Below are 57,671 nucleotides of genomic sequence, written 5' to 3' on the forward strand. Positions count from 1 at the left end.
ATATCGTACCAATGAGTGTGAAGGACTCTAAAACAGGTCAATCACAATGGCGTGATGTGATTATGCCGTCTATCACTGAGCATCGAATTACCGCAACACGTACCAACCAGTATGCAGGTCAAGATGCTCCAGTATTTGGCCCGATGGTTGATATTAAGTTTGGCAATGTTGTGCACACGGTTCCAGAGTCATGCACCGTGACTGTGTACCGAATCATCCATGGCGACAAGGTTCCGTTTTGCCACACCGAGTATTTTGAAGAAGCATGCGCCACTGTTAAAGATGGTGGCCTGAACTCAATGTGGACGAAGCGCAAGCGCGGTCAATTAGCTAAATGTGCTGAAGCTGGTGCTTTGCGCAAAGCCTTTCCAGAGGAAATTGGAAACGAATACACAGTCGAAGAAATGCAGGGCAAGGAAATTACGGTCGGTGGATCTGAGTTGTTTACTGACACCCAAAAAGCAATTGGGAGTTCCGTGCCTGCTGACTATCAAGAATTTGAGGATGAGTTTTTATCTCATCTTCAAAATGAGGCTCAATACGGATCAAATCGACTTCAGGAGGCTTATATCGCCCTACCCAAAGGCGATTGTAAAAAACACTTTTGGACCACTCATTCAGTAAATCTTAAACAAATAGCTGAACTAGCTGATCAAGCTTTAGCACGCCAAGGAGAAACTTATGACCATTCTCCAGCGTAGTGAAGGTTGGTTTGCGGATCGCTGCGGCAAAGTGACTGCAAGCCGCATTAAAGATATTGGCGCAAAACCAGTTAAAGGTAAGAAATACAACGCCCTAACATTAACAATTCTTTCTGAGCGCATTACTGGTGTTCAGGAGGAAACTCCAACCTCAAAAGCAATGCAATGGGGTATAGATCAGGAAGAAAATGCGATTGCCGCTTATGAAAATGAGACAGGTAATTTTGTTAAAGGCACAGGTTTAATTGATCACCCGGTTATTAAATTAAGTGGTGCTTCACCTGATGGATTAATCAATTTAGATGGTCAAATTGAGGTTAAGTGCCCTGCTACAACAACTCATTTGAACACACTACTCACCAAAGAAGTGCCTGCTGAATACATTCCGCAGATCACTTGGCAATTGGCTTGTACTCGTCGCAAATGGTGTGACTTTATTAGCTTTGACCCTCGCCTTCCTGAGCATTTGCAACTTGTGATTATTCGGGTATTTGCAAAAGATTTGGACATTGCAGGTGTTGAGCAAGCAGTCATTAATTTCAACATTGTTGTTGATAAGGCAATGGCTGAGCTCAACGCAGAATATGAGGTGGCAGCATGATCTTCCGCATCAAAAATAAACATGCCGACGGCTTCAAAATTTGGTTAGAAAAGCTCGGTTATGTGAAGAAAGTCCTTGCAGATGGTAGTTGCACTTTTAGTGGTAAAGGCACCCGTAAGGCTTTGAGCTATGTGTTTGTAAAGAATGATTTAACAGGCAATGCAGCGTGCCAAGCGTTATTTGATGAATATGAAACGCACTTGCGCAGCCCTGCTATATCAGATGAGACGAATGAAAATTTAGCGCGTGTCGTGGCTAATCAAATAATGAAGGTGGCGTGATGGATATTCAGAAAGAAAGAGAAGCGTTTGAAAAACATGCCAGTAAATTTTTTACTGATTCTAAAGAAGCTTTCAAAACTAATGGTGATCAGTATTTGTATGATGAAGTTATCTGGATGTGGGATTGTTGGATAGAAAGAGCCAAAACCCAAGCGGTGCCGGAAGGGTTTGTTTTGGTGCCGAAAGAGCCGACACAGCAAATTTATCGCACATTCTATGATGCGTTTAATTCTGCTAATGCGGGAAATACCGCTCAATGTTTCAAAGTTGCATACAAAGCTATGATTGAAGCACAGGAGCCAGCCAATGACTGAATACAAAATTACAAGTCTAAAGGATCTACTAAACATCCCTGTGGATCGAATTGATGATTGCTTGGATGAGTTAAAAGATGGCCTAAAGTTGATGCATGCTCAAATGGTAGCTTTTGAAATCCCTGTGGCTGACGCTGTATTCGATAGCTTCACCTGGAAAGATGATGGCGCGAAAGATATGACCAGCAATGCACATTTTTCTTGTGGTGGTGTTGTTCAGGTTAAGGTGGATCAAAATGACTAAAATTCAATTAACAAAACCCCAATTCGCCCAGCTCCAAATTGACAACTTAACTTCTAAAGACATGCCCTACTTTGAAAATTGGGATGCGCAGGAAGTGGCGCTGTTTAATGCAATTTTGAATGCAGTCGAATACAACAATGAGTTTACCTTCAATATGCGCAGCTGGTCACGTCAGCGTGTTGTAAATGGCACAGGTGGCATGATCGAAGTAAATGAAATGAATGCGGATGAGCTATACCACTTGTTTAGCTGTTATTTGAGTGGGTTGCCTAGAAATGTGATGGAAAGTTTGAAGGAGGTGTCATGAATCTAATTGAGCAGTTGGGTGGGTATGAGGCGGCTAAGGCATTTCTTAATGCCACTTCTTACACAATGGATGAGTTAATCATGATGCAGAGATCTGGAGTTCGACCTCAGCATGTAGAAAAAGCCCTCCTCGAATACCGCCGCCAGCACAATATTTTTGAGGTTGGAGATAAGGTGGTTGTTAAGGCTCACCCGTTTTGGCCTGAAGATTATGTGATTCACACCGTGGAGCAAGAGCATATTGGCAAGTGGTATATGTCAGCATGGCGACACGCTGAACCGGAAGAATTGGAAGCAGGTAAAAGATTGGAGGTGAATGATGGAAATTGATCGTCGAGTCAGAGCAAAGGAATTTATGGATCTTATGTCGATTGGTCGAGAAAAGTTTTACTCGCTTATAAATTCAGGAGACATTCAACAACCAATCCGAGTTACTGATAGAGATGTTTTCTGGTATGCATCATATGTAAAAAATAAGGTCGAAGAATATAAACCGCAAACCTGATACAATAGCCCACATATTCGTGGGCTTTGTTTTTTTATTATTGGGCCTAACTCTCTTAAAGCGGGTACTTAAACGGGTAACTCTCAAATCCTATTTTATTTACTCTTTATATTTTAGATATTTAGTATGAAAATTGTCATCTTAAACAAGCCATATGACGTGCTCTCCCAATTCCGTAAAGACGAAGCGCATATGACCATATCTGACTTCGTGGACGATCCTAGTCTACGTATTGCAGGTCGTTTAGATATGGACTCCGAAGGTTTGGTATTTTTAACCGATCATGGTGGTTTAAATCAGTACATCACCAATCCTGAAAATAAAAAGTTCAAAACCTACTTAGTGCAAGTCGATGGCGACATCACAGAAGAAGCGCTTGAACAATTACGTAAAGGCGTTGAGCTAAAAGATGGTATGACTTTGCCAGCCAAAGCCATTAAAGTGCAACAGCCAGAATGGTTATGGGATCGTGATCCTCCTGTACGTTTCCGTGCAAACATTCCAACCTCTTGGGTTGAAATCCAAATTTGCGAAGGCCGTAACCGTCAAGTTCGTCGTATGACTTCAGCAGTAGGTTTCCCGACTTTACGTTTAATTCGTACACGTATTGGTGCCATCGATTTAGTTCAATTGGGTTTAGAACCAGGTGAAACCAAAGAAATTGAGCCTTTACTGTACCCTGACTTTCAAAATGTACCTGCAGAAGAACCTTACCGTTCGCGCTCTTATGTGAAAAAACCAGGCGGTACAGGTGGTAAGCCAATGGTTCGTAAGAATAAAGATGGCTCAGTGAAAAAGTCAGGTACAAAACGTATCTGGCAAATGGATGAGAGCGAAAAACCCAAACGCCGTACCAATGGCACAACTCGTCCGAATACTAAAGCCCCTCGTGGCCGCGGTCGTAACGGACGTTGATAAAAAGCTTCAAAAATGGCCTACAATCTACGTAGGCCTTTACATTTTTTTATAAACCTAACAATTATTTAAGATTATTTTCATATTTCGACACTATAATAAGTTATAACAATATAAACGTTGATTATTTGAACTTCAAAAATGAGCAGCACATCTACACACAATAGAAGCAAAGTATTAATTATTCATGACAACCGAATTGGACATTTAAATCCTGCTCTCGCTGTGAGTGAAATGATTGAGAAGCGCTTTTATCTACAATCTGAGCAGTTTGCAATTCCTACTTTACCTAAGCGTACAGTGAGCGTTTTTAAGAAACTGTCTAATTTCCCGAATTTGTTTCGCACGCTCGGGCGTTTATACTTTAAATTCTTACCAAGAAATTTAGAGCATACCGACGTTATCGTCTGTTCAGGTATGCCTAATTTAATTTATGCCGCTTATTTATCTCAACGTTTCAATATCCCACTTATTTATGCAGGCGGTACACGTAAATTTAATTGGCGACTTATTGATTGGACTATTACGACGATTCCAGAAGATCATTCTGGTAGACAAATCATTATTCCTACAGGTGCTGTACCTTCTAAAATTACTCGCTTAGCGCATATTCCGTCGAATCATGAAGCATGCCTGTTAATTGGTGGACCGACAAAAGAGTACCCTTTTACCCATCAAGACTTTGAAGAGATGATTCAGCAATTTGTTCAATTCGCAGATCACCATCAAATTCAGGCGTCAGTCGTATGTTCTCGTAGAACACCTGCGTTATCGGAACATGTGATTCAAATGTTAAAAGATAAAAATATTGAGCTTGTGAATACTTGTTCTAAAACTTCTATTTGCGATGTGTTAAAGCGAAGTGAATATATTTTTGTTACTGAAGATAGTGCAACGATGTTATCCGAATCAATCCAAACCGGTCGCATTGTTATTTCAGTTTGTCGTGAATATTCTGAAAAAGATGAAATTATTCAAAATTATTTAGATCTCGAATTAATACAACGTAAAACTATTGGGCAGATTACTGAAGCTGCATATATCAAGCCAAAATTAAATGCTCAACATATTGAACAAATCGTGACTCAACAACTTGCAGAAGATTTGAGGGCAAAATCTCAAGAACTGAGTTTTTATAAATGTCATGCAAAAAAAGCAGTTATCTATTAATTAAAAATTTTATTCGATAGAAATTAAAAGCTCACAGATGTGGGCTTTTTTACTATTTACTTTAACTAATCATCTAAATACATGTTTACATGAAAAAAAGGGGAATTTACATTTCTTGGATACAATTGCATGAATAAATCTCTTTGAATTTTCACCCCATTTTTACACTCATAAGAAAGATTGAAGAATTCATCTAATATTTTGTTTAAATTCAATTGATCAACCAATTTTGTTGATAGATATAATTTAATTTTATAGGTTTCTGATCTTTTCAAAACATCTATTTGCTCCAAACACTCTAGACTATTTTTTTCAATAATTTTAAAGTGATAGGCTTCTTCACCTAAGTTTTCTAAATTAAAATATATGGTAATAAATACAACATTATTGTAAATATACTCACCCGAGCTATTATCAGCAGATAGATCATTGCCAAAAACAGCTCTTGCGTGAAAATCTGAAATAAAAATTTTTGGAGATAACTGTTTTCGCTGTTCCAACTGTTGTTCTTTTTGTGTTTGAACCAACTGTTTTTGCTGCTCAAGTCCATTTTTCATTTCTTCAATTTGCAACTGTAGCGCTTTTTCTTGCTGTTCCAATACTTTAGTATTTTGATCTAATTGTTTACCTTGCTGGAGATACCCGAGTATTAACCAAAGAAAAGCAACTGGAGCAAATATACCTGCAAGGAAATCCCCTAGTGAATTCAGCTCTCTATTGGTAAATACAAAATTGTTTTGAACGCAAAACAGTCCTATAACTAAAAACCAAACTACAGTTATCGAAATTCCAATTATTAAATTTTTACTATTCATTTTCTAATAAAAAACCCATACCTAAGTATGGGTTTTACATGAAAATTAAATACTTATCAAATTAAGCCTTCAACCACTTCTCCGCTTTAGCCTGATCTTCCACTTTAAGTTCAACTTCAGTTAATTCTGAACCTGCCGCTTTCACTTCAAAGCTCATCAGTTCATCGCGGCGAAATGCTAGTACGGTATAAGTACCGTCTTGCTTGGCATATTTTTCTGCCAATTTAACCGTCGCTTTTAAACCATCAATTGCAATAATCACATCATTTGCAGACAAGCCAGCTTTTGCCGCTGTACCATCACGACGAGCAGACTGAACCAACACACCTTCAGGCTTATCGACCAGCTTTAAACCAAATGGCAATGATTTGTCATTTTTAAGCGTGTAGCTTAGGCCAAACTCAGGGAATAATTGGTCTAACGGCAATTCATCCGTAGTATTAATCAAATGATTGATTTGTTCTAACCAATCATCACCCGTCAATTCATTGCATAAATTGAAAATAGTCCGTTCATTCACTTGAATGCCGTTTTGTGCGTTTTCATATAGCTTACGCATTAAGGCATCAAGACTTGAACCACGTAGGCGTAAGCCAAGGTCTAAACACAGCGCCACGAGGCAGCCTTTATTATAGTAACTGGTACCTGCATTATTTGAGTTTTCATCCTGACGGTAGAATTTCACCCACGCATCAAAGCTTGACTCAGCAACAGTTTGAATTTCACGACCTGGATTTTGTAAATAGCGATCAATTTGTGCTTTCAATAGCTTGATATATGAATCCTGATTAATCACGCCGCTGCGCAATAAAATCAAATCATCATAATACGATGTAAAACCTTCAAATATCCAAAGCAAAGAAGTGTAGCCTTCTTTGTTCAAATCATAATTCACAAAGTTTTCTGGACGGATAAATTTTACTAACCATGAATGGAAATATTCATGGCTGCATAAACCTAAGAAGCGTTGATAATCTGCCGAAGGCTCTACAGGTTCATTGGCTTTTGGTAAATCATCACGCGGGCTAATTAAACTCGTACTGTTTGGATGTTCCAAACCACCATAGCTATTCGCCGTTGCCATGGTCATAAAGGTATAGTCTTTAAATGGTGCTGAACCAAACATGGAAATTTCTGTCGAACAAATTTTTTCGATGTCTTGCTGCATACGCTGCGCGTTCATAGCATGTTTGCCCGACACCACAAATTCGTGTGGAATGCCGTTGGCTTCAAAACTAAAACGGGTTTGTTCCGCCAGTTCAAACGGTGCATCAATCAACTGAGCATAGTTATCTGCATATAAGGTATAACGACCTTTCACTAAACTTTTTGACTTTAATCCTGTCGCAAGTTGGAAATGCTTTAACTCGGGTGGCAAGAAAACTTCAACCTCAATGGCTGTATGTTCTTGGTCAACTAAACCTAAACATGCGCAAGCTGGATTGACGTATAAACGGCTTTGATCAACATAAGCACCACGGACCGACAAATCGAAGGCATATACATCATATTCAACCGTGATCAACTCATGATCTGTATTGAATAAGCGCCATTTATTTTTTTCAAATTTCTCAATTTGTAACAAACGCCCATCTTCATCATAAGCTCGAACAGCTTCGATATGCTTCGAAAATTCTCGGATTAAGTAACTTCCGGGAATCCAAGTTGGCAAAGAAAGCACCTGTGTTGGATTTGCCAAGAAACGTGCAGTGACATGGACTAGATGCTGACGATAATCGTCAAATTCGATTTGATAATGCAACATAATGGGCGATATAAAATTAGTAAAAGATAACTTATCAATTAGATTAACATTTTTTACAACTGAATGCGGAACTGTCGCAATTGTCTACAATTATGACTAGTCAGCAGAAAAAAAAAGGCATAGCATGCCTAAAAATTTTTTCGTTTTACCACCAACGGAATGGTTGGTTAAGGAACCTCATTGAAACACGTGATCTACCTCATCGCGCTGCTTAGTTTTCTATGCTCCACGATAGCAAATGCTGCCCTTTTAAATATTGTCCCTGAAACCGTGGAAGCTGAAGCTTGGACCATTTTAGACCCTCAATCGGGTCAGGTGATTGCAGAACATAATAGCCATGTTCAGCGTGCTCCTGCTTCACTTACCAAAATGATGGTGGCTTATATTGCTTTAAAGGAAATTAAAGCAGGTCATTTAAAGAAAAATGAAATCCTAACCGCAACCCCAGTTGTACAAGTGGTTCAATGGGATGAATCACAAATGTATCTCAAAGCAGGCGAACAAATTTCAGTTGATCAGCTTTTGGCAGGTCTTGTGGTCATGTCTGCCAATGATGCCGCTGTGACTTTAGCTGAACGCATTTCTGGTGATATTCCAAAATTTATTGAACGCATGAACAAAGAAGCTAAAGCTTTGGGCATGAATGATACCAATTTTCAAAATCCAGCCGGTATTACCATGCCAGAACATTATTCATCGGCAGCTGACCTTGCACGTTTAGGGCAAGCACTGGTGACTGAAACACCTGACTATTTGTATTATTCAAAACAACAAAGTTTTAGTTATAATCACCGTTTCCACCATGCAACTAATATTTTACTCAAACAAGATCCTACCGTTGATGGCTTAAAAACAGGTTTTACTAAAGCTGCAGGTTATAATTTAGCTTTAACAGCCAACCGTTTGATCGCGAATCCTGACGCGCCAGAACGTCGTTTGATTGTTGTGGTATTAGGGGCAAAAAGTGGATTAAAACGTGCAGAAATAGCACACAACCTCATGAACTTGGCTTATACCTATACACGTAATGAAGTTGCAATCAAAGATAAGCAATTAATTGCAGAATTACCTGTGGTTAAATCAACCTTGAAAATGTTTAAGGTGGAAACTCAACAACCTAAACTAATTACAACTTCACTTTATGATCAAGCTTATGCCATCGATTTAAAAGCTTTTGACCCTACACAGCAACGTATTCTTTTAAATACTGGCAATGGTCAAATTCAAGCCATTGAACCACTTCATGAAACACAGACTAAACTGAGTGTTGAAGTAAATGAAAAAGAACTCACTGCGCCATTGGCTGAAGTGATGAAATTAGCCACCGTTACGGTTTATCAAAATAATCAGCTGATCAATACCTTTGATATCGAAGATGACGTGCAAATTGAAGAAGCCAATATTTTTGAGCGTTTCATGATGTGGATTAAAGGTCTTTTTAGCATCTTTAATACGGATGCAGCAGAAGTTAAAACCTACCCTTTAGGTCAATGATGTGATTATGTAACTTGTAAGACAATTCGTTATTCGTGCAAAAAAGAAGATGGCATACTCGTGCCATCTTCTTTTTTTCAACAATAATAAAATAGGTAATTCAATGAATAACGCTGATGACTCCAAGTTACACCATATTGTCATTGTCGGTGGTGGTGCCGGTGGTTTAGAACTGGTCACCCAACTCGGTGATTTACTCGGTAAAAAAAAGAAAGCGCGCATTACCCTTGTAGATATGAAACTCACGCATGTATGGAAACCCCTCTTGCATGAAATTGCCGCAGGGACGATGTCGGTTAGCGAAGAAGAAATTAACTACTATGCGCATGCTGCGAAGCATCATTATGAATTTGTCTTGGCTAAGTTTGAAGATGTCAATCCTGCTGAAAAAACTATTCAGCTTAGCAAAGTCCAACAAGGTAAATATGAATCTACTCAAGAACAACTGCAACTGAGTTATGACACCCTTGTTCTTGCTTTAGGCTCAGTTTCCAACGATTTCAACACGCCAGGCGTGTATGAACATTGCCACTATTTAGACAGTCTGCAACAAGCTGAAATCTTCCAACAAGATCTCTTACAGTTGTATTTGGATGCACAAAATAGTAATACAGCACGTGAGTTGAAAATTGCCATTATTGGTGCAGGTGCAACGGGGGTTGAACTTTCAGCAGAATTGGTTGAAGCCAAAAATAATTTTTATAAATATGGTTTAAATAAAATTCATCCTCAAAGCGTACAGATCAATTTGATTGAAGGTGCTGATCGGATTCTGCCTGCACTCCCTGAAAAAATGGCCGAGCATGCTCAGCAGCAATTACAACGCATGAAAATTGAGGTCTTAACCTCTAAACGTGTGGAAAAAGTCGATGCTGAACATGTTTATTTTAATGATGGCAGTAAAATTAAAGCTGAACTGAAGGTTTGGGCAGCAGGCATTAAAACACCAGAAGTAATTTCGAAGCTTGAAGGCTTTGAAAAAGACCGTATGGGGCGTTTGAGTGTATATGCAACACTACAAACTAAGGCACACCCAGATATTTTCGCGTTTGGTGATTGTGCACATTGCCAACCGCGTGCAGATGAGCCTGTCCTCGGCCCACGCGCTCAAGTTGCTAGCCAACAAGCGTCATTTCTCGTGGATTGCTTAAAGGCGCGTATCCGTGGTCAGCAACTCCCGATGTTCGTATTTTCAGACAAAGGTTCCTTAGTCTCATTAAGTAAACATAAAGCAGTAGGTGAACTTTTAGGTCAGGTCAATGTTCAAGGCTTTGTTGCCAAATCAATGTACGTTTCACTTTATCGTATGCATCAAGCCACACTTTACGGCTACGCACATGCAGGACTATTAACGGCTAAAGATTTTGTTACACGAAAAATTGCGCCTAAAATTAAATTGCATTGAAATTTACAGATTTGCCCCGATTAATGAAAAAATCATCATAAACATTTAAAAATTACATTTTTTTGATAAATTTAGTCTACAAAAGTGCAATTTCACTTTATGATGTAACCCTTAAAAAATTGAATGGATCAATAACATGACTGCTATTGCAAATAACTCTGTGGTTTCTTTCCACTACACATTGACTAATGCAGAGGGTGAAACTCTCGACCAATCTCAAGGTGAGCCACTAGCATATTTGCACGGCGCTGGTAACATCATTCCAGGTCTTGAAAAAGCTCTTTTAGGCAAAACAGTTGGTGAAAAATTCACTGTAACTGTACCTGCTGCCGAAGGTTATGGCGAATACAACCCTGATCTCGTTCAAGAAGTTCCTGCTCAAATGTTCCAAGGCGTGGACAACATCCAACCAGGTATGCAATTCCAAGCTCAAACTGATGATGGCGTTCAAATCGTGACAGTTAAAGCTGTTGAAGGCGACAACGTTGTTGTTGATGCAAACTTTCCACTTGCTGGTCAAGATTTAACTTTCGAAGTTGAAATCGTTGAAATCCGTGAGGCTTCTGCTGAAGAACTTGAACACGGTCACGTACACGGTGCAGGCGGTCACCACCACTAAGATCTTCTGATCTCTAATGCAAAAAGGCAAAGTTTTTACTTTGCCTTTTTTATTGCGCCTGATATAGGTATGCCATATAAGAACTTTTCAAACTATTAAATACAAAAAAGCAGGCCACGGCCTGCTTTTTTAAAACGGATAATTAATTCTTATGAATTAACGACGTTGATTATAAATCTGCTGCGCTGCGGGTAGATTTTTACGCATCGCTTCAATACGTTGTGAGTTTGATGGATGCGTTGATAAGAATGATGAACCTCCCGCACCTTCAAGCTTATTCATTTTTTCCCAAAGCGTAATCGCCGCTTGTGGGTTATAACCTGCACGTGCCATTAACATTAAGCCACCTTGGTCTGCACGGCTTTCCAAAGAACGTGAATAAGGCAGACCTATACCAATTTGACTACCCAACTGCGCGGCCGCAGTACCCAATTGACCGACATTATTACCTGCCGCACTTAAACCAATATTCAATGCAAGATCAGTTAAGGCTTGCGCTCCCAATTTACTTTTTGCATGCTCTTCAAGAGCATGGACCATTTCATGTCCCATAACTGCTGCAATTTCTGCATCGGTTAAATTCAGTTTATTGACGATACCTGTATAAAATACAACTTTACCGCCTGGAGCGACAAAGGCATTGACTTGATCAGATTTCATGACCGCCAATTGCCATTGGAACGCTTGACCCGTTTGGTTCATTTGGTCTGCATAAGGACGCAGTTTTTGGAATACAGTATTAATGCGCTTATATGTACTCGAAGAGGTATCGAGCTGATTTTTAGAACGCGCATCTGTCACCATTTTGTTATAACTTTGTGTTGCTTGCGCGTTCAATGTAGCAGTATCCGCTCCTGCCATATCTGCCACTGTCGCACAGCCTGAAATCGTCATTACACCGGCCATACACAGGCTCGTTAGAATAATTTTTTTCATTAAGGATACTCCAGACCATTAAAATATAAGTGAATTTATGGATATTATATTCTTATGGTTCGGAGCTTAAAACGAAGTTATAGCGACTTATAATAGTAATTATGTAATTTTTTTAAGCTGAAAATTGAAGAACCAACCAATAGATTAAACAAACCACATTCAAGCCTAAATACACATGCATTAATGGCTTGATTTTTTCTTCTAACTGCACATTTTTTCGCTTAAAAAATAGGACAGCATTTTGTATCAAAACTATAGGTACAAGAATACATGCAATAATCACCGACAAACCAATTAGAGCTTGATAAATCAATTGAGGGTCTTGAGTTTGGGCACGAATAATCATCATGGCAATGGTAGGTGCTCCCCCCATCGCAAATAATAAAGAATAAAAAATGGTGGTCGAAATATTCTTTTGCATCCTGCACTTCTCTTCCTAATTCAAATTGCATTTTAGCAACTCAACACAATGTGTATAGCGTACTAAAATGCAACTTTAGTCTTGAAAACAGCCGATATTAACGACGCACACTCGAAGGTGTCGCATTTTTATAATATTGCTGTGCTTCTGGCATCATTTTTTGCATAGCAGCAATACGGTCATTATTGCTTGGGTGTGTAGACATAAATTTGCTCAGTGCATCATTGCCACTGTTGTCATTTGCATTCATTTTTTTCCACAACGAGATCGCTGCTTCTGGGTTGTATCCAGCTTTTGCCATCATCACTAGGCCACCTTTATCCGCGCGGCTTTCCAAATTACGTGAATACGGTAAGCCCACACCGAACTGACTACCCAAATCAAGCAAGGTTGCACCATAGCCGCCTGCAGCATTGCCTACATATTGTGAACCGATACTCACCGCAAGATTGGTCAGTGCTGAAGCGCCAATTTTATTTTTTGCATGTTCTTCTAAGGCATGCACCATTTCGTGGCCCATGATTGCTGCGACTTCATCATCCGTCAGTTTGAGGGTTTCGACGATTCCTGTATAGAAAACAACTTTCCCGCCGGGTGCAACATAGGCATTGATTTCTTTAGACTTGATCACGGCAACTTTCCAATCAAAAGCCTGACCCGTTTGATTCATCTGATCTGCAAATGGTTTCATTTTCCAGAAAACACGGTTTACTTTTTGATAAGTCGCAGACTTGGTATCGAGCACTTGTTTGGTCTGAGCGTCTTTCAGCATTGCGTTATAAGACTGTGTTGCCTGTAAGTTCAAAGATGCAGAATCAGCACCTGCAAGATCAGCAATCGTGGTACAACCTGATAAAGAAGCTGCTACGGCAAAGCATGCCAAAGATTTTTTATAATTCATCATGATCTCTAGTTATTTATAAAGAGTGTCAAATATATACAAAAAATTGACTGACTCAATATTTTTATGCTTATTTTTTCAAAATCTTTATTTTTCCATCATTTAAATTTAATCAACTTTTTTGAAGTTGTATTCTTCGTTATATAAAAAAGCCCCGCTTTCGCGAGGCTTTTACATCTTAATTCAACAACATTATGCGTCGAATGGATGACGTAATACGATTGTTTCATCTCGGTCTGGACCAGTTGAAATGATGTCGATTGGACATTCAATCAATTGCTCTAAACGTTTCACGTAGTTAATTGCATTTTGTGGCAATTGATCTAGTGATTTCGCACCGAAAGTAGACTCAGACCAACCTGGCATAGTTTCATAGATTGGTTTTAAAGTTTCAAATGCAAGCGCATCAGAAGAACCTACACAACCAGAATCAGCTGCTTCGTAACCTACACAGATTTTCACTTCTTCTAAACCATCTAGAACGTCTAGTTTAGTTAAGCAAATACCAGAAAGTGAGTTTACTTCTACTGAGCGACGTAGAATTTCAGCATCGAACCAACCACAACGACGTTGACGGCCAGTAGACGCACCAAACTCAGAACCGACAGTACCCAAGTGTTTACCGATCGCATCGCCAACATCGTTAGCAGCATCATAAACAAGTTCAGTTGGGAACGGACCAGCACCTACACGAGTTGTGTAAGCTTTAGTGATACCCAATACATAGTCAAGGTGCAATGGCCCAAGACCTGAACCAGAGCTTACGCCACCAGCAGTTGTGTTTGAAGAAGTAACATACGGGTATGTACCGTGATCAACGTCAAGAAGTGAACCTTGCGCGCCTTCAAACATGATTTTCTTACCTGCTTTACGGTAAGCATGAAGTTCGCCAGTCACGTCCATCACCATAGGTTCGATGACTTTACGCCATTCGTCACATAGAGCGATTACATCTTCAACTTTAATGGCTTCAACACCGAAGAATTGAGTCAATTGGAAGTTATGGTATTCAAGAAGCTCTTCTAGTTGAGCTTTAAGATGAGCACCACCACGAACCAAGTCAGCAACACGGATTGCACGACGAGCCACTTTGTCTTCGTATGCAGGACCGATACCACGACCTGTTGTACCAATTTTCGCATTGCCACGTTTTTTCTCACGTGCTTGGTCAAGGGCGATATGGTGTGGAAGGATCAACGGACAGTTTGGAGAAATACGTAGACGTTCACGTACAGGCACGCCTTCTTTTTCTAAAACTTCCATTTCGTGGATTAAAGCTTCAGGTGATAAAACAACACCATTACCAATTAAGCACAATACGTTGTCACGTAAAATACCAGATGGAATGAGGTGTAAAACAGTTTTCTTACCACCAACCACAAGTGTATGACCTGCGTTGTGTCCGCCTTGATAGCGAACTACCGCAGCCGCTTGATCTGTGAGCAGGTCGACGATCTTACCTTTACCTTCGTCGCCCCATTGGGTACCAAGTACCACAACATTCTTGCCCATAATAGCCTCATTGCATCATGCTGTTAAAATTGGAAAAAACGTGTGTGCCCGCAGGCACGTTCGCGATTAAATTTGTTTGATTGTCCACTCGCCATTTGCATTCACCAACTGGTGCGTTGCATAAGGTGCTGAGCTTAAATCATCATTACCTAACAATTGAACAACACTGAATCCTTCGGTACGTGCTACCTCAATTGCCTTTAATAAATCTGCTTCGATGCCTTTTGGTGCAACCAAAACTTGGCTTTTCTGAACTTGACCAGCAGTTAATGCATATAAGTCACAAGAGAAACCTGTTGCTGGACGCGCACGGCCGAAGTGTTCACCAATACCGTCATAACGGCCACCTTGAGCCAATGGTGCAGCGCGGTTTGGTACATATACGGCATACATTAAACCAGTGTGATAGTGATATGAACGAAGTTCAACCACATCAATACCAATGTGTAAGTCTGGCCAACGTGCTTGGATTGCCGCTTGAGTCGATTTCACTGCATCAAAAGCCAGTTTAAATGCTTCATTTGCCAATACATCAGCCGTTAAATTGGCTTGCAATGCATCTAAGTCACTTGCAAAACGACCTAAAGTATAGAAGTCAGCACCATTTGGAATGCTTTGTGTGAATTCAGCAAGTTCAGGTAAAGCTTTACGTTGATACAAGTCAGATAACTGACGTTCAACCGCTTTGCTCAAGCCAGCTTGTTTCACCATGCTGCGGAATAAACCGACATGCCCTAAATCAAGATGGATACCATCTGCATGACCTGCTTTAGCAAGCAAGTTGATCATGACATCAATCAATTCAACGTCAGCATCAATGCTGTCTGAACCAAATAATTCTGCACCTAACTGTAAAGGTGCACGTGTGGTATTAAAACCCTGTGGCTTAGTATGTAGTACTGTACCAGCGTAGCAATAACGAGCTACACCTTCGACAGGATGTACATGCGCATCAATACGAGCCACTTGTGGTGTCATATCGGCACGCACACCAAGCAAACGACCTGAAAGTTGATCGATCACTTTAAAAGTGGCTAAGTCTAAATCTTGATTCGATTCTGAAAGAGAAGATAGAGATTCGATGTATTCAATGAATGGCGTGTACACCAACTGATAACCTCGAGATGCAAGGAAATCTAATGCTTCACGACGCAAAGATTCAATCACTTGCGCCTGTTCTGGCAGTACATCAGCTACACCATCAGGTAATAACCATGTCTCTGAAATGGGCATGTTGTAAACCTAAATTCTTGTCAGCGCGGAACAAATCCGCATAAAAAAATCGGGAGCACACCCGATTTCTCCTAGTTTAGCACGATAGTTTTACGCTTGCACACGACTTTTTCATAAAAGATGCTTCAGCATTCATTACTTCATCTACAGCTTTAACTCTTACAACTAAATCCATGTTTATTCTTATATTTTAAAATTATGGAACGTTATTTTTTTAACCATTTGATAAAAAATAATAAGCGTCCTACTTTCTATAGATGAAGTTTTAAACAAAGTTATAAAATATGATCAGGCTCAATAACTTAATTTAAGACACGAACATCAATCCAATGGAAGCGCTGTAGTTTGTTTAACGGCCTGTAACGGTATCTCTGTTTTTACATTTTGCACACTGGCAATCTGCGTTAAATGATGAATCTGAAACTTTCGATAGGCTTCTAAATCTGCCACGACGATACGTAAGAAAAAGTCACAATCCCCTGCCATGAGTTGACATTCAACCACCTCAGGCATCGTTTGAATCGCTGCGACAAAATCATTCACGGTTTTTGCATCTTGACCTTTTAGCCAAATCCGCGCAAATACCGTTAAACTTAAATTCATTTTTGACTGATTCAGTAAAGCCACATATTTCTCAATATAGCCTTCATCTTCTAATTGCCTAACCCGTCTCAAACACGGCGAAGGTGATAAACCAACTAGTTGGGCCAATTCATTATTTTGTAGTTTTCCATTTTGCTGTAATGCTTGCAAAATGCGTTTATCTATCTGATCCATCAATAAAGGCACTAAATTTCACAATAATCTTTATTTTAGCAATTTTATTGCACAATAAAAGCAATCTTCCATAAAATAGCTGCCAAATGCTGCTCAGATATCCATAAAATATTGCTTTCGATCTCGCTTCATGGAAAACGTCATGTTGATGTTTAGACAAAGTACACTCAATCACACCCACTCACAGCATTCTATTGAGTTTAAACGAGGTCTAAAAACATCTATTCCAATGCTGCTGGGCATTATTCCTTTTGCATTAGTTTTGGGTGCTCAGGCAACACATAAAGGCTTTTCTAGTTTAGAAGTTCCGCTTTTGACTGGCCTTAACTTTGCCGGTGGTTCTGAATTTGCCATTTTGGAAGTTTGGACCAATCCCCCTAATATTCTCATGCTGATGTTTATTACGTTTTTAGTGAATAGTCGGCACCTATTAATGGGGGCGAGCCTTGTCCCGTATTTACGACATCTACCGAATCGTAAGGTTTATACCGCTTTATTTTTTATGTGCGATGAAAGTTGGGCTGTGGGTTTGGCTGATGCGCAAAAAAAATCTAATGTTTTGGGAATTCAGCGCGCCTTTAGTTTGATGTTCTATGCAGGCTTATGCTGTGCTCTATATTTGATGTGGGTTGGCTTTACCACGCTAGGGGCAATGATCGGGCCGATACTTGGCGATATTAGTCGACTTGGTTTTGATATGGCCTTCCCTGCTGTATTTCTTGTTTTACTGCGTGGCATGTGGAAAGGCTTTAAAGCGGCGCGTCCATGGCTGGTCAGTTTGATTGCCGCATCTTTGGCTTACTTGTATCTCCCTGCGGGCTGGTATGTTCCGATTGGCGCAGTTACTGGCATTGCTTCTGCATTTTTCCTAATTGGAGATGATGCATGATCCACACTAGCACCCTGATCGCGATTCTATTTATAGCCTTAACCACTTACCTGACCCGCATCTTGGGTTATATGTTACTGAAAAACCGTAGCCTCACCAACAAACAACGTCAAATTATGGAAGCTGTCCCCGGCTGTGTGTTGATATCAGTGATTGCGCCCTATTTTGTTAAAGATCATCCTGCTGATCTGATTGCGATAGCCATTACCCTATTTGCAGCATCACGTTTTTCGTTATTGCCTACCGTTGTGATTAGCATGCTTTCAGCAGCAGTATTAAGACAAATTTTGATTTAACTAAGTAATACGCGATCATGTTTTGAATAACGAAAGAACTACGATTTAAACCCAATGATGATGAATATTAGGAATCATCTTATTGGATAAAAAATACCCATACCTTGAGATCACATGCTTCATGCAGATATCGAGGTGTGGGCAGTCTTTTGTATTTTTTTGATTAGCTTTGGTCTGTCTTGACCACTTTTGCCAAAAGGTTCACCAACTCTGCATTTTGCAATTCAACTTGCTGTAATTTGTGAGTGGTTTGATCTAATACTTCTTGCTGGATATGCATTTTCTTTGCAAGATCTTGCATAATTTCCAAGGTCTTTTTCAGGTTGGCTTCTAAATGCACCACTTTTTCTTCAAGCGGCAAGGTTTCATGCGCGGTAGATTGCGATACGTCACGATTAAATTGTAGCCAAATTAAAAATATAACCGCCAGCGCCAATAATAAAATAAATCCCCAAAGTAACATCAACATCATACTCAATACTCTTTATATATTTCTTTGACTTTCATCTTAAACAATAAATTGGCTGTGCTTGAATATTTTTTAAAGTTTTTCAATATTTTCAAGCCATATGTAGGTCATTAAGCATGATTTTTCATCTAATTTTAGAAAATAAAAAACACCTACAAGCTAGTAGATGTTTTCTATATTGGATAAGTTTGAATTTTTATAGAGAATGAAAACTTTCACATAAATCGAGTAAGCGGTTCGCATAGCCCCACTCATTGTCATACCATGCGAAAACTTTTGCTTGTTTTCCTACCACCATGGTTTGATTCAAATCAACAATCAATGAATAAGGTGAATGATTAAAATCACTTGATACCAAAGGTTCATCGGTTACTGACATAATTTCATGATAATCAAAACGTGCAGCTTTGCTTAACACTGCATTTAACTCATGCTTGGTGATAACTGATTGAGACACAAAACTTAAATCGATTGCAGCAACATTAATAGTCGGTACACGAATCGAATAGCCATCGATTCGATCTTCCATTTTCGGCATGACCCGTTTCAACGCACCCAGAGCTGAAGACGTCGTTGGAATAATATTTTGACCTGAAGCTCGCGCACGACGTAAGTCACGATGTGCATGATCCAATACAGACTGATCCGCAGTCACAGCATGAATCTCAGTCATCAGTCCTGTGTCTATACCAAAGGCATCATCAATGATTTTGACTAAGGGAACCAAAGCCTGCGTAGTACACGACACACTTGAAATAATTTGATCAGTCGCTTTGACTTCATGATGATTAACACCATACACGATCGCAGCATCAACACTGTCAAACGGTGCCGCACCAATAATCACACGTTTGGCACCTGCACCAATATGCTGTGTGGCTGCCTCTCTCGATCGAAATAAACCTGTGCATTCGAGTACCACATCGACATTTAGTCGTTGCCAAGGTAAAAGACTTGGCTGTGGCTCATTCAACACTTGCACTTTGAGATGTGCTTGAGCACAAGAGATATCTAGAAAAATAGCGCCATCTTGTTCAAGAATTTCGACTTGGCCTGCAAAACGACCATGCGTGGTGTCATATTTAAACAAATGCACCATGGTTTCCACATCAGCGACATCATTTATGGCAACAATTTCATAATGAAATTCTTTTGGATTTTCAAACCAAGCGCGTAATACATTGCGTCCGATTCGACCAAATCCATTAATTGCCACTCGCTGCATGACCAATCCTTCGTTTTGAAACAAAAATAAAGCATCTATATGTTAATGGATTTCAACATGAAAACGTTATCATTTATTCGTTTAATGCTTATTGGGCTTTATTTTTATAAAACTTTAGCACCTGTATAGATCCAAATATTAGCTTCACTAGAAATGTACAGTACTAAGATCAAGTCCAAACACTATGATTAAATTGGGTATAAACATGCAATTATCCAAATGAACTGAAAAATATAAAAGCAACCCACCTTCATGTAGAGCATTCATCAACATGTTGAATTTGAAATTTCAAAGCTTTTCAAGACATATAAACAACTGATGTTATGCACGAAAAAGTAATTAAGCATTTTAAAAATACTTTTTAAGTTTATTCGACGGAGTCTTACATTTTGAATTGACAAAGGGATTAGCCTTCGGCTGGAGGTACTATAACGAAACATTGTTTCTCATTCGGCAAAATGAGAAGCGTGCTTCGCAAGGAAACCAACTTGCCGTGCAATGCACATCACCGACAAAACACTTTCACTAGCGTCGAATTATTGAAAATATCGCAAAAACATTTTTGATTAAAAGTAGCCCTATCTCAAACACTTGCGGATGACGTTACCGCGTATCGTTCTTTTATTTGAATCAAATTGCGCTTCTGATGTTACTGCGCAACATCAGTAAATAAAACGCAGCAACAGTGCGCTCACTAGATTAATCAATGAATACTTTCAGCGTTCCAAAGGTTTAAAAATCTAAAAATATAGGTGCTAAATTTAAAACATATAAAAAGTCATAGAGATAGCCGAAAATCATTGGTCACTACACCTTTTTCCGTTATAATTTAGCGTTTTTAAATTTTATGTCAGCATCTCAAGCCAGCTTTAAATTTTTGTAAGGCTTGCTTGATATGCTATTACCAAATCGAAATTAGGAGAGACTTGGTTGTGAGTACTCGTTTTATGACATCAGCTGAAATTCGCGAAGCTTTTTTAAGCTACTTTGAATCGCAAGGGCATACACGTGTCGCGTCGAGTTCTCTGGTACCTGCCAACGACCCAACACTATTATTCACAAATGCTGGTATGAACCAGTTTAAAGACTGCTTCCTCGGTCTTGAAAAACGTGACTACGTTCGTGCAACTTCTTCACAAAAATGTGTCCGTGCCGGCGGTAAACACAACGACTTAGACAACGTTGGTTATACAGCACGTCACCACACGTTCTTTGAAATGTTGGGTAACTTCTCATTTGGTGACTACTTCAAACGTGATGCCATCACATTTGCTTGGGATTTCTTAACCAACGAAAAATGGTTAGGTCTGCCAAAAGATAAACTATATGCCACTGTTTACCATACAGATGACGAAGCATTTGATATCTGGAACAAAGAAATTGGTCTAGACGCTTCACGCATTATCCGTATTGGTGACAACAAAGGCGAAAAATACGCTTCAGATAACTTCTGGGCAATGGGCGATACAGGTCCTTGCGGTCCATGTTCTGAAATCTTCTTTGACCATGGTGACCACATTTGGGGCGGCTTACCGGGCACTCCTGAAGAAGATGGCGATCGTTTCATCGAAATTTGGAACAACGTATTCATGCAGTTCAACCGTACTGCTGATGGTGTGCTGCATGCCCTTCCTGCACCTTCTGTAGATACAGGTATGGGCCTTGAGCGTATTTCTGCAGTTTTACAGCATGTAAACTCAAACTACGAAATCGATCTATTCCAAAACCTACTTAAAGCTGCTGCTGAAATCATTGGTTTAGATACCACTGAACTTGAAGCAAAAGCTCAAGCAGAAAACAAACCAGTTGAATACCCTGCTTCACTTAAAGTTGTGGCTGACCATGCACGTTCTTGCTGCTTCTTGATTGCAGACGGTGTTAACCCTTCTAATGAAGGCCGCGGCTATGTACTTCGCCGTATTATCCGTCGTGCAGTACGTCATGGTAACAAATTGGGTGCAACTGGCTCATTCTTCCATAAAATGTTACAGCCGCTGATCGACGTGATGGGTGCTGCTTATCCTGAACTTGCTGCACAGCAAGCACGTATCGAAGCTCAGCTTTTAAAAGAAGAAGAACAATTTGCAAAAACTTTAGAGCAAGGTTTGAAATTGCTTGAAGGTGAATTGGCTCAACTTAAAGGTTCTGTAATTCCGGGTGAAACTGTATTTAAACTTTACGATACTTACGGCTTCCCAACTGACCTTACAGCAGACATTGCACGTGAACGTGATTTAACCATTGACGAAGCTGGTTTCGAAGTCGAAATGGCGGCTCAACGTCAACGTGCGCGTGATGCTGGTAAATTTGCTGTCGACTACAACTCAATTGTGAAAGTTGAAGGCGAGACTCAATTTGACGGCTATGACGCAACTCAAGGCCAAGGTCAAATTGTTGCAATCTACAAAGACGGCGAACAAGTTGATGAAGTTTTTGAAGGTGACGAAGCACTAATCGTTCTAAACCAAACTCCTTTCTATGCAGAAAGTGGCGGTCAAGTTGGCGATACAGGTATCTTCAAAAACGAAACTGGTATTTTTGAAGTTCAAGACACCAAAAAATCAGGCGGCGCTTTTGTACACCAAGGCATCGTGACCATGGGTAACTTAAAAGCAGCTCAAGCAGTTGAGGCGATTGTTAAAGCGGATATCCGTGAAGCAACTTCACGCAACCACTCTGCAACTCACCTATTACATGCAGCACTTCGCCAAGTTTTAGGTACGCACGTACAGCAAAAAGGTTCATTGGTTGCAAGCGAACTTTTACGTTTTGACTTTGCTAATGACCAACCTGTTTCATTTGAACAGCTTCAAGAAATTGAACGCATTGTCAATGCCGAAGTGATTGCCAATACTGCTGTTTCAACTGAACTTTTAGACATCGAGGCGGCCAAAGAAAAAGGCGCAATGATGTTGTTCGGTGAGAAATACGGTGACGAAGTACGTGTACTTTCAATGGGTACAACCAAAGATGAGAAAAACTTCTCTATCGAACTTTGTGGCGGTATTCATGTAAAACGCACCGGTGATATTGGTCTATTCAAAATCACTTCTGAAGGCGGTGTTGCTGCAGGCGTACGTCGTATTGAAGCCGTTACGGGTACTAAAGCTGTTGAAGCTGCGCAAAAAGCAGATCGTGACATTCATGCAATCAACGATTTGCTGAAAGCGCAAAAAGATCAAACTTTAGAAAAAGTTGAAGCTTTGTCTCACACAGCATCTAGCTTGCAAAAACAAATTGAACAATTGAACCAAAAATTGGCAAGCTTCCAAGCCGCTGAGTTATTGAGTCAAGTTCAAGAGATTGCTGGCCGCAAAACATTAATCACCACGGTTCAAGGTGTAGATGCGAAATCACTTCGCAACTTGCACGATGGTGTGAAATCTAAGTTAGACAATGCTGTGATCGTGATCGCAGCGGTTGATGCCGACAAAGTGAGCCTCATTGCTTCGGTTGCTAAAGAATACACTGCTGCTGTAAAAGCAGGTGACATCATCAAACACCTTGGTCAAGAACTTGGCGGTAAAGGTGGTGGTAAACCTGATATGGCTCAAGGTGGTGCGCCTTATAGCGACAAACTTGAAGCGGTAATGACTGACCTCGTTGCATGGTTAGCTGCAAAATAAGACCAAAAGTCCTATAGCTCAAAGTGACTCACCTCCTTTGAGCAAATCAACAGGTTTAAGCAGTGTGTTTTTTAATGCTGGATCCTGCTTAAACACTGTTGATGCGTGAAAGCGCAAACTCAATCATCATGTTGAAACCAATATTCAACCTCTGGCTAAATGATGAAAATGGAGTCTAAAAGGCTGGGTTCATGTGAATCCCCTGCAGACACAAAGTATCTATTTGAACTCCTCCTACCTTGGAGTTCATGAGCTACGTGGTATATTAAAATCGCGCTGAAGTGCGGTCTTAAAATATGTGTAAGTGCTTTAAGTCTTTAGACTTATTTACTTGGTAAGGATAGTTATGGCATTAATCGTTCAAAAATATGGCGGTACCTCAATGGGTACTCCAGAGCGCATTTTAAATGTTGCTCGTCGTGTAAAGCGTTGGCATGATCACGGTCACAAAGTTGTGGTTGTTGTATCTGCAATGAGTGGCGAAACCAATCGTCTACTTGCTTTAGCGAAAGCCATTACCGAAACCCCTGATCCACGCGAATTAGACCAAATGGTGTCTACGGGTGAACAGGTAACGATTTCTATGTTAGCAATGGCACTTAACTCTATTGGTGTTGAAGCTAAATCACTTACAGGCCGTCAAGTCGGTATTAAAACCGACAGCGCATTTACCAAGGCGCGTATTGAAGCGATTGATACGGATGTATTGACTTCAAACCTTGACGCTGGACGTGTCATTGTAGTGGCAGGTTTCCAAGGCTTTGATGCCGAAGGTAACACTACGACTCTAGGTCGTGGTGGTTCTGACACTTCGGGTGTTGCATTGGCAGCTGCACTTAAAGCTGATGAATGTCAGATTTACACAGACGTTGATGGTGTTTACACCACTGACCCTCGTGTCGCTCCAAAAGCGAAAAAAGTTGATCGTATTTCTTTTGAAGAAATGCTTGAAATGGCATCACTTGGTTCTAAAGTCCTTCAAATTCGCTCTGTAGAATTTGCCGGTAAATACCAAGTGCCTTTACGCGTATTATCAAGTTTTGATAATGACGATGATGGCGCATTCGACGAAAACTTTAAACAAAACGTCGGGACACTAATCACCACTGAAGCGGAAGACAACATGGAACAACCAATCATCTCAGGTATCGCGTTCAACCGTGATGAAGCTAAATTAACTATTCTTGGTGTACCGGATAAACCAGGTATCGCTTCAAACATCCTTTCACCAATTGGTGATGCCAATGTTGAAGTGGATATGATTATCCAAAACGTTGAAGAAGACGGCACAACTGATTTCACATTTACAGTTAACCGTAGTGAATTATCAAAAGCGAAAGCCATTCTTGAAGCTACTGCACAAGAAATTGGTGCACGTGAAGTTGCAACTCGCGCAGACATCGTAAAAGTATCGATTGTTGGTGTTGGTATGCGCTCACACGCAGGTGTTGCAAGCAAAATGTTTACTGCTCTTGCAAAAGAAGGCATTAATATTTTGATGATTTCGACTTCTGAAATCAAAATTTCAGTGATTATTGATGAGAAATACTTAGAGCTTGCTGTACGTGCTCTACACACTGCATTCGGTCTAGACCGTGAAACAGGTGAATCAAGCGCACGTGCTTAATTAACCTTGCTGTGTGTCAAAATTTGTCATTGTTAGACAGATTTTGAAAAACATCGTAAAAATTCAGAGCCACTATAGTTTTTTTTATAGTGGCTCTGTTATATTAAACCTGAGGATTTTAAAATTTACTCAGTTTGCGACTGTCACAATGATTGTTTCAGATGCACTGCTAAATTTTTTGCTTTTACAAGTTATGAATTTTACATAACAGATCATTTGCAGGTTTTGCATTTTGCAAGGAGAGAAACATGCTGATTCTGACTCGTCGTGTCGGAGAAACATTAATGATTGGAGACCAAGTTAGCGTGACTGTACTTGGTGTTAAAGGTAATCAGGTTCGTATTGGCGTGAATGCTCCAAAAGAAGTATCTGTTCATCGTGAAGAAATTTACCAACGAATTCAACATGAACGCGCAATGCACGAACATCTCCAAAACATTGATCAAGAATATCAGCCATCTTTTGAAGAAACTGATTATTCCCAAAATAACTATAATCGCTAAGATTTAAGTTGTTTAAATCATAAAGCGGCTCATTAGGCCGCTTTAAATTTATCTAGAACATGCTTTTACTATAGACGTTCAACTAAGCTTTATTACTGCCCTTCTAGAACTTTACGTACGGGACCAAAACTGCGGCGATGTTCATCAATCACCCCATACTGCGCAATCGCTTCGAAGTGCGCTTTGGTTGGATAGCCCTTGTGTTTCGCAAAACCATACTGTGGATATTTTGCATCTAGCTCAACCATTGCGTGGTCTCGAGTCACTTTTGCCAAAATACTCGCAGCCGAAATTTCAGGATGAATCGCATCTCCGCCTACCACAGCATCACAGCTCATCGCTAAACCGGTTGGGACTTTATTACCATCTACCAATACGTGTTCTGGCTGCACACTGAGTTTTTCCACTGCACGACGCATTGCAAGTAATGATGCTTGCAAAATATTGATCTCATCAATTTCTTGTGCAGAACTTTCAGCAATCGCCCAAGCCAAGGCTTTTTCTTGAATCTCAATAAATAACTTTTCACGTTTTTTTTCAGTGAGTTTCTTAGAATCATTTAAACCTTCAATCGGGTTATTTGGATCTAAAATGACAGCTGCCGCAACAACCGAACCCACCAATGGACCGCGACCCGCTTCATCTGCACCAGCAATTTTCATATATCTCTCACTCAAAATAAAATACGACCCTTAATTTGGATTTGCTAATACTCAGCAATACCAATGTCTGGGTCGTATAAATTGTTCTAAATCTCAGTTTTTAAATGTTTCGATCACGCAAGCATTTAAAGTATTTGTCACAATTTTAGCCGCAAGATTTGCTTGTGAAGTTTTATCCATTGCTGCTACAACCAAATCCGTTGCAGTCACGCTAGTTGTCGCTTTCTCGCCTACACATGAACACACTTCAGTTTGTAGTTCAGATTTTTGAGTTTCTGTTAATAGTTTTGAACCTGTTTTCCAGTAGCTGTTGTTATTTAGCTCAGTCACGCATTTCGCTTGAACACCCACTTTAACAGCCATCATTGCCAAGCTGTTTGCTGAAGTTGTACCTGTAGATGTACTTGTACCTGTTGTACCAGTCGCAGCACATGCAGAAAGTACAAGCGCTAATGGCGCTAGAACAGCAACTAATTTTTTCACGAATATTTCCTTTGTTCTGTTAATTAACGCGCATATTGTGCCCCAAATCACACACCATCTGATATGACTATTTAAAATAAATTCGGTAGTTGTGTAGTTAATCATCAAAGCCTGTGTTGCATATTCACAACACAGTGTCCCGATTTTAAACGACGCATATTTTTGTGGTCTGTATTAGAATCTGCATAAGATTGGACGCTTAAATAATCAACATGAGCAATAACACACAATACTACACTCGAACAGCTCAGGTCTTACATTGGCTGATGGCGATCATATTCATCGTGGCATGGTTAATTGGCTTTTATAGTGGTAATTTTCTGAGTTATGACGTCGATGGCAGCTTTAAAGGGCAAGTCATTACCCTCCATAAAAATATTGCTACTACGATTATTTTTCTGGTGGTGATACGAATCTTTTGGCGCTATACCCACCCCGCTCCAGATTTACCTGACAACATGTCCTCCGGCATGAAAACCTTGGCACATTTGGGTCATTTAGCACTTTATTTTGTACTACTGGCTTTACCTATTACAGGTTGCTTATTTAGTTGGAGCGCAGGTCACCCGGCCCCTGTCCTGTATTTGTTTGAAATACCACGCTTGGTCCAAGATAATCCTGAATTACTTGCCATCGTGAAACCGCTACATATTTGGATTTCTTGGGCAGCAGGCTTGCTCTTAGTCGGTCATATTTTGGCAGCACTGAAACATCATTTTATTGATAAAGACCATGTGCTCAAAAGCATGACACGACAACCAAAACCCTAATAAAGACAAAATAAAAGCCACATCATGTGGCTTTTATTTTGAGCATCATCTTTTAATTCAGCACTTGCTGAGCACAGCCGCGCATACTATTCAAAACCGCTTTAGATATCAGTTTATTCTTTTCAGTTTCATTCACTGCAGCAGTCATCAGATCTTTTGCACCGATATCATCCATAGCATGCTCACTCACGCACTGACAAATCGCAGCTTGATTGTCTTTTTTCTGTTGAGCACTCATAAACAACGCAGCACCTTTCCAAATTTTAGAACTATTTAACTCTTGCGAGCATTGATATTCAATCACAGGCTTTAGCATACGCTGACTTAAACTTGATTTATCTGCACTAGCAGCGGATGAAATCAATACTGCGGCTAAAAATGTAATCGATGAGGCAAATATAGAGCGATTTGAATGAGAGAAAAGCATGATTTAAACATAAAAAAGGCAGTGAATATTCACTGCCTGAGATTATACGCTGATTATTAATTCAACGCTTCAATCTTTTTAATCCAAGTTTGTTTTTCCGCATCTGAAATAAATGATGCTTCAAAAGAGTTAATTGCCAGTTGCTTTAACTCTGCATTGCTTAAATCAAGTGCTTTGGTGATCGCAATAAAGTTATCATTCATATAGCCACCAAAATAAGATGGATCATCTGAATTGACGGTCACATGCACACCTTGTTGCAATAGTCGGCGAATATTATGATCAGCCATATCATTCACAACACAAAGTTTTAAATTACTCAGCGGGCAAACGGTTAATGGCATTTTCTCTGCAATTAAACGCTGCATTAAGGCTGGATCTTCTTCTGAACGTACACCATGGTCAACACGATTTACTTTCAGTAGATCCAAGGCTTCCCATACGTATTCTGCTGGACCTTCTTCCCCTGCATGCGCAACGATAAGAAAACCTGATTCACGTGCTTTTGCAAAAACACGTTCGAATTTTGATGGTGGATGACCCACTTCACTCGAATCTAAACCGACACCAATAATTTGATCTTTATATGGCAAAGCTTGATCTAGAGTTGCAAATGCTGCGTCTTCAGATAAATGACGTAAGAAGCACATAATCAGATGTGAGCTAATGCCCAGTTTTACTTTGGCATCATTACAAGCGCGTTGTAAGCCATTCAAAACAGTTTCAAAAGCAACGCCACGATCTGTATGAGTTTGTGGGTCGAAGAACATTTCAGTATGAACCACATGATCTTCTGCACATTTTTCTAAATATGCCCATGCTAAATCATAAAAATCTTGCTCATGAATCAGTACATTTGCACCTGCATAATAAATGTCTAAAAAAGACTGTAAATTATGAAAGTTATACGCTTCTTTTAATTCTTCGACTGACTGATAAGGAATTGCAATATTGTTGCGTTGGGCAATTGCAAACATGAGTTCAGGCTCAAATGTCCCTTCAATATGCACATGTAGCTCTGCTTTTGGCAAAGCGCGAATCAGCTCAAGTTGATCCATCTTTTATCCTCATAAAAATAAAAAAGGGTGCAAACGGAGTTTACACCCTTTCGCTATTTGACAGTATTAACCGCCAAATGCAGCAAATTTTAATGCCCAAAGTGCAGCAATAATCCAGACCATATATGGTACAGTTTTCGCCTTACCTGTAAGCAATTTAACCAATGCATAGCTAATGAAGCCCATTGCAATACCGTCTGCAATTGAATAGGTAAACGGCATAAATACAATTGTCAAGAATGCAGGGACTGCTTCAGTAATATCATCCCACTCAATATGAACGATACCTTGAATCATCAACACACCGACAAACAACAATGCTGGCGCAGTTGCAAAACCTGGTACTGACTGAGCAAGTGGTGCTAAGAACAATGCCAAAATAAACAATACAGCAACTACAACTGCAGTTAAACCTGTACGACCACCGGCAGCAACACCTGCTGATGATTCAATATAAGGCGTAGTTGATGACGTACCCAATGCCGCACCCGCAACAATTGCAGATGAGTCAGCAAATAATGCTTTCTTCAAACGTGGTAATTTACCGTCTTTTAATAAACCTGCACGGTGTGATACACCGACCAATGTACCTGTAGAATCAAATAAATCGACCAAGAAGAATACAAAGATCACGCCAATCAAACTTGCGGTGAATAGACCTTCGAAGTTCATTTGCATGAATGTTGGAGCGATTGAAGGAATAGCACCCACAACACCTTTAAATTCGTTGAAGCCCAGCAGGGTTGAAATTGCAGTAATCACCAAAATACTGATGATGATTGCACCACGTACTTTGAAGTGATGCATAACCACAACCATCAAGAAGCCAAGTAAAGCTAACAAGACAGACGGCTGTTTTAAATCACCCAGACTAACCAGTGTTGCAGGGTTATCAACAATAATGCCGGCATTTTTCAAAGAAACCAGCGCAAGGAATAAACCAATACCGCCGCCGATCGCCAGTTTAAGCGACATTGGAATCGCATTGACAATCGCTTCACGGATTTTGAACATGCTGATAGCGATAAAAACAAGGCCAGAGACAAAAACAGCTGCTAAAGCAGTTTGCCATTCCACGCCCATACCCAAACATACAGAATAGGTAAAGTAAGCGTTTAAGCCCATACCGGGTGCTAAGGCAATTGGATAGTTAGCAACAAGACCCATCACCAAACAGCCAATGGCTGCTGCTAAACAGGTTGCGACAAAAACAGCACCATGATCCATACCCGTTTCGGACAAAATCATTGGATTGACAATAATGATGTAACACATTGTCAAAAAAGTAGTTACACCTGCAATGACTTCTGTTTTGAAACTGGTTTTGTTTTCGCTCAGTTTAAACAGACGTTCAAGCATGTTCTCGGAAGATGGATTAGGAGTCGTCATGACCTAGCCCCTATGAAGTAAACTTTATGCATATAAGCATTCCACAAAATTAATCATGTGATGTATTCATCATTAATTTTGTGTATGCCTAAGCAACGAATATGCCAATTCGGCAGATTGTAGGCTTTAAAAAATCCTATTTTCAACAGCATACAACACAGTACAAATGTTGAAATTTGCAAACAAAAAAGCTGCATAAACCTATGCAGCTCCTCTATTTATGTCATTTAATTCGTATTTAATATCAATAAATACTGATCAAATTAATTTCGGCAAATTATAACACATTGATTTTTTAATGTTTCCACATTTTCATCGCTTTTCAATTTAGTAAATTTAAGACATTGTTTTCTTTATAAAGTTTCAAATTATTATATATAAAAATAAAATATCAATATTTAGACGAACTCTTCAAGATCATGCTTGAGCTCAATTCAAAAGCAGCAAGATTAATTGTTTTTAGCGCAGATAAGGTGATGCGCTCAAATCATCATTGAACACCTGATTAATTTCTTGCTGTCGCTTTAACTCTGCATTTTTATAAACACTAAACCCTAAGAACACAATGCTGAGTATAAAAATTGGTATCAGTATTTTTTTCATAACAAAATTTTATTCATGTTTAAATATTTGGCTATAATAACAAAAAACTTAAACAAAAAAGTGAAGTATTTCACAATTTTATATCTTATTAAGTCATTTAATAAGCTATTTGTTCGATCAATGTTAACTTTGTAATATATTTTAGACTGATAGACAAGATAATCGCTGAATGTTTTTTAAATCCTTTTTCCTCAAAAAGCCTCAAATTGTAGATCATTTCATATACGAAATTTAAAGCACGATCAATTTCACAGGCCCACCGTTACATCCCGAGTGAAGAAGATAAAAAAGCCGCTGACTTAAAAACAGCGGCTATTCATATTTTTTACAGATTCAAAATTTTCAATCTTGAACTTAAGCGGCTTGTTGCTCATCTCGCTTAAAGACCAATTCGCCCTTTAAGCTACTCTCAGCATCGAAATAATATCCATCGGTATTAAACGACTTGATATCTTCAATACGTTCAATTTTATTTTCCAACAAATAACGCGCCATTAGGCCACGTGCTTTTTTGGCATAGAAGCTGATGACTTTATATTTGCCGTTCTTTTGATCGAGAAAAACAGGCTTGATGATTTCGGCTTTGATTTTTGATTCTTTGACCGACTTATAGTATTCATCTGAAGCAATGTTGACCAAAAGTTCAGAGCCGGCTTTTTCCAAATCGTCATTGATGAGATTGGTGATGGTATTGTCCCAAAACTCGTATAGGTTATGTCCACGTGGATTTTGCAGCTTGGTCCCCATCTCTAAACGATATGGCATCATTAAATCAAGCGGACGCAATAAACCATAGAGACCTGAGAGCATACGCAAATGGGTTTGTGCATATTCAAGGTCTGAGTTTGTAAGTTTATAAGCATCTAAACCGGTATATACATCACCTTTAAAGGCAAAGATTGCTTGGCGTGCATTGGCAAAATCAAAATCAGGCTGCCAATCTCGGAAGCGCTCAACATTTAAAGTCGCAATTTTCTCACTGACACTCATCAAGCTTGAAATTTCACTTACCGACAATTTACGTGCGACTGAGATTAATTCTTCAGAATGATCTAATAGCCGTGGTTGAGTGAATTTTTCAGTCGGTAAAGGGGTTTCGTAATCTAAAGTTTTTGCTGGAGAAATTAAAGCGAGCATAAACATCCTGATTAATTTTTAATTAAACAAACTATAACAGTAGAGTATTTTCAAATCCAATCTGTGTTTTTGATAAACATAATCTGTAAACTATGCTACTCTCCCGCTTTCACATTTTAGTCATTATGTCAGAACAACTGTTCATTCAAGGGCCTGTTGGTCAGCTTGAAATTTTTGTTGATTATCCACAGGGTGAAGTGAAAGGATTCGCGGTAGTTACACACCCTCACCCATTGCAAGGTGGCACACCACAGCACAAAGTACCTGTGCTTTTAGCGCAAATGTTCTTAGAACGTGGCTATGTTGTCTATCGCCCAAGTTTCCGTGGTTCTGGCCAAAGTGCAGGAATACATGACGAAGGCAATGGTGAAACTAAAGACACTATGCAAGTCATTGAATTTGCTCGCAACCAACATCCGAACCTGCCATTTTATGCAGGCGGTTTTAGTTTCGGTGCAAATGTCATGACTAAATGCTATGCCCTTTTGCCTGTAGAATTACAGCCTGTACAGACTATTTTATGCGGTCTACCAACCACAACAGTTGCAGGTGTACGTCACTATGTGACACCACATATTAAGGGTGATATTTTATTTATTCATGGTGAAGAAGATAATGTCACACTGTTATCTGACTTGATTCAATGGGCCAAACCACAGCGCCATTTAATCACGGTTTTGCCAGGTGCAAACCACTTCTTTACGGGTTATCTCAAACAGCTTCGTATTGCGATTTCACGCTTTTTAGTATAAACAATACCAAAAATGAGTCAGCTTAACTGGCTCATTTTTTTGCCTAGTGACCGCTCTATTCCCCACCAATATTTCAGATAAATTCACCTACAGCACTTCGATTTATCCATCTTTTTAGTGCATTGGCCATCATTATCTATTCAACATGTAATGACCTAATTCGTCGCTAGTTTAATTTTTATTACGCAATATTTTTTTATCGAAAAACCAATTACTTACTTGTTTATATGACCAACTGCAGAAATAATACCCAGAAAAATGAACATAAAATTTAGAGGGAAAAATGAAATTTATTGTTGCTGTGATTTTAAGTCTAGGCATTGCAGCTTTGGTTTATTATTTTAATTCAACCCCATCCACAACGACAAATTTGCCAGCGTCTACGGTTGCTGTGAACGATGGTCCCAAAGCCTATTTGACTGCATCATACAAGATGAATGTCGATGGTCGTGATTTTAGCTTAAAGATGGTCTATGACTTTCCCAACAGCCAAGTGTGTGAAGCCCAACTCAACAGCACTGACACCATGAATATGATTTCAACCTTTAAGCAACGCTGTTCAAGTGACTCGGTGTGTAAAGAAGCTGAAATTTCGTCTTGTTCATCTTTTACCGATCAAAAATATAAAGATATGCTCGATAAAAAATATCATGACACTCATTATATTTACCTTAGCGATAGCAAATTGACTGATCAACGTGGTGTGATCGTGTTTTGGGGACTCAATGAACAAGAGTCAGAAAAAATGTGTGACTATGTGAAAAAGAGCAATCGAACTATTAATCCTATCAATATTGAATGTCTATAACGTTGTTCAATACATTCCGTTAAAAAATAAAAAAAGCAGCGCTATGCTGCTTTTTGATAGATGATTTTTAATTCAATTTTTCAGTTCATTTCCTCATTTGTTTCCATTGAAACTCACTATACGAGTCTTCTTCTTTTAAACTGTTTTCGACCGCTTGAGCCAATTGATTCAATAAACTTTGCTCAGTAATACGATCTAACCAATCTTGGTCTTCATCTGGATAAGAGGTAATTTCACAGACTAGACGACCTGATTCATCCTGCCCCTGACATGTCACTGAAAGTGGCAATTCATGTTGATCGACACTGACTGCAATCTGATCACCACTTTGCGATAACGTTTGAAAGCCATAACGCTCTAATTTATTTGCCAATAATTCAGCAACCTGAGTTTGCGTATCAGCACTGCTTTCAACTCGATTTGACTCGCTATGCGCGGTGAATTGTAGTTTTCTCATGTATCTATCCAAAGACATTCTTGTTGTATGGTTTTAGCATAAGCAATTAAAACCAAACAGCCAAGCATTTGCTTGGCTGTTGTTGAATAAATATACAAATTTAGTGAATTATTTATTCACTTACCGAAATCGTTAAACCGGCTTGAGTCGCTAGCTCTGTAAATGTCGGGAAGCTGGTCGCAACAGTTTCTGTACCCACGATATTAATTTCACCCGAAGTACGTAAACCTGCCATTGAGAAGCTCATTGCAATACGGTGGTCATGATGTGATTCGATTTGACCACCTGTGAAGATTGCCCCCCACTCACCCGCTTTGCCTTGACCTTCAATGATAATGCCGTCCTCGGTTGGCGTACAATCGATACCCATAATTTTTAGGCCATCTGCCATCACTTGAATACGGTCTGATTCTTTCACTCGAAGTTCAGCTGCACCAGTCAAAATGGTTTGACCTTCTGCACAAGCCGCTGCGATAAACAGTGCTGGAAATTCATCAATCGCCAATGGTACTTGATCTTCTGGCATATGAATGCCTTTGAGTGTACGTGAACCACGAATACGAATATCTGCAATCGGCTCACCGCCAGCGATACGTTCATTTTCAACAGTCAGGTCAGCACCCATCTGTTTTAAAATTTCGATCACACCTGTACGTGTTGGATTAATGCCGACCGCTTCAAGTGTGACATCTGAACCTTCAGTAATCGCTGCACCCACCATAAAGAATGCTGCAGATGAAATGTCAGAGGGTACTTGGATATCCGTACCGACTAACTTGCCGCCACCTCGAAGTGAAATGCGGTTGCCTTCTGTTTTCACGTCATAACCAAATGCACGAAGCATACGTTCAGAATGGTCACGTGTCGGTTCTGGCTCAGTGACAACCGTTTCACCTTCCGCCCAAAGACCTGCCAACAAAATACCAGATTTTACTTGTGCAGATGCCATTGGTAAGTCGTAGTGAATACCTTTCAGGTTTTGACTTCCGGAAATAGACACGGGCGGCGTACCACGCTCACCTGTAGTTTGAATTTGCGCACCCATTTCACGTAATGGTTTGGCAATACGTTCCATTGGACGTTTTGATAATGACGCATCCCCCGTCATCACTGAATCAAACTTCTGTGCCGACAACATGCCTGAAAGCAAACGCATTGAAGTACCTGAATTGCCCATATACAAAGCGCCTGCAGGTGCTTTTAAACCATGCATACCTACACCATGAATAGTGACTTCGCCGTTTTTAGGGCCTTCAATACTTACACCCATATCGCGGAATGCTTGAAGGGTTGCCAAGGCATCTTCACCTTCAAGGAAACCAGTGACATGCGTTGTGCCTTCTGCAATAGCACCAAACATGATAGAGCGATGTGACACAGATTTATCACCTGGCACAGTAAATTTACCTTGGAATTGCTTTGGACCCGGTAAAATTTTGAATTGCTGTGTCGTCACTTTATTTTTCTCCATCAGTGGTTTCTTTGCGAGCATGTGATTGAAATGTTGGCGTGCTGCTTGTGCATGCCCCAACAGCCCCATCAACGCTTGTGAGTTTTCATCTTCAATCAGTTTGCGAAGAATAGCCAATTGTTTTTCAAAGCCATCTACCGCATTTAAAATTGCCTTTTTATTGGCAAAAAAGATGTCATGCCACATATGTGGGTCGCTTGCAGCAATGCGTGAGAAATCACGAAAACCGCCAGCGGCATAACGGAAAATATCTAAATTGTCTTCTCGGTTCGCGAGTTGCTCAACCAAGTTAAATGCCATCAAATGCGGAAGGTGACTGGTATGGGCCAACACTTCATCGTGTTTTTCCACATCCATGCAAATTACTTCCGCTTTGGCAGCTTGCCACAATTGAATTAGTTTCTCTACAGCCCAATCTGCACTGCTAGGTAATGGTGTCAAAATCACTTTGTGATTAGCAAATAAATCTACCTTACCTGCATGCACACCTGTCAGTTCAGCCCCAGCAATCGGATGCCCCGGTACAAAACCAGTAGGTAATTGCTCACCATAGACGGCTTTCGCTGCATCAACGACATTGCCTTTGGTACTACCAACATCGGTAATAATCGTCTGTTCGGATAGATAAGGCTTGATCGCTTCAAGGACTTTTTGTGTCGCTCGTACAGGTAAAGCCAAGACAACGAGATCTGCACCTTTGACCGCTTCAGCAGGATCGCTATAACCCTGCTGAATAAGTCCTAAAGCTTTTGCATCTTCTAGAGTTTTTTGTGAACGCGTAGATGCCACAATTTCCTTAGCCAATCCTTCAGCAATCATGACACGAGCTAGGCTTGAGCCAATTAGCCCAAGCCCAATAAAAGCAACTTTTTCAAATAGTGGTACAGACATGACTTAAGCTTTAGCCTCTAAGCCCAAAACTTTAGCCAATGCCGCTAAGAATTTAGCATTTTCAGCTTCAGTCCCAATTGATACACGTAAATGCTCGGGGATACCAACTGGACGAACAATCACACCTTCTTTTAATAAAGCATTGAAAGTCTGTGCAGGATCTGCTTTTACATTTACTAAAATGAAGTTGGCACGTGAAGGCACATACGCTAAACCTAAAGCATCAAAGCCTGACTCAAGTTGAGCCATACCCGCTTTGTTCACTACGCGTGATTTTTCAATAAACGCTTCATCTTTAAGTGCAGCAACTGCAGCCACCATCGCAAGATGGTTCACGTTAAATGGTTGACGAATACGATTGAGGAAATCCGTCACTTCAACTGAAGCCAAAGCAAAACCAACACGTAGCGCAGCCAAGCCATAGCATTTTGACATGGTACGGCTAACGATTAAGTTTGCGTATTGATCTAAGAATTTCAAGCTGTTGAAGTTTTCTGGGAAATATTCCACATAAGCTTCATCTAAAACCACGATCACATTTGCAGGTACTTTTTGCATGAACGCTTCAAATTCAGCTTCTTCAAACCATGTACCTGTTGGATTATTTGGGTTCGCAATAAAAATCAATTTAGTATTGTCTTTAATTGCCGCAGCCATTGCATCTAGGTCATGTGAAAAACCTTTTGCAGGCACTTCAATCGCTTCAGCATTAATCGCTTGAGTCACCAGACCATACACAGCAAATGCGTGTTGGCTATACACCACAGAGTCTTGCTCTGAAACAAAAGCACGAGCGAAAATTTCTAGAAGATCGTTTGAACCATTACCCAACGTAATGCGGTCATGTGCAATACCAAATTGTTTTTCAACTTGGTCTTTCAAAATAAAACCGCCACCATCCGGATATCGACCAATTTCTGCAAGTTCAGCAGCAACCGCTTCTTTCACTTTGTCAGAACAACCCAATGGGTTTTCATTTGATGCGAGTTTTACGATATCTGTAATACCCAACTCACGCTCAAGTTCACTAATTGGTTTACCTGGTTGGTAAGGCTTTAGCTTTGCAATGCCTTCATTGGCTGGGACAAACGTCATTTTACACTTCCAGTTTTTTCAAATGATGAAGGTGATCAACTCGTGATGGAATTGATCACAGTTGTGATCTTAAAGAACAGCAATCGGATATGAACCCAATACACGAATTTCTTTAACCAATGGACGAATTTCTTCAATCGCTGCTTTGACATTGTCTTGTTCTACATGGCCTTCAAGGTCAACAAAGAAAACATAGGCCCATTTTTCAGGCAAGGCAGGACGTGTTTCAATACTGGTCAAACTGATATTGTGTTTTGCAAATGGTGCAAGAATTTCAAGCAACGCCCCTGCACGGTCATGCGCAGAAATCAACAATGAAGTTTTATCATTGCCCGATTGCGGTACTTTCTCACGACCAATCACCAAGAAACGAGTAGTATTTTCAGGATTGTCTTCAATATTGCTATGCAAAATTTCAAGGTTGTAAATGTTCGCAGCGACTTCAGAAGCAATTGCTGCTGAGTGCCATTCATTGCGAATACGGCGTGCAGCTTCTGCATTTGAACTGAGTGCAACACGTTCTACACCTGGATAATGAGCATCTAACCAACCACGGCATTGCGCCAAAGTTTGTTGATGAGCATAAATTTGTTTAATGCTGTCTTTACGTGTGTTTTCAGACACTAAGAATTGGTGATGAATACGCAGCTCCACTTCACCAATAACATTCAGATGTGAAGATTTGAAGCAATCTAGGGTATGGTTCACTACACCTTCAGATGAGTTCTCTACAGGCACAAGACCATAGTGCGCACTGCCTGCTTCTACTTCGCGGAATACTTCATCAATCGTTGGAAGAGGGCGAACAACAGCGTCTTGACCGAAATGTTTTAAAACAGCCGAATGCGTATAAGTTCCGACTGGACCTAAAAACGCAATACTTTGCGGCGCTTCCAGGGCTAAACAAGCCGACATGATCTCACGGAATAAACGTGCCATTGTCACATCAGACAATGGGCCTTCGTTACGATCCATAACTTTACGTAAAACTTGCGCTTCACGTTCAGGACGATAAAACAATGGATTCTCTTCTGCAGCAAATTTTGCTTTTGCCACAGCTTCTGCTAGTTTCGCACGACGATTGATAAGTTGTTGAATCTGCATATCAACAGAGTCGATATCTTCACGAATTTGAGCTAAGTCCAGAGAAGTCGGAGTGTTTTGATCATCGTTGATCATTGTTATGTCGCCCTTCAAAAAAATTTTGCAAACAGTATAACAATAGTTAGCTTTCAAATGTTGCGCAATACGACTTTGATGGTTTCAGCCTTAAAAACATACAGTTGATTAAAGCTTCATCAGCTTAACTTAAGAGCCAAAACAGCCAAACTGATAGGTAAAGCCATAATTAAGGCAAATCTTACCTTTTGACGGCTTTATTGATCATTCATCTTGAGCAGCACAATAAATAGAACTTCTCTTTTCCTCCAAATTTGCATCAGATCCATCCCCTTGTATAAGCCCATCAATCAGTTTATTTCATTGGTCATTGCAGTTTTAAATTTTGCTCTCAATACCTGTAGCAAAATAAAAAATTCTAAACTTGGGTTTCATGGCATAGAAATAATTTGAAACTTAAAGATGATCTATATAAACACTTGGTCATTGATCGTTTTTTCAGTGACTTAATAGGCACTTTCATCTAGTGTTTACAGTCATTGACGCATTTATTACAAAAGACACAGGTAATTTTTTTCATTGCTTTGTAGTCTAAATATCAGAAAAAAAATAACAGACCCATAGGTACAAGTATGCACAAGAAAATTGCAGTGTTAGTGACCTACGATTTTGAAGATATTGAATACCTTGAGCCTGTGGAGGCCTTTCGAGCCGCTCGGCACAGCATTATCAATATCGAAGATCAGGTTGGAAAAATTGTTTACGGTATTAAACGCCGTTCCCAGATCACCATTGACCAGAGTATCGACGACGCCTCTGTACATGATTTTGATGCCTTATTTATTCCCGGCGGTTATTCCCCAGAGAAACTCTCTTTAGATGACCGTTTTATCTATTTTGTACGTAATTTTGCAGATAGCCAAAAGCCGATCTTGAGCAGTTGCCATGGTCCACAGTTGTTATTAGAAGCTGGTGTCATACAAGGTCGTCATTTCGCCCAATCTGAAACGCTGAAATCTGCTTTACTAAACGCAGGTGTGATGGTGTCGGATCAATCGGTCGTGAATGATAATAACCTGTATATATCATCTCGCAGTACTTTAGATACGCCTGAATTTATCGAAGTCTGTCTGCAAGTTTTGGGGCAACCGTCATTATCATAGGTTTCAAAATATTCACTTACACTCAACCGCATAATCTAATTCAAACACGCAAATCTATAGAAAGACATCTTAAAAAAATAGCGAAGTCATCACTTCGCTATTTTAATTTCAGCCTGATAATTTGTTTATCGACCTAAAATACTTCGTGCCACGATTTCTTTCATAATTTCATTGGTGCCACCGTAGATTTGCTGAATACGTGCATCGACAAAGAAACGTGAAATTGGATATTCCGTCATATAACCATAGCCACCAAATAATTGAAGTAGATTATGGGCCACTTTCATTTGCATATCGGTAGAAAAGCTCTTGAGTGCTGCTGCAGTTTCAACATCAAGTTTGCCTTGCATATAAAGTTCAACATTTTGATTATAAAATGCCGCTGTAGCCAATTCGTCAATCTTAGCCTGTGCCAAGACAAAACGAGTATTTTGGAACTGTCCGATCGCCTGTCCGAACGCTTGTCGCTCTTTAACATACTGCGTTGCCACATCAATGGAACCGCGAATCGCACCAATTGCAGTCGAGGCAATTGCGGTACGTTCACGCGGTAACTCTTGCATCAAGTAAGCAAAGCCTTGTCCAGCTTGACCCAAAAGTTGCTCTTTTGGCACTTTGACGTTGTCATAAAACAACTCTGAAGTATCTTGCGCATGCAGACCAATTTTGTCGAGGTTGGTACCTTTCTTAAATCCATCCAAATGTGTATCGACTAAAAGTAATGACACGCCTTTGGCACGTGCTTGTGGATCTGTTTTCGCGGCCAATACCACAAGGTCTGCATGTTGACCATTTGAGATAAAAGTTTTCGAACCATTGAGCAGATAATGATCACCCTGCAAAATTGCACTACTACGCATAGACTGCAAGTCCGAACCTGCTCCCGGCTCTGTCATACCAATAGCACCGACCACTTCACCTGTGACCATTTTCGGTAACCAATATTGTTTTTGTTCTTCTGAACCAATGTGCAAAATATAAGGCGCTGCAATTTCAGAATGGCATGAAATACCTGTCGATAATGCACTAAAACCTGCTCGCGCAGATTCTTCGACTAGCATCAGTGAATAATGCGTTGGAACGCCATAGCCGCCATATTCTTCAGGCACATCCACACATAAAAAGCCATTTTCACCCAAAGCATTCCATACTGAACGCGGCATAATGCCTTCACGTTCCCATTGCTCATAATGTGGTGCAACATGCTCTGCCATAAAGCGGCGAAAGTTATCTCGAAATAATTCTAAGTCTGCATCATAAGCTAGCATGTGTTTCTTCCTTGGTTGAGTTTGTTATTTTGTTGAGCTCCATCCTATTGCAGTTTAGAACAGCCGTCATGCCTAAAAACTAAAGCGTTCAAATTTGGCTTTGACCTTGCATTAAAAAAGGAAGCCGAAGCTTCCTTTTTAATTACATCTTTTACATCACAGCATCAGCGTTATGCATGATGTGCATTGCCTTCTTCTTGCATCTGACGGTCAATTTCTTCAGGGTTTGCCAAAGCAAAATCCAGTTTTTCTTTGTCTAATTGACCCACCCATTTCGCAACCACAATCGTTGCCAAAGAGTTACCTACAAGGTTGGTTAATGCACGTGCTTCTGACATGAAACGGTCAATACCAAGAATTAATGCCAAACCTGCAACAGGAATATGACCCACAGCAGACAATGTTGCAGCCATCACAATAAAGCCTGAACCCGTCACACCCGCAGCACCCTTAGATGAAATGAGTAGAACCAACAACAACGTGATCTGATGCGAAATATCAAGCGGTGTATTGGTCGCTTGTGCAATAAAGATTGCTGCCATGGTCAGGTAAATAGACGTACCATCTAGGTTAAATGAATAACCTGTTGGAATAACAAGACCCACTACAGATTTTTCTGCACCAGCAAGTTCGAGTTTTCTCAACATACGTGGCAGTACAGATTCAGAAGATGACGTACCCAGTACGATCAGTAACTCTTCGCGAATCATGCGAATCATTTTCAAAATACTGAAACCGCAAATACGTGCAATTGAGCCAAGTATAATGAAAATAAACAGCAAACATGTGATATAGAAGCAGATGATCAATTGACCCAATTGTGCCAAACTACCAATACCATATTTACCAATGGTATAAGCCATCGCACCGAAAGCACCAATTGGTGCAAGCTTCATGATCATGTTTACAATGTTAAAGAATACATGTGCAATTTGATCAATAAACTTCAATACAGGCTTACCTGCATCACCAAGTTTATGCAAAGCAAAACCAAATAATAAGGCAAATAATAGAACTTGAAGAATTTCACCCTCAGCAAACGCACCAACAACGGTGTTTGGGATGATATTCATAAAGAATTCTTGTGTAGATTGTGCTGCACCAGATTCAACATATTTAGAAATACCTGCAGTATCTAAAGATGCTGGATCTACGTTCATGCCTACACCTGGTTTTGCAATATTAATCACTGCAAGACCAATAATGAGTGCGATGGTCGAAACGATTTCGAAGTATAGTAAAGCGACCCCACCTGTTTTACCCACAGATTTCATGCTTTCCATGCCTGCAATACCACTCACTACGGTACAGAAGATCACAGGTGCAATAATCATTTTAATTAGCTTAATGAAACCTTGTCCTAGTGGATAGAACAATTCACCCCAGCCTTTTACGTATTGCTCGGTACCATTGATGATTTGCGTACCACTTGGTGAGAAATGACCCACCAATACACCCGCAATAATGGCAACGATCACTTGAAAATATAGTGACTTATAAATTGGTTTTTTAGCCATGACATTACTTCACGATATATTTCTGCTTCAAAGAAATATTCAGTTTTTGTCTATTTTCAAAAAATAAACAGCCCAAAACCCCTTTGTCTTCGACAAAAGAGCACCAAAGGTATTTGACTTAGCCAAATACAGAAAAACGAAATATGTATGGTGATTAAATAATCACATCAGGACCTGATATAGAATCAGTGCATTGATCAGGAGATGAAACACATACTAAAGTAGGTTAAATTTTACCTGTTTTTTAATGGCTTGTTCTGCCACAAATGTTAATTTCGGTTAAATAATAGACCGAGATCATTAGACTATAGTCTAAAGACTGCATTTTTTACGCCCATTATCAGGCTGAAAAATACCAACTATAGAAGTAAACTACCCTTAAGTCCTAATTTTAAGCCCCGTATTTGCATGAACAATAAACGAAATATTTACAAAGATTTTGAACATCCTTTTGCGCAATTTGTCCGTATCGTGGGTAAAGGTAAAAATGGCGCACGTTCGCTCACTTATGATGAAGCCTACCAAGCGTTCAGCATGATCTTAAAAGATGAGGTTTTGGACGTTCAATTGGGCGCTTTCTTGATGTTATTGCGTGTAAAAGAAGAGTCAGTCGATGAACTTACAGGCTTCGTCCAAGCTACACGTGATCAACTCAAGTTTAAAAAGCTAGATGTCGATTTAGATTGGTCATCTTATGCAGGTAAACGCAAACATTATCCATGGTTTTTATTAGCAGCATTAACGCTAGCAAAACACGGCTACAATGTCGTAATGCATGGCGCTTCAGGTCATACCATTAACCGCCTTTATACAGAACAAGTATTAGAGTATTTGGGTTTTCCTATTTGCCAAAATGATACAGATGTGGAACAGCAACTAATACAACGTCATTTTGCTTATATTCCGCTCGACGTCATTTCACCAATACTCAGTGATTTAATTTCACTACGCAATGTGATGGGTTTACGTTCCCCAATTCACACCCTTGCGCGTCTGATAAATCCATTTAATGCCAAAGCCACCATGCAAGCTATTTTCCATCCAGCCTATCGTGGATCACACCAACGTGCGGCATTTCAATTGGGTTATCAAAATAGTGCTGTCATTAAGGGTGAAGGTGGTGAATTCGAACGTAACCCCGATGCAAAAACATTAATTTGTGGTATCAAGGATGGTGAAATGTATGAACATGAGTTGCCTAAACTGACGGACAACCGTAGTCCAGTCGAAGAAGAACTTGATTTGGCCGTTTTTAAAGCCGTTTGGGACGGTCAGCAGACACATGAATATGGTGAAATCGCAGTCACCGAAACCATGGGAATCGCACTATATACCATGGGTGCAGTCGCAAGTTTTGATGAAGCCATGCAAACTGCCAAAACCATGTGGGCAAATCGTCACGCTTAAATAAGCAGATATGAAGAAATAAATCTAGGCATGCATCAAGCCAATAAAAAGCCAGCATTGAGCTGGCTTTTTCAATCAAAAAGAAAAAGGATTAAACGAAACGAATCGGCTTGAACTCAGGTTCTTCCACATGCGAGTCGCAATGCTCATCTTCTTCTTTGGTCCCACGGTCAATATAACCACTACGCTCATCTTCTGGCAAATGTTTAATTTCCCATGCATAAACCGCTTGCATACAAATCTGACGTTGTTCTTGAGTCAGCGCTACACCATTTGGCCATTTACCAATTTCAATTGCCGTTTTTAATCGACCAACAATTTCAGGATCGAGTACGGCAAGCATCTGTTCAATATTCATAATTAATCCTGCTTTAATGAGTCAAAATCTTGGTTCCAGCCTAGCTTGGTACGACATGCCATATAGAAGTCATAACCAGGTGGATGTAATAAGTTGAGCTTAAATGGATGTTTGCGGATATGTAAACTATCGCCTACACCCAATGATACACTGTGTTGACCATCGGCACTGACCATTGGTAGAACACGATTTTCACGAATCAAAATTTTAATTTCGCTTTGTCCGCCCACAACAATCGGACGTGACGACAAAGTATGTGGATGCATTGGCACTAAGGCAATCGCATCCATACTTGGGTGGACAATCGGCCCACCACCAGATAATGCATAAGCTGTAGAGCCGGTTGGCGTGGAAACAATTAAACCGTCACTGTGTTGGCGGTACACATATTGGCCATCGATATTCAGTTCAAAGTCGATCATATGTACCGATTTACCTGAATGCAGCACAATATCATTTAAAGCCACGGCATCATAAATCGACTCACCTTTCGAGCGAATTTCCATTTCCAACAAGAAACGTCGGTCTAGCTGAAACTCACCTTTGAGCACTTGATCTAACTTGAAAATCACTTCTGTCGGTTTGATATCGGTCAGGAAGCCCAAACGACCACGGTTCACCCCAATCACAGGAGTATTGTATTTCACCAAGGCACGTGCAGCATGAAGCAATGAACCATCACCGCCGACTACGATCACCAAATCGACGACCTCACCCAATAAATTACGGCTGACCGTCTGAGTATTATTATAGGGAACCAGCTGCGCTGTTTGCGTATCAAATACAGGATGTAATCCCAAACTCAAAATATGATCGTGGATCAAACATAGGGTTTCGATCACTGATGATTTGTCTGGACGACCAATCAACCCAATGTTTCGAAATGATTTATGTGAAATTTGCACCTGCGCTTTTGCTCCGCTTCGCCTCATTGGTATCATATCACTAACAGAAATGATTTAAAAAAACTTTAAAGTTTCGACTTTAGTGAAGTAGCTTCCAATATTTTGCATACATATAACAGTTTAAATATTGCAAAATACTGAAAAGCTTCGCATGATTAGCAAAATTTCTCAGGGTTTTATCACTATTTATGAAGTCTGAACGTGGCATAGGCATAATTGCACTGATTTTTTCGCTGTTGATTATCGGCGGATTTCTCGTGTTCAGCATTTATCTTATTCGTCTAGATAATATTGTACGGGACAAATTCGAAGGTCAACGTTGGGATATTCCAGCTAAGGTATTTGCTCGTCCTTTAGAAATTTACACCAATGCGCCTGTAAGCCAAGCAGACCTCAACCAAGAACTGAAACTTTTGGGCTATAACGCTCAAGACAGCTATGCGAAAACGGGAAGTTACGTTACTTCTGGCAATGTAACCTATATCCATACGCGTGGTTTTGACTTTGGTGATAGTGTCGACCCTGAACAAGTCCTTAAAGTGACCTTTGGTGAAAATCAAATCACTGAAGTAAGTGCGACCAAGCCTTCAAGCAGTGGTATTGCCCGCTTAGAGCCGATGTTAATTGGCGGTATTTATCCTCAGCACAATGAAGACCGTGTGCTGATCAAACTTGATAAAGTGCCTAAGCCTTTAATCCAAGCTTTAATTGCTACAGAAGACCGTAATTTCTATCAGCATCATGGTATTTCCATTCGTGGTACAGCACGTGCCATCGTAAGTAATGTCACTGGTGGTAAACGTCAAGGTGGTTCGACCCTCACTCAGCAATTGGTGAAAAATTTCTATTTATCGCCTGAAAAAACCATTAAGCGTAAGGTCAATGAAGCCTTAATGGCGATGCTGATTGAACTTCACTATGACAAAGATGAAATTCTTGAAGCTTATTTAAATGAAGTGAACTTAGGTCAAAACGGTAACTATTCAATCAATGGTTATGGTTTAGCCTCACAATTCTATTTTGGTTTACCACTGCGTGAATTAAATATTGCTCAGCAGGCGTATTTAGTCGGTCTGGTTCAAGGCCCGACCCTATTTAATCCGTGGAAAAACCCTGAAGGTGCGATTAAACGCCGTAATATTGTGTTAAACAATATGGTGGTGATGGGCTATTTAACTCAGGAACAATATGAAACTGAGTCAGCACGTCCATTGAATGTCATTACAAAACCAACATTGGGCCCTTCTCGCTTCCCAGACTATATGGATATCGTGCGTCGTCAACTGCGTACTGAATACCAAGAAAGCGATTTGACCAATCAAGGTCTGCGTATTTTCACCGCGATGGATCCTATTGCTCAAACCCGTGTACAAACTGCATTTAAAGAATCTGTGGCGCGTTTAAGCAATGCCAATCCAGCACGTTTGAAAGAATTACAAGGCGCGGTATTGGTGTCTCATCCTGAAAATGGTGAATTGGTTTCAGCAGTCGGTTCAACGCAGGACTTTACCGGTTTTAACCGTACAATGGATGCTAAACGTCAAGTCGGTTCATTGCTAAAACCTGTGATTTACCTCAGTGCGATAGAATCCAACCGCTATAACTGGGCGAGTCAAATCGAAGACAGTCCGATCAGCATTCAAAGTGATGGCAAAGCTTGGACACCGAAAAACTATAGTGGTGGTGCACATGGTGTCGTACCAATGGTCGATGCCCTATCAAACTCTTATAACCTCTCTGCGGTACGCTTAGGTCAAGAGTTCGGTATGTCCACGTTTATTAACCATCTGAAAAAGTTTGGTGTGACGTCTAATATTCCAAACTACCCTTCGATTTACCTCGGCGCTATCGATATGTCACCGATGGAAGTGATGAGTGTCTATGGAAACTTTGCAACCGGTGGCTTCAAATATCCAGTGAAAGCTATTCGTTCAGTGGTCGATGCCAATGGTCGTTTATTAGATCGTTATAGCTTAACGGTACAACCGACTATTGCACCTGATGCAGCCTTTATCTTGAACTACGGTTTACAACAAGTGATGAGTTCAGGGACAGGCCGTTCTGCTTATGCATCATTACCAGCTTCACTCAAACTTGCAGGTAAATCAGGGACAACCAATGATACGCGTGACTCATGGTTTGCAGGTTATTCAGGTAATTATTTAAGTGTGGTTTGGTTAGGTTTAGACAACAACAAAGTTACAGGCTTAACTGGTTCGTCAGGAGCACTTCCTGTTTGGACCAATGTGATGAAGCAGTTACGTCAAAAACCAGTTAATTTACGTCAACCAGACAGCGTACAGTGGCATTGGTTAGACCGTTATTCAGGTAATTTATCTGCGCAGCATTGTACAGGTGCGATGTATATTCCTCTTTCGCGCAACTCCATTCCAAATCAAGCTACGGCATGTGGTTCGACACAATATGAAGTAGAACCTTACACAGTTGATACTGAAGAGACGCAGCCAACTCAGGAGCAAAATGATAGTTTAGGTGACTACATTCGTGAAAGTGATGTCGATAATGATCAAGGTTCATCTGATCAACCTCGCATCATCTCAAGTGGAGAGTATTCAAATTAAACTGCAAAATATTAAAGTTTTAAAAACGTTCAGTATTCTGAGCGTTTTGACGATCATTTTGGCAGGTTGCCAAACCATGATCGAACCTGAGCAAAAGCCGCCTGCTGCACCTGAAAAAAAGGCAGATATCCATGACCCTTCTGGGGTCATTATTACTCCATATGACCATCCAGAAATTAAGCGTCAACGTATCGTTATTCCTGAGCAGAAAACCCAAATTCAAAAGTTTGATGATGGTCGTGACTTACCTGCATTCAAAAAATTGATGCAAACTACGCAAACCGCTTATGCCAATGGAAAATGGAATGAAGCTGAAAGTGCGGCAACTCAAGCACAGCGTTTGGCACCACAATCTGCGGAAACTTTTTTATATTTGGCAATGATCGCCAATCGAAAAAATCAACCTGCGAATGCAGAATCGTTGGCACTGCGTGGATTAAGCTATGCTCAAACCAAGCTGATGAAACAACAGCTTTGGAATGTTGTTTTAAAAGCTGGTCAAATGCAAAAGAAAAGCAGCACCATTCAAAAAGCCCAACAAGCCATCAAAGCTCTTTAAGCACCCATAAAAAAGCCTGTTCTTAATTGAGATCAGGCTTTTTATTTAAAACATACTAAAAGTAAGTTTATTTCTCATAGTTATTATTAAATAATGTTACGCAGTAACATCAGAAGCATAATTTGATCTAAATAAAAGTACGATACACGGCAACGTCATCTGCAAGCGTTTGAGACAAAACTACATCTATTTAAAAATGTTTGCGATACTTTGGATAAATTGACGCTAGTGAACGAGTTTTGTCAGTGAGGTGCATTGCACCGCAAGATGGTTTCCTTGTGAAGCACGCTTCTCATTTTGCCTAATGAGAAGCATCGTTTCGTAAGAGTACCTCCAGCCGAAGGCTAATCCCTTTACTCAATCTCTAGATTTAAGACTCCGTCGTATCGGTTTAAAAATCATTTTAAAAATGCGTAATTATTTTTACGGGCGTAACATCAGTAAATAGCTTACAAATAGTAAGTCTATTTCTAACCAACCTTCACTGAATTTTACATAACAACTTTCAAATACGACTTTAATTCAATATACACATTCTAGTTTCTAAAAACTGCGAATACCTGCCACCCCATAAGCATGATGCTGCTGTGCAATAGGTAGCAATTCAGGACGCATCCCACCTAAAGCAAAAACAGGGATTTCTATGCTTCGTGCAATCTCAGAAAAATGCGCCCATCCCATACTTTGCGCCTCTGGATGACTTTGTGTCGCCAGAACTGGGCTCATAAAAATAGCCTCACAGCCAATTTTTTGCGCATGCAGTGCAGAAACTTGATCATGACAAGCGGCGATATAGCGCTTCCCAAGCTGTAAATCACCTTTATTTTTTTTCAGCAATTGGTGCTGCTTAAGATGTAAAGCCGAAATATGTGCTTGCACCTCTGTAGAGAGTAATGACCATATATCTTCATTAATTATCAATTGCTTTAAAATCACGGTAGGTAATTGATTTAATGCCTCTGCATTTTCTGCGCTGGCATCGACTCGCCAATAATACAACAGCGTCTCTTGAAGCGTTTCAAATGTTGGTAGATCGGCGGTGATTTTGATCTGTTGCTGCCAATATAAGCGCTGCAAAATAGCTTGATTGGCCTTTGGAAAATTCAAACTCATAAGTTGTTGACGTGAATACCAGGCCCATGGCTTTTGGATTTCATTCAGCAACGCATGCGGGACGGTGGCATGAAATAAATGCAATTTCACAATAACATCATCGTATTCATGTTGAATAAAATCAAAAGCATGCCAGTCATGTAAACCAATTCCAACCTCTTCAAAAATTTCACGACGACACGCTTGTTCAGGACTTTCACCCTGCTCGACTTTACCACCCGGAAACTCATGTTTATTGCCCTGATGTTGTTTTGCTTCACGCCAACCCACCAGTACTTTGTCTTGGTGCAATAAAATCGCAATGGCGACATCGATTTGCGGTTTCGACATAGTTCCCTGCTCTCTACTCTGTTCCAATTGATATCCAAGTGTAAGCAAATTTATCTTTTTTATAAAATCCTAAAATTACCGTTGACAGGTCTATTCGATAATGATTATCATTTAAACCATTCAAAAATACACCACGGAGTCGACGGAATGAACGCACCATTTAGCCTTTTTACTCGTAGCAATGAAGCACACCACTCGCTGCCAATGCTACATTCAAACAACCTTTTTGCCTTAGGACGTGAAATTCGCATTATGCATGCAGGTGAAGAATATCGACTACGTTTAACACGAAATAATCGCCTTATTTTGACCAAATAATTTCTAATAAAAATAATAATTATCAGCGCAATAAAAATAATCGTGGACACAAGCAGTAAGCCATCCGCTTACTGCTTTTTTAAGTTTTGTACTTAGTCAAATTAAGCTTTATAACTATTCAAACTTAATTTAAATCGCAACACTCATCTTCCTCTCACAACAATCTTTCGCTTAAATTCAATAGGGCAAATCATGTTTTTAGCGGAATGGAAAAATGAGTTGTACCTTTAAGCCGCCCAGTTCAGAGGCTTTCACACTTAATTGACCTTGATGTAACTGTACAATTTTTTGGGCAATTGAAATACCTAAACCTGAACCTTGCGTCTTCGTTCCCAATACACGGTAAAATCGCTCGCCAATGCGTTGCAATTCTGCGACTGTCAGTCCCGCACCTTGATTTTCAATCGTCCAAACCGCCTGCTGTGCTGTTACCGTTAAATCAATCTTGACCTGTCCTTGCTCAGGACTATAGCGGATGGCGTTATCGACTAAGTTGCGTAGACAGCTAAACATCAACTCCGCGTTCATCGCAAACTGTACAGACTGGGTCTGTAGCTTCAATTCGATCTGCTTTTCTTGAATAAAAGGCTGTAAAGCGTCAAGGACTTGTAAACTCAGCTGTTCTAAGTCGTTCTGTTTTTTATCCAATTGCTCTGATTGCGTCGGGTCGAGCCGTGCCAAAATTAGTAGATTTTCCAACACGCGTGTTCCTCGATTAACATCGTGCTGTATGCTCAATAAATCCTGCTGAATGTCGGGATATTTTCGTTTTAATACCTGAAGTCGCATTTGAATCGCAGACAGCGGTGAGCGTAATTCATGTGAGGCATCGGAGGTAAAGCGTTGTTCCGCCTCTAAGGCTTGATCTAATCGGTTTAATAAAAAATTCAGCTGTGTTTGGATCGGCTCTATTTCCTGTAATATAGGTTCAGGTAAGACGATGGCTTGTAAGTCATCTACATTTTTTTCAGCGATTTGTTTTGAAAAGAGCTTTAGAACTTTCAATTGACGTTTAATAAAAATATGCAGTAATAGCCATTGGATCAACCAGACAATCAACAGAATCCCTGCATAGCCTAGTACGCTTTGCAGCGTTTCTCTGAGCCGTGTTTTCATCGGTTGAACGATTTGTACGGTTAATCCATCGTCCTGAAGTGCATAGCTACGCCAAAGCGCTCCGTCTCTCCATTGATAATGTAACCCTTGTTTTAAACTGAGCTGATGTTCAAATGCTGTGTGTTGTTCCGACGTGGTTAAGACTTGCTGCCCTTGCATGAGTTGATATTGCATATCAAACTCTTCACTCAGTTCATCTATTTGTTCGTCCTGCTTCAGCGTAAGATCTGTAGCAGTGAGCATATCAGCCACTTCATCCATCAGGGCATCATGTACACTCATGATGTGATACAGACCAAATCCCAACATCAGACACAGAGAGATTGCTCCCGCCCAAATTGCACTGAGCAGTGAAGTTTTAATCAGTTGCGACTGTAAAGAAATGCTTTTTTTATCACTCATAGACTTAACTTTGTTGCGGAAGATTCATGCGATAACCCAAGCCCCTTAAGGTTTTGATGTAATCACTGCCAATCTTTTTACGCAATTGGTAAATAAAAACTTCGATCGCATTACTTTCTACTTCATCGCCCCATGCATAGAGTGATTCTTCGAGTTGGCTACGTGTCATAATATGCTCAGGATTCAACATCATCTTATGCAAAATTTGATATTCACGCGATGTCAGCGTAATCAATTCCGCATTTTTACGCAGCGTTTTGGCTTGTACATCTAAACTTAAATCCCCAAAAGTCAGAGAATTATCACGCTGTTGATGATGCAAGCGTAATTGGGCACGTACCCTTGCTGACAACTCTTCTAAGCTAAAGGGTTTCACCAAATAATCATGGGCTCCCAGATCTAAACCTTCAACACGATCTGCAATACTGTCCCGAGCAGTAATAAATAAAACTGGTGTAAGCGGATGCAACTGTACGATACGTTTTAAAATTTCATCACCAGTTACTTTTGGTAAGCCACGATCTAAAAGTATGCAGTCATATTGATGTTGTTCTAAAGCCAAAATAGCGTGATCGCCACGATCAACCCAATCAACACTATAGCCATCCATTTCAAGCCATGTTTTTATACTGTCTGCTTGGGATGCATCATCTTCTGCCAATAAAATTCGCATCTTACCTACCCTATTTCTATGGTTCCGACTTCAGTGTATCGAACTTTTGCTCATATCTACTCATAACATAAAAAAACCACAGCAAGCCGTGGTTTTTTTCATGGAGCAGCACTGTATTGAATGACAGGCTAAATTAAAATTTTACTTGATCGACATCAACTTCAACGCGTTTCGTCGGTTTGTAATCAATGTCGATTTCTCCAATGAGCGTTACCGGTGTTTTAGCTGAAATCGCTTTGCCTTGCCAAAGTTCATCATCAATATCCACCGTAATGCTGCCTGTGCTATCGCGGAACTGATATTTTTCATCACCCATCGATTTGACAACATAACCTTTCAATTGAACTTTACTATCATCTTTTAAGCCTAAGGCATGTTTCACTGATGTGGTTTTCATCGGTGCAACAGCTGTTTGATTAACTGCTGTATTCGCGACTGCAACCGATGCCACACCTGCAAATGCTAAAACACATACCAATTGAGTGAATGTTTTCATCTTCGGTCTCTCTTACTTTGTCTATTTCGATAGCACTATTTAAACAAAGCAAGATGAGTCGAATCTTAAGCTGCAAAGACGTTTTTATTTATTTGATCGAACCATTAGTTGAGCGGTACGACACGCAGTACTTCTTCTAAAGTCGTCACCCCTGCAAGTACTTTACGTGCACCTGCAATTCGTAATGGCTCAACATGTTCTTTACGTGCCTGTGTACGTAATTGGGTTAAATCTGCATTGGCACCAATCAATTGCTTGGTTTCAATACTGAGCGGCATAAATTCATAAATCCCCACACGGCCTTTATAACCCGTTTGACGACATTCATCACAGCCCACCGCCTCGTAGACAAAATCAGGCATTTGTATCGCATATTCAAAGGTCAAATGTTTCCACTCTTGTTCATTGATAAAAGTCTCACGCTTACAATGTGGACAGAGTTGACGAACCAAACGTTGTGCCAAAACCCCTAAAATGGTCGCTGCCGTTAAAAAAGGCTGAATCCCCAGATCATGTAATCGCGTCAAACTCGATGGTGCATCATTGGTATGTAAAGTTGAAAGCACCAAATGACCTGTTAATGCTGCTTGGATCGCCATATTTGCCGTATCATGATCTCGGATCTCCCCGACCATGATAATGTCAGGGTCTTGACGCATTAAAGCCCGTACACCATCGGCAAAGCCCAGATCAATCCCTGCATTCACCTGCATTTGATTAAAGCTCGGCTCTAACATCTCGATCGGATCTTCAATGGTACAGACATTCACTTCTTCGGTTGCCAATTGTTTGAGCGATGAATATAACGTGGTGGTTTTACCCGAACCCGTCGGACCGGTCACTAAAATAATACCGTGACTATGACTGGTTAATGCTTTCCAATCATCCAACAGACGCCCTTCAAAACCGAGCTGTTGGAAGCTACGTACCAAGACTTCAGGGTCAAAAATACGCATAACCAACTTTTCACCAAAGGCTGTTGGCAGCGTCGATAAACGTAGCTCTGTTTCTTGGCCTTTGGGTGTACGGGTTTTTAAACGTCCATCTTGCGGCTTACGTTTTTCCGCCACATTCATCCGACCTAAGATCTTAATTCGCGAGACCACAGCTGTCAGGGTATTTGCAGGCATGTTGTAGATGGTATGCAATACGCCATCGATACGAAAACGCACCTTTCCTGTATCTTTACGCGGTTCGAGGTGAATATCACTTGCACCTTGTTCGAAGGCAAACTGTAAGACCCAATCCACAAGCTTCACAATATGCTGATCATTGGCATCTGGATTTTGTGTATCACCTAATTGTAATAGTGCTTCAACGCCTTTATTTTCACGGTCATAACTCGATGATTTTTGCGAATTACTGACCGCACGACTCACTTGGTAATATTCAACCAAGTAACGCTGTAGTTGGTCTGGACTGAGTAATACACGCTGAATCTTCCGTGGTAAAACTGTTCTCTCTAAATTGGCAATCCATTCATTTTTATAAGGTTGATCCGTTGCAATCAACACATGCTCATTTTGTAATTCCACCGCTAAAATGCGATTTCGTACTGCAAATTCCTGCGACATAATGGCTGTCAGTGCAGGCACATCAGCTTTTAAAGGATCGATAATATAAAACGGTACACCTGACTTTTCTGCCAACCATTGACAGAGTCTATTAAGTGTTAAGGTAGACTGCGGATGACTCTGATCGACTAAATTAAAATTGGCAATCCATTGTAAAGGATGCCATTTCAACTGCTCACGCTGACGGTGCGTGGTTTGAATCAGCATTTTGTCCCGTTCAGTAATACGTCCATCTTTTTGTAATTGGTCTAAACACCAAGAAGTGTCAATTTCAAAATTAAAAGTCATTGTTCTATGTTCCCCAAACATAAAACTACTATAGCAAAAAATTCTAAAGGCACGCTTGTGTCATTTGTGTTTTGCACATAGGTTTTCTGAAAGCATACTATTTTTTATTAATGAAATCATTCATAAATTTAAGCTATAATAGAGTTGCCTATAAGGGCTTTATAATTACGATATAAGAAGATTTATGATGAAAATAAAAATATTAGCAATTTGTACCATGACTATTCTTAGCTTAACTGCCTGCGGCGGTGGCGGTGGAAACTCAACCTCGAATAATGACTCCAGCGAAAATCCAACGATACCAAATGCTGCTTTCCAACAGTGGTCAACTTTTGAACTCGACAGTGAAAGTGATGTGCTGTCATACGAAAGTGATACTGCAACTATCGATAATGGTAAACTATATACTTCAGAAAGTAGCGATTCATTTATGGTCACAGCGAATGGCTTGTATGATGAAGGATCTCTACACAGTTCGTATGGCTATCTGAATGGCAATATATCCATTGCAAATAATGTGTGGACGCTAAGTCCTCATTCCTCTATTAATTCATCAGGTCTAAAAATTACGACAACAATGAAGTCCTTCAATCTTGAAGGTGAAATCCTAGCATCTCAAGTTGATGCCTATAATTATTGGATCATAAAAAATAATATTACTGATTCAAGCAACTATATTTCTAACGATGCTCTCAAATACTTAACAGCTATTTCAAATATTAAGTTTCCCGCTGGTTCTCGCTGTTTACAATTAAATAAAGTATCAAATAGTGAACAGTATTTAGATTTAACAGATTCCTCAGATAGTGATAGTCAAAGTTTTTTAGCTGACTGGTGGGCTGATCTTAGTACAGATATTACTGCGAAAAAATACATCATGAAAGATACTGTAGCCTATACCGTAGCTGATGATGAGAGTGAATATGGCGTAGCTCAATATAAAAATCGTTTTTATGACGCTTACCTATCTCCTAAAGGAGTGGAATACAATATGCAGGATTTAATTAAGGTTATTGATAATTGGATAAATACTTCAACTAATCCTACTCAAAAAACTCAATTTTTAGAGTTTAAACAATTAGCTGAGAACTCTTGCAGCATGTATAACGATGTTGCTCTTAACGCAATCAAACAAAGTTTTGCAGCAAATAAATAATTTACACATTTAATAAAAAAGGAGCTAAAAGCTCCTTTTTTATTAAGATATATCAATAATCAGAATTTGTAGATCACAGACCTGAAATTTTACATTCAATCCACCAAATAACATGCCATACACACGTTCATCATCATGCTGATAAGCAGGACGTGGATCTAAACTCAATACTTGTTCCAGTTCTGCTGTTAATTGTTCGGTTAAATTGCCATTATTCAAAAATACCTGTTTTTGTTGCTCAGCGTGCTCTGACCAAATCACAGATTTTCTTTCTGGCTCATCCTGCGCATAACCGCTTTGCGCATCCATAACTGCATCTGAATATTGAATATAGGGTTTGATATCTAAAATTGGTGTTCCATCCAACAAATCACTACCGACCACATAGACACATACCGATTTTCCGACTTTTTTCACTCCTTTGAGCTGCACAACCGACAAGCCCATAGGTGACGGTCGGTACATACTTCGTGTCGCAAATACCCCGATTTTTTGATTACCACCTAAACGCGGAGGACGAACTTGCGGACGAAATTTTGTCGAATCTGCATTTTTATTTTCATGAAACTGCCAAATCAGCCAAAGATGACTAAAATCTTCAATCCCCTCAAAAGCCAATAAATCGTTATAAGGTTCCACCATTTCAATATAAGATTCGACCTGCACCAAATTTGGCTGACGTGGAATACCAAATTTTTCTCGGTAGGGAGATTTCATATACCCGATAATTGGCATTTTAAGCTCAGACATAATCACTTTTTCTGATAAGTTCAATTAAATATATTCAGTTTATCGAGAATGATTTTAGATTAGAATAGTAAGCTGTTCTAATTTGATAATTTTATTGAGACCTTTAATGGCTGCTTTTAACGTCGAAAAGATTACTCACGTCCACCATTGGAATGACACTTTATTCTCTTTTAAAACCACTCGCGATACTGCGTTACGTTTTAAAAACGGTCAATTTGTGATGATCGGCCTTGAAGTAAATGGTAAGCCTTTAATGCGCGCTTATTCTATTGCAAGCGCAAACTATGAAGAAGAATTAGAGTTTTTCTCTATTAAAGTTCCAGACGGTCCTTTAACGTCTATTTTACAAAAAGTAAAAGTTGGCGATGAAATTTTAGTGTCTAAAAAACCTACAGGTACGTTGGTTCTAGATGACTTAAACCCTGGTAAAAACTTATACCTACTTTCTTCAGGTACAGGTCTTGCACCGTTCCTTTCTGTAATTCGTGACCCTGAAACTTACGAACGTTTTGAAAAAATCATCGTTGTACATGGTACGCGTTTCATTTCAGAATTGGCTTATCAAGATTTAATCTTAGATGAAATTCCTAACCACGAATTCTTTGGCGAATTAGGCGCGAAAGAAAAATTGGTTTACTACCCTACGGTAACTCGTGAAGAATTCCATACTCAAGGCCGTGTAACTACTGCCATTGAATCTGGTCAACTTTTCGAAAAAATTGGTCTTCCACGTTTCAACCCTGAAACTGACCGCGCAATGCTTTGCGGTTCACCTGCATTCCTAGACGACGTTGCTGCACTACTTGACCAGCACGGTCTGAAAGAATCTCCTAAGATGGGCGTTCTAGGCGACTACGTGATCGAACGTGCATTCGTTGAAAAATAATTAGTGTAAATTAAAAAGCGCATGTCATCATGCGCTTTTTTTTATCTATATGCCACTCATGACTAATACAGCTATTTTTCTTCTTTTACCTTCAATTCATCAATAATTTTTGCTCTCCACTCTAAACCTTTATTTGTA

The 57,671-nt window shown here is 40.0% G+C and carries 59 protein-coding genes (1 of these 59 running past the window's edge); 28 read left to right on the forward strand and 31 right to left on the reverse strand.

The window, feature by feature from the left end; genetic code table 11:
- The 10 genes from FTU29_RS17525 to FTU29_RS14920 form a co-directional block, all read left to right on the forward strand.
- Positions 1-701 (forward strand): recombinase RecT (locus FTU29_RS17525; protein WP_257226942.1); only part of this gene is annotated, 701 nt, incomplete at its 5' end.
- Positions 682-1,302 carry a lambda exonuclease family protein gene (locus FTU29_RS14880; RefSeq protein WP_180122611.1) on the forward strand — a complete coding sequence of 207 codons (621 nt, stop codon included), beginning with the start codon at positions 682-684 and terminating at the stop codon, positions 1,300-1,302. The genes FTU29_RS17525 and FTU29_RS14880, both read left to right, overlap by 20 nt.
- Positions 1,299-1,583 carry a hypothetical protein gene (locus FTU29_RS14885; RefSeq protein ID WP_257226943.1) on the forward strand — a complete coding sequence of 95 codons (285 nt, stop codon included), beginning with the start codon at positions 1,299-1,301 and terminating at the stop codon, positions 1,581-1,583. The genes FTU29_RS14880 and FTU29_RS14885 overlap by 4 nt, the downstream gene beginning before the upstream one ends.
- Positions 1,583-1,897: a hypothetical protein gene (locus FTU29_RS14890; RefSeq protein ID WP_180122612.1), complete on the forward strand. Its 315-nt coding sequence runs from the start codon at positions 1,583-1,585 to the stop codon at positions 1,895-1,897. The genes FTU29_RS14885 and FTU29_RS14890 overlap by 1 nt, the downstream gene beginning before the upstream one ends.
- A complete protein-coding gene (locus tag FTU29_RS14895; RefSeq protein ID WP_180110132.1) occupies positions 1,890-2,141 on the forward strand; it encodes a hypothetical protein in 252 nt (83 codons plus the stop codon). Before FTU29_RS14890 ends, FTU29_RS14895 begins: the two co-directional genes overlap by 8 nt.
- Positions 2,134-2,448 (forward strand): hypothetical protein, encoded by a 315-nt coding sequence (locus FTU29_RS14900; RefSeq protein WP_180122614.1) that lies wholly within the window; start codon positions 2,134-2,136, stop codon positions 2,446-2,448. The genes FTU29_RS14895 and FTU29_RS14900 overlap by 8 nt, the downstream gene beginning before the upstream one ends.
- A complete protein-coding gene (locus tag FTU29_RS14905; RefSeq protein WP_180122616.1) occupies positions 2,445-2,777 on the forward strand; it encodes a hypothetical protein in 333 nt (110 codons plus the stop codon). Before FTU29_RS14900 ends, FTU29_RS14905 begins: the two co-directional genes overlap by 4 nt.
- A complete protein-coding gene (locus FTU29_RS14910) occupies positions 2,767-2,952 on the forward strand; it encodes an AlpA family transcriptional regulator (protein ID WP_180122618.1) in 186 nt (61 codons plus the stop codon). Before FTU29_RS14905 ends, FTU29_RS14910 begins: the two co-directional genes overlap by 11 nt.
- Positions 2,953-3,078: 126 nt before the next feature.
- Complete coding sequence (locus tag FTU29_RS14915; RefSeq protein WP_078194376.1) at positions 3,079-3,867, forward strand: rRNA large subunit pseudouridine synthase E; 789 nt, start codon at positions 3,079-3,081, stop codon at positions 3,865-3,867.
- Between the two features lie 141 nt (positions 3,868-4,008).
- Positions 4,009-5,037 carry an ELM1/GtrOC1 family putative glycosyltransferase gene (locus FTU29_RS14920; protein ID WP_078194377.1) on the forward strand — a complete coding sequence of 343 codons (1,029 nt, stop codon included), beginning with the start codon at positions 4,009-4,011 and terminating at the stop codon, positions 5,035-5,037.
- 65 nt (positions 5,038-5,102) lie between these two features.
- Here FTU29_RS14920 and FTU29_RS14925 read toward each other — a convergent pair whose 3' ends face one another.
- A complete protein-coding gene (locus tag FTU29_RS14925) occupies positions 5,103-5,852 on the reverse strand; it encodes a hypothetical protein (protein ID WP_180122620.1) in 750 nt (249 codons plus the stop codon).
- A 61-nt stretch (positions 5,853-5,913) separates the two neighbouring features.
- Positions 5,914-7,617, reverse strand: a complete 1,704-nt coding sequence (locus tag FTU29_RS14930) for a M61 family metallopeptidase (RefSeq protein ID WP_180122622.1) — start codon at positions 7,615-7,617, stop codon at positions 5,914-5,916.
- Between the two features lie 180 nt (positions 7,618-7,797).
- On the opposite strand from FTU29_RS14930, the gene FTU29_RS14935 reads away from it, so the two are divergent.
- The 3 genes from FTU29_RS14935 (at position 7,798) to FTU29_RS14945 (ending at position 11,135) form a co-directional block, all read left to right on the forward strand.
- On the forward strand, positions 7,798-9,111 hold the full coding sequence (locus tag FTU29_RS14935) for a D-alanyl-D-alanine carboxypeptidase PBP6B (protein WP_180085733.1): 1,314 nt from the start codon (positions 7,798-7,800) through the stop codon (positions 9,109-9,111).
- 103 nt (positions 9,112-9,214) lie between these two features.
- Positions 9,215-10,516: an NAD(P)/FAD-dependent oxidoreductase gene (locus tag FTU29_RS14940; RefSeq protein WP_180122624.1), complete on the forward strand. Its 1,302-nt coding sequence runs from the start codon at positions 9,215-9,217 to the stop codon at positions 10,514-10,516.
- Positions 10,517-10,652: 136 nt separating this feature from the next.
- Positions 10,653-11,135, forward strand: a complete 483-nt coding sequence (locus tag FTU29_RS14945) for a peptidylprolyl isomerase (RefSeq protein ID WP_078194383.1) — start codon at positions 10,653-10,655, stop codon at positions 11,133-11,135.
- A gap of 156 nt (positions 11,136-11,291) precedes the next feature.
- Here FTU29_RS14945 and FTU29_RS14950 read toward each other — a convergent pair whose 3' ends face one another.
- The 6 genes from FTU29_RS14950 to FTU29_RS14975 all read right to left on the reverse strand — a co-directional run bounded on the left by FTU29_RS14950 (position 11,292) and on the right by FTU29_RS14975 (position 16,915).
- Positions 11,292-12,071 carry a M48 family metallopeptidase gene (locus FTU29_RS14950; RefSeq protein WP_078194384.1) on the reverse strand — a complete coding sequence of 260 codons (780 nt, stop codon included), beginning with the start codon at positions 12,069-12,071 and terminating at the stop codon, positions 11,292-11,294.
- A 112-nt stretch (positions 12,072-12,183) separates the two neighbouring features.
- Positions 12,184-12,492: a hypothetical protein gene (locus FTU29_RS14955; RefSeq protein ID WP_078194385.1), complete on the reverse strand. Its 309-nt coding sequence runs from the start codon at positions 12,490-12,492 to the stop codon at positions 12,184-12,186.
- Between the two features lie 97 nt (positions 12,493-12,589).
- Positions 12,590-13,393 carry a M48 family metallopeptidase gene (locus FTU29_RS14960; RefSeq protein ID WP_078194387.1) on the reverse strand — a complete coding sequence of 268 codons (804 nt, stop codon included), beginning with the start codon at positions 13,391-13,393 and terminating at the stop codon, positions 12,590-12,592.
- A 192-nt stretch (positions 13,394-13,585) separates the two neighbouring features.
- Entirely contained in the window at positions 13,586-14,905 is a 1,320-nt protein-coding gene (locus tag FTU29_RS14965; protein WP_180107978.1) for an adenylosuccinate synthase, read from the reverse strand.
- Positions 14,906-14,971: 66 nt separating this feature from the next.
- Positions 14,972-16,138, reverse strand: coding sequence for an ATP phosphoribosyltransferase regulatory subunit (locus tag FTU29_RS14970; RefSeq protein WP_180122625.1), 1,167 nt, complete (start codon positions 16,136-16,138; stop codon positions 14,972-14,974).
- Positions 16,139-16,459: 321 nt separating this feature from the next.
- Entirely contained in the window at positions 16,460-16,915 is a 456-nt protein-coding gene (locus FTU29_RS14975) for an Lrp/AsnC family transcriptional regulator (protein WP_180020870.1), read from the reverse strand.
- A gap of 142 nt (positions 16,916-17,057) precedes the next feature.
- Between FTU29_RS14975 and FTU29_RS14980 the strand changes: the two genes are divergently transcribed.
- A complete protein-coding gene (locus FTU29_RS14980) occupies positions 17,058-17,804 on the forward strand; it encodes an AzlC family ABC transporter permease (protein ID WP_180012236.1) in 747 nt (248 codons plus the stop codon).
- Positions 17,801-18,100: an AzlD family protein gene (locus tag FTU29_RS14985; RefSeq protein WP_180122627.1), complete on the forward strand. Its 300-nt coding sequence runs from the start codon at positions 17,801-17,803 to the stop codon at positions 18,098-18,100. The genes FTU29_RS14980 and FTU29_RS14985 overlap by 4 nt, the downstream gene beginning before the upstream one ends.
- Positions 18,101-18,263: 163 nt before the next feature.
- Here FTU29_RS14985 and FTU29_RS14990 read toward each other — a convergent pair whose 3' ends face one another.
- A complete protein-coding gene (locus FTU29_RS14990) occupies positions 18,264-18,566 on the reverse strand; it encodes a hypothetical protein (protein ID WP_078189224.1) in 303 nt (100 codons plus the stop codon).
- 199 nt (positions 18,567-18,765) lie between these two features.
- The gene (locus FTU29_RS14995) at positions 18,766-19,794 is read right to left on the reverse strand and encodes a type I glyceraldehyde-3-phosphate dehydrogenase (RefSeq protein WP_180122629.1); all 1,029 of its coding nucleotides are present in this window, start codon (positions 19,792-19,794) and stop codon (positions 18,766-18,768) included.
- A gap of 932 nt (positions 19,795-20,726) precedes the next feature.
- Between FTU29_RS14995 and alaS the strand changes: the two genes are divergently transcribed.
- From alaS to csrA, 3 genes are all read left to right on the forward strand, one after another.
- Entirely contained in the window at positions 20,727-23,420 is a 2,694-nt protein-coding gene (alaS, locus tag FTU29_RS15000; protein ID WP_180122631.1) for an alanine--tRNA ligase, read from the forward strand.
- A 346-nt stretch (positions 23,421-23,766) separates the two neighbouring features.
- On the forward strand, positions 23,767-25,047 hold the full coding sequence (locus FTU29_RS15005) for an aspartate kinase (RefSeq protein ID WP_078194395.1): 1,281 nt from the start codon (positions 23,767-23,769) through the stop codon (positions 25,045-25,047).
- 248 nt (positions 25,048-25,295) lie between these two features.
- Positions 25,296-25,550, forward strand: a complete 255-nt coding sequence (gene csrA, locus FTU29_RS15010) for a carbon storage regulator CsrA (RefSeq protein ID WP_078189080.1) — start codon at positions 25,296-25,298, stop codon at positions 25,548-25,550.
- 92 nt (positions 25,551-25,642) lie between these two features.
- On the opposite strand, the gene rnhB is transcribed toward csrA, so the two are convergent.
- Positions 25,643-26,212 (reverse strand): ribonuclease HII, encoded by a 570-nt coding sequence (rnhB, locus tag FTU29_RS15015; protein WP_180122633.1) that lies wholly within the window; start codon positions 26,210-26,212, stop codon positions 25,643-25,645.
- 93 nt (positions 26,213-26,305) lie between these two features.
- Positions 26,306-26,695 (reverse strand): hypothetical protein, encoded by a 390-nt coding sequence (locus FTU29_RS15020; protein WP_078189082.1) that lies wholly within the window; start codon positions 26,693-26,695, stop codon positions 26,306-26,308.
- Positions 26,696-26,907: 212 nt separating this feature from the next.
- Here FTU29_RS15020 and FTU29_RS15025 point away from each other — a divergent pair, with 212 nt between their 5' ends.
- On the forward strand, positions 26,908-27,465 hold the full coding sequence (locus FTU29_RS15025; protein WP_078189083.1) for a cytochrome b: 558 nt from the start codon (positions 26,908-26,910) through the stop codon (positions 27,463-27,465).
- Positions 27,466-27,517: 52 nt separating this feature from the next.
- Here the strand turns inward: FTU29_RS15025 and FTU29_RS15030 are convergent, their stop codons facing one another.
- The 4 genes from FTU29_RS15030 to yaaA form a co-directional block, all read right to left on the reverse strand.
- On the reverse strand, positions 27,518-27,892 hold the full coding sequence (locus FTU29_RS15030; RefSeq protein ID WP_111885321.1) for a hypothetical protein: 375 nt from the start codon (positions 27,890-27,892) through the stop codon (positions 27,518-27,520).
- A 56-nt stretch (positions 27,893-27,948) separates the two neighbouring features.
- A complete protein-coding gene (locus FTU29_RS15035) occupies positions 27,949-28,950 on the reverse strand; it encodes an adenosine deaminase (protein ID WP_180122635.1) in 1,002 nt (333 codons plus the stop codon).
- Positions 28,951-29,016: 66 nt separating this feature from the next.
- Positions 29,017-30,339 (reverse strand): NCS2 family permease, encoded by a 1,323-nt coding sequence (locus tag FTU29_RS15040; protein ID WP_111885323.1) that lies wholly within the window; start codon positions 30,337-30,339, stop codon positions 29,017-29,019.
- A gap of 957 nt (positions 30,340-31,296) precedes the next feature.
- Positions 31,297-32,079 carry a peroxide stress protein YaaA gene (yaaA, locus tag FTU29_RS15045; RefSeq protein WP_180122637.1) on the reverse strand — a complete coding sequence of 261 codons (783 nt, stop codon included), beginning with the start codon at positions 32,077-32,079 and terminating at the stop codon, positions 31,297-31,299.
- A 125-nt stretch (positions 32,080-32,204) separates the two neighbouring features.
- On the opposite strand from yaaA, the gene FTU29_RS15050 reads away from it, so the two are divergent.
- A complete protein-coding gene (locus tag FTU29_RS15050; RefSeq protein ID WP_111885325.1) occupies positions 32,205-32,831 on the forward strand; it encodes an alpha/beta hydrolase in 627 nt (208 codons plus the stop codon).
- Positions 32,832-33,114: 283 nt separating this feature from the next.
- Entirely contained in the window at positions 33,115-33,639 is a 525-nt protein-coding gene (locus tag FTU29_RS15055; RefSeq protein WP_180122639.1) for a hypothetical protein, read from the forward strand.
- Between the two features lie 85 nt (positions 33,640-33,724).
- On the opposite strand, the gene FTU29_RS15060 is transcribed toward FTU29_RS15055, so the two are convergent.
- The 4 genes from FTU29_RS15060 to pheA all read right to left on the reverse strand — a co-directional run bounded on the left by FTU29_RS15060 (position 33,725) and on the right by pheA (position 38,732).
- Entirely contained in the window at positions 33,725-34,096 is a 372-nt protein-coding gene (locus tag FTU29_RS15060) for a hypothetical protein (RefSeq protein WP_180122641.1), read from the reverse strand.
- 112 nt (positions 34,097-34,208) lie between these two features.
- Entirely contained in the window at positions 34,209-36,458 is a 2,250-nt protein-coding gene (locus tag FTU29_RS15065) for a bifunctional prephenate dehydrogenase/3-phosphoshikimate 1-carboxyvinyltransferase (protein WP_180122643.1), read from the reverse strand.
- A 3-nt stretch (positions 36,459-36,461) separates the two neighbouring features.
- On the reverse strand, positions 36,462-37,553 hold the full coding sequence (gene hisC, locus FTU29_RS15070; protein ID WP_078189092.1) for a histidinol-phosphate transaminase: 1,092 nt from the start codon (positions 37,551-37,553) through the stop codon (positions 36,462-36,464).
- Between the two features lie 69 nt (positions 37,554-37,622).
- Positions 37,623-38,732 (reverse strand): prephenate dehydratase, encoded by a 1,110-nt coding sequence (pheA, locus tag FTU29_RS15075; RefSeq protein ID WP_180077541.1) that lies wholly within the window; start codon positions 38,730-38,732, stop codon positions 37,623-37,625.
- A gap of 572 nt (positions 38,733-39,304) precedes the next feature.
- Between pheA and FTU29_RS15080 the strand changes: the two genes are divergently transcribed.
- Entirely contained in the window at positions 39,305-39,835 is a 531-nt protein-coding gene (locus FTU29_RS15080; protein ID WP_180122645.1) for a DJ-1/PfpI family protein, read from the forward strand.
- 125 nt (positions 39,836-39,960) lie between these two features.
- Here the strand turns inward: FTU29_RS15080 and FTU29_RS15085 are convergent, their stop codons facing one another.
- Both FTU29_RS15085 and FTU29_RS15090 read right to left on the reverse strand, forming a co-directional pair.
- Positions 39,961-41,103: an acyl-CoA dehydrogenase family protein gene (locus FTU29_RS15085; RefSeq protein ID WP_180020843.1), complete on the reverse strand. Its 1,143-nt coding sequence runs from the start codon at positions 41,101-41,103 to the stop codon at positions 39,961-39,963.
- Positions 41,104-41,273: 170 nt separating this feature from the next.
- The gene (locus FTU29_RS15090; RefSeq protein ID WP_180122647.1) at positions 41,274-42,620 is read right to left on the reverse strand and encodes a dicarboxylate/amino acid:cation symporter; all 1,347 of its coding nucleotides are present in this window, start codon (positions 42,618-42,620) and stop codon (positions 41,274-41,276) included.
- A 408-nt stretch (positions 42,621-43,028) separates the two neighbouring features.
- On the opposite strand from FTU29_RS15090, the gene FTU29_RS15095 reads away from it, so the two are divergent.
- A complete protein-coding gene (locus tag FTU29_RS15095; protein WP_180077535.1) occupies positions 43,029-44,027 on the forward strand; it encodes a glycosyl transferase family protein in 999 nt (332 codons plus the stop codon).
- A 91-nt stretch (positions 44,028-44,118) separates the two neighbouring features.
- Here the strand turns inward: FTU29_RS15095 and FTU29_RS15100 are convergent, their stop codons facing one another.
- Both FTU29_RS15100 and FTU29_RS15105 read right to left on the reverse strand, forming a co-directional pair.
- Positions 44,119-44,385, reverse strand: a complete 267-nt coding sequence (locus tag FTU29_RS15100) for a YeaC family protein (RefSeq protein ID WP_078189099.1) — start codon at positions 44,383-44,385, stop codon at positions 44,119-44,121.
- Positions 44,386-44,387: 2 nt separating this feature from the next.
- Entirely contained in the window at positions 44,388-45,326 is a 939-nt protein-coding gene (locus FTU29_RS15105; RefSeq protein ID WP_078189100.1) for an NAD(+) kinase, read from the reverse strand.
- Positions 45,327-45,478: 152 nt separating this feature from the next.
- On the opposite strand from FTU29_RS15105, the gene mrcB reads away from it, so the two are divergent.
- On the forward strand, positions 45,479-47,872 hold the full coding sequence (gene mrcB, locus FTU29_RS15110; protein ID WP_180122649.1) for a penicillin-binding protein 1B: 2,394 nt from the start codon (positions 45,479-45,481) through the stop codon (positions 47,870-47,872).
- Positions 47,873-47,948: 76 nt separating this feature from the next.
- Positions 47,949-48,431 (forward strand): tetratricopeptide repeat protein, encoded by a 483-nt coding sequence (locus FTU29_RS15115; protein WP_180122670.1) that lies wholly within the window; start codon positions 47,949-47,951, stop codon positions 48,429-48,431.
- Between the two features lie 543 nt (positions 48,432-48,974).
- On the opposite strand, the gene FTU29_RS15120 is transcribed toward FTU29_RS15115, so the two are convergent.
- Positions 48,975-49,874: an NUDIX domain-containing protein gene (locus tag FTU29_RS15120; protein WP_180122651.1), complete on the reverse strand. Its 900-nt coding sequence runs from the start codon at positions 49,872-49,874 to the stop codon at positions 48,975-48,977.
- 147 nt (positions 49,875-50,021) lie between these two features.
- On the opposite strand from FTU29_RS15120, the gene hemP reads away from it, so the two are divergent.
- Entirely contained in the window at positions 50,022-50,192 is a 171-nt protein-coding gene (gene hemP, locus FTU29_RS15125; protein ID WP_078189103.1) for a hemin uptake protein HemP, read from the forward strand.
- Positions 50,193-50,390: 198 nt separating this feature from the next.
- On the opposite strand, the gene FTU29_RS15130 is transcribed toward hemP, so the two are convergent.
- The 4 genes from FTU29_RS15130 to FTU29_RS15145 form a co-directional block, all read right to left on the reverse strand.
- Positions 50,391-51,710: a HAMP domain-containing sensor histidine kinase gene (locus FTU29_RS15130; protein ID WP_180122653.1), complete on the reverse strand. Its 1,320-nt coding sequence runs from the start codon at positions 51,708-51,710 to the stop codon at positions 50,391-50,393.
- A 4-nt stretch (positions 51,711-51,714) separates the two neighbouring features.
- Positions 51,715-52,383, reverse strand: a complete 669-nt coding sequence (locus FTU29_RS15135) for a response regulator transcription factor (protein ID WP_180009491.1) — start codon at positions 52,381-52,383, stop codon at positions 51,715-51,717.
- Positions 52,384-52,516: 133 nt separating this feature from the next.
- On the reverse strand, positions 52,517-52,879 hold the full coding sequence (locus FTU29_RS15140) for a NirD/YgiW/YdeI family stress tolerance protein (protein WP_180122655.1): 363 nt from the start codon (positions 52,877-52,879) through the stop codon (positions 52,517-52,519).
- 104 nt (positions 52,880-52,983) lie between these two features.
- Positions 52,984-54,741 carry a GspE/PulE family protein gene (locus tag FTU29_RS15145; protein WP_180122657.1) on the reverse strand — a complete coding sequence of 586 codons (1,758 nt, stop codon included), beginning with the start codon at positions 54,739-54,741 and terminating at the stop codon, positions 52,984-52,986.
- A 184-nt stretch (positions 54,742-54,925) separates the two neighbouring features.
- On the opposite strand from FTU29_RS15145, the gene FTU29_RS15150 reads away from it, so the two are divergent.
- Positions 54,926-55,897 (forward strand): hypothetical protein, encoded by a 972-nt coding sequence (locus tag FTU29_RS15150; RefSeq protein ID WP_180085767.1) that lies wholly within the window; start codon positions 54,926-54,928, stop codon positions 55,895-55,897.
- Positions 55,898-55,939: 42 nt separating this feature from the next.
- On the opposite strand, the gene tsaA is transcribed toward FTU29_RS15150, so the two are convergent.
- Positions 55,940-56,647, reverse strand: a complete 708-nt coding sequence (tsaA, locus tag FTU29_RS15155) for a tRNA (N6-threonylcarbamoyladenosine(37)-N6)-methyltransferase TrmO (protein ID WP_180122659.1) — start codon at positions 56,645-56,647, stop codon at positions 55,940-55,942.
- Between the two features lie 106 nt (positions 56,648-56,753).
- Here tsaA and FTU29_RS15160 point away from each other — a divergent pair, with 106 nt between their 5' ends.
- Positions 56,754-57,533 carry a ferredoxin--NADP reductase gene (locus FTU29_RS15160; RefSeq protein ID WP_078189109.1) on the forward strand — a complete coding sequence of 260 codons (780 nt, stop codon included), beginning with the start codon at positions 56,754-56,756 and terminating at the stop codon, positions 57,531-57,533.
- A gap of 71 nt (positions 57,534-57,604) precedes the next feature.
- Here the strand turns inward: FTU29_RS15160 and FTU29_RS15165 are convergent, their stop codons facing one another.
- On the reverse strand, positions 57,605-57,671 hold the 3' end of the coding sequence (locus FTU29_RS15165; RefSeq protein ID WP_180122661.1) for a hypothetical protein. It continues 374 nt past the right edge of the window; the window shows 67 of its 441 coding nt (coding positions 375-441); its start codon lies off the right edge, out of view; its stop codon occupies positions 57,605-57,607.

The organism is Acinetobacter sp. YH12086, assembly GCF_013419345.1.
GTDB classification, from domain to species: domain Bacteria; phylum Pseudomonadota; class Gammaproteobacteria; order Pseudomonadales; family Moraxellaceae; genus Acinetobacter; species Acinetobacter amyesii.

Excerpts from the sequence above, each read along its gene's own strand:
- FTU29_RS14940 (WP_180122624.1), top strand. The coding sequence starts at position 9,215 with ATGAATAACGCTGATGACTCCAAGTTACACCATATTGTCATTGTCGGT.
- rnhB (WP_180122633.1), bottom strand. The coding sequence starts at position 26,212 with ATGAAAATTGCTGGTGCAGATGAAGCGGGTCGCGGTCCATTGGTGGGT.
- FTU29_RS14905 (WP_180122616.1), top strand. The coding sequence starts at position 2,445 with ATGAATCTAATTGAGCAGTTGGGTGGGTATGAGGCGGCTAAGGCATTT.
- FTU29_RS15130 (WP_180122653.1), bottom strand. The coding sequence starts at position 51,710 with ATGAGTGATAAAAAAAGCATTTCTTTACAGTCGCAACTGATTAAAACT.
- FTU29_RS15160 (WP_078189109.1), top strand. The coding sequence starts at position 56,754 with ATGGCTGCTTTTAACGTCGAAAAGATTACTCACGTCCACCATTGGAAT.
- FTU29_RS15095 (WP_180077535.1), top strand. The coding sequence starts at position 43,029 with ATGAACAATAAACGAAATATTTACAAAGATTTTGAACATCCTTTTGCG.
- FTU29_RS15005 (WP_078194395.1), top strand. The coding sequence starts at position 23,767 with ATGGCATTAATCGTTCAAAAATATGGCGGTACCTCAATGGGTACTCCA.
- FTU29_RS14895 (WP_180110132.1), top strand. The coding sequence starts at position 1,890 with ATGACTGAATACAAAATTACAAGTCTAAAGGATCTACTAAACATCCCT.
- FTU29_RS14885 (WP_257226943.1), top strand. The coding sequence starts at position 1,299 with ATGATCTTCCGCATCAAAAATAAACATGCCGACGGCTTCAAAATTTGG.
- FTU29_RS15035 (WP_180122635.1), bottom strand. The coding sequence starts at position 28,950 with ATGGATCAACTTGAGCTGATTCGCGCTTTGCCAAAAGCAGAGCTACAT.
- FTU29_RS15120 (WP_180122651.1), bottom strand. The coding sequence starts at position 49,874 with ATGTCGAAACCGCAAATCGATGTCGCCATTGCGATTTTATTGCACCAA.
- FTU29_RS15050 (WP_111885325.1), top strand. The coding sequence starts at position 32,205 with ATGTCAGAACAACTGTTCATTCAAGGGCCTGTTGGTCAGCTTGAAATT.
- FTU29_RS14880 (WP_180122611.1), top strand. The coding sequence starts at position 682 with ATGACCATTCTCCAGCGTAGTGAAGGTTGGTTTGCGGATCGCTGCGGC.
- FTU29_RS15105 (WP_078189100.1), bottom strand. The coding sequence starts at position 45,326 with ATGATACCAATGAGGCGAAGCGGAGCAAAAGCGCAGGTGCAAATTTCA.
- FTU29_RS14945 (WP_078194383.1), top strand. The coding sequence starts at position 10,653 with ATGACTGCTATTGCAAATAACTCTGTGGTTTCTTTCCACTACACATTG.
- FTU29_RS15080 (WP_180122645.1), top strand. The coding sequence starts at position 39,305 with ATGCACAAGAAAATTGCAGTGTTAGTGACCTACGATTTTGAAGATATT.
- FTU29_RS15090 (WP_180122647.1), bottom strand. The coding sequence starts at position 42,620 with ATGGCTAAAAAACCAATTTATAAGTCACTATATTTTCAAGTGATCGTT.
- FTU29_RS14970 (WP_180122625.1), bottom strand. The coding sequence starts at position 16,138 with ATGCCCATTTCAGAGACATGGTTATTACCTGATGGTGTAGCTGATGTA.
- FTU29_RS14915 (WP_078194376.1), top strand. The coding sequence starts at position 3,079 with ATGAAAATTGTCATCTTAAACAAGCCATATGACGTGCTCTCCCAATTC.
- FTU29_RS15140 (WP_180122655.1), bottom strand. The coding sequence starts at position 52,879 with ATGAAAACATTCACTCAATTGGTATGTGTTTTAGCATTTGCAGGTGTG.
- FTU29_RS14980 (WP_180012236.1), top strand. The coding sequence starts at position 17,058 with ATGTTGATGTTTAGACAAAGTACACTCAATCACACCCACTCACAGCAT.
- FTU29_RS14890 (WP_180122612.1), top strand. The coding sequence starts at position 1,583 with ATGGATATTCAGAAAGAAAGAGAAGCGTTTGAAAAACATGCCAGTAAA.
- FTU29_RS14995 (WP_180122629.1), bottom strand. The coding sequence starts at position 19,794 with ATGCAGCGAGTGGCAATTAATGGATTTGGTCGAATCGGACGCAATGTA.
- FTU29_RS14920 (WP_078194377.1), top strand. The coding sequence starts at position 4,009 with ATGAGCAGCACATCTACACACAATAGAAGCAAAGTATTAATTATTCAT.
- FTU29_RS14975 (WP_180020870.1), bottom strand. The coding sequence starts at position 16,915 with ATGGATCAGATAGATAAACGCATTTTGCAAGCATTACAGCAAAATGGA.
- mrcB (WP_180122649.1), top strand. The coding sequence starts at position 45,479 with ATGAAGTCTGAACGTGGCATAGGCATAATTGCACTGATTTTTTCGCTG.
- FTU29_RS15115 (WP_180122670.1), top strand. The coding sequence starts at position 47,949 with ATGATCGAACCTGAGCAAAAGCCGCCTGCTGCACCTGAAAAAAAGGCA.
- FTU29_RS15135 (WP_180009491.1), bottom strand. The coding sequence starts at position 52,383 with ATGCGAATTTTATTGGCAGAAGATGATGCATCCCAAGCAGACAGTATA.
- FTU29_RS14985 (WP_180122627.1), top strand. The coding sequence starts at position 17,801 with ATGATCCACACTAGCACCCTGATCGCGATTCTATTTATAGCCTTAACC.
- FTU29_RS14950 (WP_078194384.1), bottom strand. The coding sequence starts at position 12,071 with ATGAAAAAAATTATTCTAACGAGCCTGTGTATGGCCGGTGTAATGACG.
- hisC (WP_078189092.1), bottom strand. The coding sequence starts at position 37,553 with ATGACGTTTGTCCCAGCCAATGAAGGCATTGCAAAGCTAAAGCCTTAC.
- FTU29_RS15040 (WP_111885323.1), bottom strand. The coding sequence starts at position 30,339 with ATGACGACTCCTAATCCATCTTCCGAGAACATGCTTGAACGTCTGTTT.
- FTU29_RS14900 (WP_180122614.1), top strand. The coding sequence starts at position 2,134 with ATGACTAAAATTCAATTAACAAAACCCCAATTCGCCCAGCTCCAAATT.
- FTU29_RS15060 (WP_180122641.1), bottom strand. The coding sequence starts at position 34,096 with ATGAGAAAACTACAATTCACCGCGCATAGCGAGTCAAATCGAGTTGAA.
- FTU29_RS15025 (WP_078189083.1), top strand. The coding sequence starts at position 26,908 with ATGAGCAATAACACACAATACTACACTCGAACAGCTCAGGTCTTACAT.
- FTU29_RS14955 (WP_078194385.1), bottom strand. The coding sequence starts at position 12,492 with ATGCAAAAGAATATTTCGACCACCATTTTTTATTCTTTATTATTTGCG.
- FTU29_RS15085 (WP_180020843.1), bottom strand. The coding sequence starts at position 41,103 with ATGCTAGCTTATGATGCAGACTTAGAATTATTTCGAGATAACTTTCGC.
- FTU29_RS15030 (WP_111885321.1), bottom strand. The coding sequence starts at position 27,892 with ATGCTTTTCTCTCATTCAAATCGCTCTATATTTGCCTCATCGATTACA.
- FTU29_RS15145 (WP_180122657.1), bottom strand. The coding sequence starts at position 54,741 with ATGACTTTTAATTTTGAAATTGACACTTCTTGGTGTTTAGACCAATTA.
- hemP (WP_078189103.1), top strand. The coding sequence starts at position 50,022 with ATGAACGCACCATTTAGCCTTTTTACTCGTAGCAATGAAGCACACCAC.
- FTU29_RS15055 (WP_180122639.1), top strand. The coding sequence starts at position 33,115 with ATGAAATTTATTGTTGCTGTGATTTTAAGTCTAGGCATTGCAGCTTTG.
- FTU29_RS15150 (WP_180085767.1), top strand. The coding sequence starts at position 54,926 with ATGATGAAAATAAAAATATTAGCAATTTGTACCATGACTATTCTTAGC.
- tsaA (WP_180122659.1), bottom strand. The coding sequence starts at position 56,647 with ATGTCTGAGCTTAAAATGCCAATTATCGGGTATATGAAATCTCCCTAC.
- FTU29_RS15065 (WP_180122643.1), bottom strand. The coding sequence starts at position 36,458 with ATGTCTGTACCACTATTTGAAAAAGTTGCTTTTATTGGGCTTGGGCTA.
- FTU29_RS14960 (WP_078194387.1), bottom strand. The coding sequence starts at position 13,393 with ATGAATTATAAAAAATCTTTGGCATGCTTTGCCGTAGCAGCTTCTTTA.
- pheA (WP_180077541.1), bottom strand. The coding sequence starts at position 38,732 with ATGATCAACGATGATCAAAACACTCCGACTTCTCTGGACTTAGCTCAA.
- FTU29_RS14910 (WP_180122618.1), top strand. The coding sequence starts at position 2,767 with ATGGAAATTGATCGTCGAGTCAGAGCAAAGGAATTTATGGATCTTATG.
- yaaA (WP_180122637.1), bottom strand. The coding sequence starts at position 32,079 with ATGCTCGCTTTAATTTCTCCAGCAAAAACTTTAGATTACGAAACCCCT.
- FTU29_RS14925 (WP_180122620.1), bottom strand. The coding sequence starts at position 5,852 with ATGAATAGTAAAAATTTAATAATTGGAATTTCGATAACTGTAGTTTGG.
- FTU29_RS15100 (WP_078189099.1), bottom strand. The coding sequence starts at position 44,385 with ATGAATATTGAACAGATGCTTGCCGTACTCGATCCTGAAATTGTTGGT.
- FTU29_RS14965 (WP_180107978.1), bottom strand. The coding sequence starts at position 14,905 with ATGGGCAAGAATGTTGTGGTACTTGGTACCCAATGGGGCGACGAAGGT.
- FTU29_RS14930 (WP_180122622.1), bottom strand. The coding sequence starts at position 7,617 with ATGTTGCATTATCAAATCGAATTTGACGATTATCGTCAGCATCTAGTC.
- csrA (WP_078189080.1), top strand. The coding sequence starts at position 25,296 with ATGCTGATTCTGACTCGTCGTGTCGGAGAAACATTAATGATTGGAGAC.